We start from the raw sequence: 57671 nt of genomic DNA on the forward strand, positions 1-57671 counted from the left end.
GCCGATCAGCGGGGCGCACTCGATGGTCGACTCCGTATCGGGGAGATGGCGTCCATCCCAAGTCGCCCACATCGCCGACCTGGAGTCGATCAGTCCCTCGGATCTACGAACGGGATGGCCGGCGGGCAACGGCAGCGGCCACGCCCGATTATCCTCGGTCGATGCGGGATCGCCGGGTGGCGCTGGTGTGGGCGGCCTTCGCCGTCGTCGCGCTGGTGTCCTGTGTGCTCGTCCTGAACCGCGCGGACCGGCTCTCCGACCTGCACATCTACTACGGCGCGTTGTCCGATCTGCGCGCTGGTCGGCCGCTGTACGAATACGAGGCGGCCAATGGTGGGCCGTTCACCTATCCGCCGTTCGCCGCACTGGTGCTGGGTCCGATCACCGCCGTGGGTGAGGGCGTACTCCAGGGGATCTGGTTGGTGGCGACGTGCGCGGCGGTGGTGGCCATCGCCGGGGCCGTCGGTGTCGCGCTGACCACCCGGCAGTCCCGGCGACCCCTCGTCGTGGCGGTGGCGGCCACGGTGCTGATGCTCTCCGCGCCGGTGCAGAGCAATCTGCGCTTCGGTCAGGTCAGCATCTTCATCGTGTTGATGGCCCTGCTCGACGGGATGGGCCTGGTCCCGGCCCGGCTGCGCGGGATCCTGGTCGGGGTCGCCTCGGCGATCAAGCTGACCCCGCTGCTGTTCGTGGTCTACTTCCTCGCCACGGGCCGCTATCGCGACGCGGGCCGTGCGGTGGCGACGTTCCTGGCGTGCGCGGTGGTCGCCGGGGTCGTGCTGCCCGCCGAAAGTTGGACGTACTGGACCGAGGCGGTGCGGCAGACCTCACGGATCGGCAACCTGGCGTCGCTGGGCAACCAGTCGGTGCACGGAATGCTGCTGCGCGTCGGCGTGGACGAGGCGACGTTGCCGGTGCTCTGGGCCGGCCTGGTGGCGCTGGTCTGCGCGGCGGCGCTGCTGCGGGCGCGACAGTTGACGCGACAGGGCCGCCCCGGGCATGCGGCGGTGCTCGTCGGCTGCGCCACCGTCGCCGCGTCCCCGGTGTCCTGGACCCACCACCAGGTGTGGCCGGTGCTCGCGGCGATGCTGCTGATCGGCGCGTCCGGCGTCACCCAGCGGGCGGCCGGGGGAGCGCTGCTCGCCGCCATGGTCGTCTCGCTGGGCGCGGTTCTCGGCCCGGTGTCGACGCGGCCGGGGGTGCAGTTCCTCTTCGAGAACGCCCGCGCGATCGGGGTGGGCCTGCTGTGCCTGGTCGGCTTCGGTGGCGTCGCGGTCGCCGCCTCCCGGGCGCACCGACGACCGGCCGGCGCGCGGGGCTGGTTGCGGGTGGGCGTGACGGCCACGGTGGCGGTCGCGTTCTTCGCCGTGCAGCCGTTGCCCGCCGGTGCGGATCCGACCTTCAAGGCGTACGCCCTCGACGACGTGGTCAACCCGCGATACTTTTTCGTCTGCCGTGGCCCGGTCGAATGCGCCGCCTACGGCACCGACGCGCCGGTCACCTTCGGCACCCGGGCCGAGAAGACCAAGGTGCGGGTCAACGGTGTGGTCTCCCCGCAGGTGACCCGGCTGGAGTATTTTTCCGCCCCGGGCGGACCGCCCCGGGCAATTCCGCTGCTCGACGCGTACCCGGGGAGCCGGACGTTCTCGTTCCGCTCGGCGAGCATGGCGCAGGGACGGCTCGTCGCGTACGCCTCGGACGACCGACCGATCGCGACCTACGACGAGGAACTCGCCGCCGCCCTCCGGGCGACCACCCGGTAGGCGGTCGTCCGGAGGGCGGTGGTGGTGCTCAGCGGGTGGCGGCGGCCAGCGCGGCGCGCAGTGTGTCGGCGTCGCCCGGAGCCGGGTGCTGCCAGTCGGTCGGCGAGGCGGAGTAGAGCGTGCCGTACGCCGGGGTGTCGGGCTGGTAGCGCCACCCGTCGGCGAGGGAGCCCACGTCGACGGCGTCGTAGCCGATCCGGTCGAGGAAGGCGGTCACCTCGGCCTTCGCGGCCTCGTCGTCGCCGGCGATGGCGAGGGCGCTGCGGTCGGCTGCGCCCGTCGGTCGGGCCAGCGTGGCCAGGGCCACGAAGTAGATGTTGTTGAAGACCTTGACCACCCGCGATTCCGGTAGGTGTCGCTGGAGCAGTTCGCTGCTGGTGGTCTCGCCGCTGTCCAGCTCCGGGAAGTTCCCGTCGCGCTGCGGGTAGTAGTTGTTGGTGTCGATGACGACCTTGCCGGCCAGTGGCTCCACGGGCACCGCGCGGTACGCCTTCAGCGGCACGCTGACCACCACCAGGTCGCCCACGCGCGCCGCGTCCTCCGAGGTGCCGGCGCTGGCGTGCCCGCCGAGGGCGTCGACCAGGTCGGTGAGGGTCTCCGGGCCCCGCGAGTTGCTCAGCACCACGTCGTAGCCGGCGTCGACGGCCAGCCGCGCCACGGTGCCACCGATGTTGCCGCTGCCGATCAGTCCCACAGTTGTCATGCTCGTTCCCAACTCCGCCCGACCGTGACGCATTCCCCACCGGTGCGGTGGGTTATTCGGGTTGCCCGGCTGCGCGGACTGCCGGGCGTGCGCCGTCTCGCCGAGCCGGCGTGCCCTGACCGCGCCCGCCGGCCCGTCCTGCCCAACCTACTGCTCACGCTGGTCGCCGACGGTGGCTCCGACGTGTTGATCAAGAGGTTCGCGTCAGCACGGGCACGTTTCTGACGCGAACCTCTTGGTCAACGCGGGCGGGGGTGGTCAGGCGGGGAGGGTCTTCTCGATGGCGATGCGGAGCTCGTCGGCGGCGGGCTCGACCGACGGGGCGAACCGGGCGGCCACTGTGCCGTCCGGCGCGACCAGGAACTTCTCGAAGTTCCACCGGACGTCCCCGGTGTGCCCGTCGGCGTCCGATGTGTCCACGAGCGCGGCGTAGAGGGGGTGCCGGTTGGGGCCGTTGACGTCGACCTTTTCGGTCAACGGGAAGGTGACCCCGTAGTTGACCTGGCAGAACTCACTGATCTCGGCGGCGCTGCCCGGCTCCTGCCCGGCGAACTGGTTGCACGGGACACCGAGCACCACCAGGCCGCGATCGGCGTAGGTCTCCGCGAGTTTCTGCAGGCCGGCGTACTGCGGGGTGAGGCCGCAGCGGGAGGCCACATTCACGACCAGCAACGCCTTGCCGCGGTGGCGGGCCAGGTCGGCAGGGCCGCCGCTGAGGGCATCGATCGGGGTGTCGAAGACGGTCATGAGGGGAGGCTACGCGCCGACCACCGGCGAGTCGGTGCGGGCGCTCCATGCACCAGGAGAAATCGAAACATGGACATCTTGACGAATTGATGACGGTGTGAGTACCGTCTCACCATCTCTTTTGGAAAGTTTCCTAACAGTTCGGGAGGCGCCGCATGAAAAGATCGCTCCGCCGGGCCCTCTGGGCCGGTGCCGTGGTCGCCGTGACCGTCGCAGCGGTGCCGGTGACCACCGCGTTCGGCGCCGGCACGGTCACCACCACCTTCACCAAGGCGCAGGACTGGGGGACCGGTCATGAGACGAGGGTGACCGTCACCAACGGATCGAGTGCCGCCATCAGCACCTGGCGCATCGAGTTCGACCTGCCGTCGGGCACCACCATCAGCAGCGCGTGGGACGCCGACATCACCAGCAGCGGCAACCACTACGTCGCGGTCAAGAAGAGCTGGGCCGGAGGCATCGCCCCGGGCGCCTCGTTCAGCTGGGGCTACAACGGCACCGGTGCGTACAAGGCGCCGCTGAACTGCACCATCAACGGCGCGGCGTGCGGCGGCGGCACCACCCCGCCGACCACCACCCCGCCGACCACGACGCCGCCCACCACCACGCCGCCGACCACGCCCCCGCCGACCACGCCCCCGCCGACCACGCCCCCGCCGGACACCGGCGGCAAGAAGGTCGTCGGCTACTTCGCCGAGTGGGGCGTCTACGGGCGCAACTACCACGTCAAGAACATCCAGACCAGCGGCTCGGCGGCGAAGCTGACCCACATCCTGTACGCCTTCGGCAACACCACCGGCGGTCGCTGCTCCATCGGTGACAGCTACGCCGACTACGAGAAGGCGTACACGGCCGCGGACAGCGTGGACGGCGTCGCCGACACCTGGGACCAGCCGCTGCGCGGCAGCTTCAACCAGCTGCGCAAGCTCAAGCTGCTCAACCCGCACCTCAAGGTGATCTGGTCGTTCGGCGGTTGGACCTGGTCCGGCGGCTTCACCCAGGCCGCGCAGAACCCGGCCGCCTTCGCCGAGAGCTGCTACAACCTGGTCGAGGACCCGCGCTGGGCCGACGTGTTCGACGGCATCGACGTCGACTGGGAGTACCCCAACGCCTGCGGTCTGACCTGTGACAGCAGCGGCCCGAACGCGTTCAAGAACGTGATCAGCGCCCTGCGGTCGAGGTTCGGATCCAGCGCCCTGGTCACCGCCGCCATCACCGCGGACGGCAGCAACGGCGGCAAGATCGACGCCACCGACTACGCCGGCGCGATCGGCAACCTCAACTGGCTGATGCCGATGACCTACGACTACTTCGGGGCCTTCGCCGCGCAGGGTCCGACGGCGCCGCACTCACCGCTGACGTCGTACACCGGCATCCCGCAGCAGGGCTTCAACTCCGACGCCGCGATCCAGAAGCTCAAGAGCAAGGGCGTCCCGGCCAACAAGCTGCTGCTCGGCATCGGCTTCTACGGCCGCGGCTGGACCGGCGTCACCCAGGCCACGCCGGGCGGCAGCGCCACCGGCGCGGCACCGGGCACCTACGAGGCGGGCATCGAGGACTACAAGGTCCTCAAGAACACCTGCCCGGCCACCGGCACGATCGCCGGCACCGCGTACGCCAAGTGCGGCAGCAACTGGTGGAGCTACGACACCCCGTCGACCATCAACGGCAAGATGACGTACGCGAAGAACCAGGGCCTCGGTGGCGCGTTCTTCTGGGAGCTCTCCGGTGACACCACCAATGGCGAGCTCATCGGCGCCATCAAGGGCGGCCTCGGCTGAGCCGAGGGCCGACGCACCACCCACACGGCGGGGAGGGGCCCGCACCGCCCCTCCCCGCTCGTGACCTGACGGCCCGGTCGACGTCCAGCGTCGGCCGGGCCGCCGTCGTTGGGCCGACCCGGCTCGATGTGGCAGACTCCCGGCTCGGCAGGTCTCGACGGCACCGTCGACGGAGGTGGTCATGCGCTCGACCCACCGCAGGCTGGCGGCGACCGCCGCCGGGCTGGTGCTGGTGCCCGTCGTCCTGGGCGGCTGCGGCATCGGCGGTGACGCCGAGGAGGAGCCCGCCACCAAGCCGGCGCGAGCCCCGGCCGAGGAGGCCGCCGCCCGCTCCCGCGAGCGTGTGCAGGCGTACCTCGACGCGATGACCGCGAAGGACGTCGCCGCCGGCCGGAGTCAGCTCTGCGCTCTCCTGCACGACAGCTTCGACCTGGGCGCCACCGGACCCAACGGTGACTTCGCCGATCACTTCCAGGTGCCCGAGGCGGCCATCACCGACATCCGGTCCGGTCCGTCCGGGCAGGAGGTCAGCGTGTCGGTCTCGGTCACCTCCGGTAAGCGCACCGTCGCCCGGCCGCTGGTGTTCACCGTCACCCGCGACGGCGGCGACTGGTGCATCGCCGCGGAGGCTCCGGGCGGGACGTCGGTCGCCAGCCCGACGCCCAAGGGGATCGTCCCCTCGCCCGAGTCCTGACCAGCGTCCGGCGGATTGATCTCCCACCTGCCGGAACCGTCCCCCTCGCCGCCCGGTCACCCCGACGGTCGCCGTACGCTTTCTGTCATGCGCCATGAGTGGCACCAGCTGAGCCATCCCGGGGTGGGCAGCCCCGGTCTGCAGACCAGCCGACCGACAGTCGACTCCGCCGAGGACGCCGCGCTCGGTCTGGACCGATGGCGGGAACTGCCCCGCGAGCAGGTCCCACCGTGGTCCGACCCGGCCGCCGTCGCCGAGGTCTGCAAGGTCCTCGACACGGTGCCGTCGGTCGTCGCGCCCTACGAGGTGGACCAGCTCCGGCAGAAGCTCGCCCTGGTCTGCGAGGGCAAGGCGTTCCTGTTGCAGGGCGGTGACTGCGCCGAGACGTTCGCCGACAACACCGAGAGCCACCTGCTGGCGAACGCCCGGACCCTGCTCCAGATGGCGATCGTGCTCACCTACGGCGCGTCCCTGCCGGTGGTCAAGGTCGCCCGGGTGGCCGGGCAGTACACCAAGCCCCGCTCGCTGCCCACCGACGCGCGCGGCCTGCCCGCGTACCGGGGCGACATGATCAACTCGCTGGAGGCCGATCCGGCCGCCCGGGTCGCCGACCCGCAACGCATGATCCGCGCGTACGCCAACTCGGCGGCGGCGATGAACATGCTCCGGGCGTACCTCGCCGGCGGGCTCGCCGACCTGCACGCGGTGCACGACTGGAACAAGGGCTTCGTGAAGAACTCCCCGGCGGGGGAGCGGTACGAGGCGATCGCCCGGGAGATCGACCGGGCGTTGGCGTTCATCCGGGCCTGCGGCATGACCGACGACGAGGCGTTGCGGACGGTCACTCTCTACTGCTCCCACGAGGCCCTGGCCCTGGAGTACGACCGGGCGCTCACCCGGGTCTCCGACCGTCGGGCGTACGGGCTCTCCGGGCACTTCCTCTGGATCGGCGAGCGCACCCGGCAGATCAGCGGCGCGCACATCGACTTCATCTCCCGCATCGCCAACCCGATCGGCGTCAAGCTCGGCCCGAGCACGTCCCCGGACGAGGCAATCGAGCTGTGCGAGAAGCTCAACCCGGACAACATCCCCGGCCGGCTCACCCTGATCAGCCGGATGGGCAACCACCGGGTGCGCGACGCCCTGCCGCCGATCGTCGCCAAGGTCACCGCCGCCGGCGCCAAGGTGGTCTGGCAGTGCGACCCGATGCACGGCAACACGCACGAGTCGTCCAACGGCTACAAGACCCGGCACTTCGACCGCATCGTCGACGAGGTGCTCGGCTACTTCGAGGTGCACCGGGGGCTCGACACCCACCCGGGTGGCCTGCACGTCGAGTTGACCGGCGAGGACGTCACCGAGTGCCTCGGCGGGGCCCAGGGCATCGAGGACCTCGACCTGCCCGACCGCTACGAGACCGCCTGCGACCCGCGTCTGAACACCCAGCAGTCGTTGGAGTTGGCCTTCCTGGTGGCGGAGATGCTCCGCGGCTGACGCGAGGAGTGAGCTTGCGAGCCCCGCAGTCGGCAGCCGAGAGAATGACAGCGGCTGACGCGAGGAGTGAGCTTGCGAGCCCCGCAGTCGGCGGCCGAGAGAATGACAGCGGCTGAGGTTGCGGACCCTCCGTCGGCAGCCGAGAAGAATGACCGCGACCAGGTGTGCGAGACCCGCAACCGGCGGTCGAAAGGATGACAGTGGCAGACCAGTTCGTGGACCTGCGGTCCGACACGGTGACCCGGCCGACCGCCGGGATGCGGGAGGCGATGGCCACCGCCGAGGTCGGTGACGACGTCTACGGCGAGGATCCGACGGTCAACGCCCTCGAAGCCGAGGTCGCCGCGCTGTTCGGGCACGAGGCCGCGCTGTTCGCCCCGAGCGGGTCGATGGCCAACCAGATCGCCCTGCAACTGCTGGTGTCGCCGGGCGACGAGCTGCTCTGCGACGCGGACGCGCACGTGGTGACGTACGAGATCGGGGCTGCCGCCGCGTACGGCGGGATCTCTTCACGGACCTGGCCCGCGGTCGGCGCGGACATCGACCCGGAGACGGTGGCCGGGATGATCCGGCCGGACGGTTTCTTCGCTGTCCCGACCCGCGCGATCGCCGTCGAGCAGACCCACAACCGGGGCGGCGGCGGGGTGATTCCCCTAGGCACCCTGCGGGATCTGCGCGCGGTCGCCGACGACGCGGGTGTGGCGCTGCACTGCGACGGCGCCCGGATCTGGCACGCGCACGTCGCGGACGGTGTGCCCCTGATCGAGTACGGCCGGCTCTTCGACACGCTGTCGGTGTGTCTGTCCAAGGGTCTCGGCGCGCCGGTCGGCTCGCTGGTGGTCGGCAGCGCCGACAAGATCGAACGAGCCCGCCTGATCCGTAAGCGGATGGGCGGCGGTATGCGTCAGGCCGGCGTCCTCGCCGCGGCCGGTCGGTACGCGCTCGCGCACCACGTCGACCGACTGGCCGACGACCACGCCAAGGCGTCCCGGCTCGCCGAGGCGGTCGCGCCGTTCGGCGTGCTGGCGACGACGGCTCGCACCAACCTGGTCGCGCTGGACCTGACCAAGCACGCCCTGGACGCGCGTGCCCTGGCAGCCGTCGCGCGGGCCGAGGGCGTGCTCATCTCGGTGCTCGGCCCGCGTACCGCCCGCCTGGTCACCCACCTGGGCGTCAGCGACGCGGACATCGACCACGCCGTCGAAGCCCTACCCCGCATCCTGACGGCCTCCTGACCGCCCCCTTGCTGCTGTTGATCAAGAGGTTTGTGTCATCCGGACAACTTCTTGACGCAAACCTCTTGATCAACACGGTGCGGCGGAACGCCAGCGGGGTTCAGGGGTGCAGGCGGGTGAGGGTTTGGATGTCGGCGGCGTGGCCGACCTGCTTCTCGCTCGGGGTCTCCACGACAACGGGTACGCCGGCGGTGGCGGGGTGCGCCATCAGCTCGGCGAAGGCGGGTTCGCCGATGGTGCCCTTGCCGATGTTCTCGTGCCGGTCCCGCGTGGAGCCGCACAGGTCCTTCGAGTCGTTGGCGTGGACCAGCCGTAGCCGGTCCGCCCCGACGGTGGCGACCAGCGTGTCCAGGGTCGCCGTCATGCCACCCTCGGCCGCCAGGTCGTGCCCGGCGGCCCAGGCGTGGCAGGTGTCGAAGCAGACCCCGAGCATCGGGTGCCGGTCCACCGCGTCCAGGTACGGACCGAGCTGCTCCACCCGCGAGGCGAGCGACCGGCCCCCGCCCGCGCTCGGCTCGACCAGCAGCATCGGGCCACCGGCGGCCGCGGTCCAGTCAAGCAGCGGCAGCAGCTCCTCGCGGACCTGCCGCATCGCCGCCTCGGCGTGCCCCTCGTCCACCGAACTGCCCGCGTGGAACACCACCGCCTGAGCGCCGATCGCCACGCCACGACGCAGCGCGTGTGCGAGCGTCTGCGCCGACTTCTCGACCGTGGCCGGAGTGGGTGAGCCGAGGTTGACCAGCAGTGCGGCGTGGATGAACGCGGGGATGCCCCGCTCGGCGCAGCCCTCGCGGAACAGGGCGTCCTGCGCGGGGTCGCCGTCGGGCAGCGCCCAGCCCCGCGAGTTGGAGACGTAGACCTGCACCACCCGGGCGCCGGTCGCGTCGACGTACGGCAGGGCGGCCTTGGCCAGCCCACCGGAGGTCGGAGTGTGCGCGCCCACCGGCCGCGAGGTTGCCGCCGACATCAGAAGCACGTCAGGGTGACCGGGGTGCCCGGCGGCACCTGCGAGTTCTCGCCCGGCGCCTGGATCCGGACCGTGGCGTTCGGGTTGAGCACGACGTTCACCGGGAAACCCTGCCCCTCCAGCGCCTGCTTGGCCTGCTGGCACGGCAGGTCGATCACCCGGGGCACGACGATCGCCGGTGGGCCCTTGCTGACGTCCAGCTTGACCTGGGTGCCCTTCTCCACGCCGGCGCCGTCGGCGGGGCTCTGGCCGAGGATCTCGTCCTTGGGCTTGTCGGAGTCCTTGTAGGTCTCGACCAGGGTCAGGTTGAGCTGGGCCAGGGTGGTGCGGGCTTCGGTCAGGCTCTTGCCGACCAGGTTCGGCACCGACACCGGCGCCCGCCCCCGGCTCAGGATGAGGGTGATCTTCGCGCCGGGTTTGACCTCGGTGCCCACCTTGGGGTTGGTGTCCAGCACGACGCCGGCCGGCAGGGTGTCGTCGTAGCGGGGGGTGCCCTTGGCCACCACCAGCTTCACGTTGACCAGGTCCGCCTCGGCGAGGTCGAACTCCTTGCCGATCACGTCCGGCACGGGGAAGCGCTCCGGGCCCAGGGACAGGGTCAGCGTGATCGTGCCACCCTTGACGATCTTGGAGGTTGAGCCCGGGGTCTGCTCCAGGACGCTGTCCTTCGGCGCCTTCTCGTCGAAGCGCGGCTCGCCGTACTTCAGGACCAGCCCGGCCTGGTCGGCCTGCGCCTGCGCCTCGGCGTTGCTCAAACTCACCAGCTGCGGGGCGGTCGTGTAACGGCCGACACCGAACCACCAGCCCCCGACCGCGGCCACCAGACCCAGCGTCACCACCACTGCCGCGACGGCCAACCGGCCCCGCGGACTCGCCATCAGCGTGCCGCGCAGCGCGGCGAGCCTTGACCCCAGGCCCTCCGCAGGCTCCGGAGCTGCCCGACGTCGACCGCCGCCCTGGCTGCCGCTCTCCGGCAGCCGCGCCCAGGCCGGGCGGTCGGGCGGCCGAACCGTCGCGACCACCATGGTCGGCTGCGACAGTGGCGCATCGCCACTCACCGGCCGGAGCACGGCGGTGTGGGTGTTGTCGTCACTCAGGCGCTCCCGGGCCGCCTGCACCTCGGTCAGCAATGCGCCGGCGTCGGCGGGCCGGGCACCGGGGTCACGTCGGGTGGCGCGCTGCACCAGACCGTCGAGGACCGGCGGCAGGCCGGGCACCAGCGTCGAGGGCGCCGGCACGTCCCGGTCGACATGCTGCCAGGCGACGTCGACCGGGCGGTCCCCGTCGTACGGCACGCGGCCGGTGAGCATCTCGAACAGCACGATGCCCGCCGAGTAGACGTCGGTACGCGGGTCGGCGCGGCCCTCGGTGACCAGCTCCGGGGCGACGTACGCCACGGTCGCCATCAGTTGGGTGCCCTGCTCGTCGTCGGCGCTCGCCTCGACCGCCCGGGCCAGACCGAAGTCGGCCACCTTGACGACGCTGTCGACCAGGTTGGCGACGCCGCCGGTGGGTGCCTCGGCGACCAGCACGTTCTCCGGCTTGACGTCGCGGTGCACCAGACCCGACCGGTGCGCGGCGGCGATCGCGGCGAGCATCTGCTCGGCGATGGCCAGCGCCTCGTCCGGGTTGAGTCGACGGCGCTCGGCCAGCACGTCGCGCAGCGTGCGGCCACGGACGTACTCCATCACCAGGTACGGCAGGCCGGCGTGGGTGCCCTGGTCGTAGACGGCGACCACGTTCGGGTGGGTCAGCCGGGCGATGGTCTTCGCCTCGTCGGTGAACCGCGCCACGAAGTTGGCGATCCGCGCCCGGGCCTCGGGTGCCTGGGTCGGGTGAATGATCTTCACGGCGACGGTGCGCTCGAGGCGCTCGTCGGTGGCGGTGTACACGGTCGCCATGCCACCACGGGCCACGCGACCGCGAATGCGGTAGCGCCCGTCGATCAGCGAGCCCAGCAACGTGTCGGCGACCTGAGTGTCCATCGGCAGGGAGTCTATGTGTCCAGGGGGTGAAGGTTGAACAGGATGCTACAGCCGATCGCCGAACTGGTCCGTCCCACCGCGTTCGCCGTCCCTCGTCCGCTGGTCAACGGTACGCACGAGCCGGGGCGCCGATCGGTTGTCCGGGGTGCCGGTGGCTCGTCGTGGTGACGGCGTGGCAGGGTGGTCGGGTGACCGAACCCGTACCCGACCAGGCCGTGCCCGGCCCGGAGCTCGCCGGCCCCACCGACCCGGCCGGCTGGCTGACCCTGCCCGACGTCGCCGAGCGTCTCGACGTGTCGATCAGCAAGGTGCACCAGATGATCCGCGACCGGGAGCTGCTGGCGGTCCGCCGCGACGGCGTCCGCCGCATCCCGGCGGACCTGGTTGCCAACCAGACGGTGCTCAAGCACCTGCCCGGCGTGCTCAACCTGCTCTCCGACAACGGCTACGACGACGAGGCCGCCCTGCGCTGGCTCTACGAGCAGGACGACACCCTCCCCGGGAACACCCCGGCCGCCGCCCTCTCCGGTGACCAGGCCCGCGAAGTGAAACGCAGAGCCCAAGCCGAAGGCTTCTGACCCGCCCCACCCCCTCTCCCGGTCGATCATGAAGTTAGCGGCGCGAAACGCCGAGGCGGAGACCGCTAACTTCATGATCGACGAAGAAGAGAAGGTGGGGAGCGGCAGGCCGGGGGTCAGTCGGCTCGGCGGGTTGCGGCTATGGCCAGGTCCACCAGGGCCTGGCGGGCCTCGGTGTCGAGGTCGACGGCGGTCAGGGCGGCGAGGGCGGCGTCGGTGAGCGTGACGATCCGCTGCTCGGTACGGGCGAGCGCCCCGCTCGCGGTGATCAGCTCACGCAGCCGGGCCACCCCCTCCTCGTCCAGCTCCGGGTCGCCGAGCCGGCCGAGCAGCAGCTCGCGGCCCGCGTCGTCGGTGGTCTCCACGGCAGCCGCCACCAGGTAGGTGCGCTTGCCCTCCCGCAGGTCGTCACCGGCCGGCTTACCGGTCAGCGCCGGGTCACCGAAGACCCCCAGCACGTCGTCGCGGAGCTGGAACGCCTCACCCAGCGGCAGCCCGTACGCCGAATAGGCCGTCCGCACGTCGGCCGTGGCGTCGGCCAGCGCGGCACCGAGCAGCAGCGGACGCTCGACGGTGTACTTCGCCGACTTGTACCGGGCGACCTTGCTGGCCCGTTCCACCGAGGTGTCCCCGGTCGCCTGGGTCAGCACGTCGAGGTACTGACCGACGGTGACCTCGGTGCGCATCTCGTCGAAGACCGGCCGGGCCCGGGCCAGCACCCACGGGTCCAGCCCCGCGGAGTGCAGCAGCTCGTCGGACCAGACCAGGCAGAGGTCACCCAGCAGGAGAGCCGCGGCGTCGCCGAAGCTGTCCGGGTCGCCACCCCAGCCGGCCTGCCGGTGCCGGGCGGCGAACCGCCGGTGCACGGCGGGCTCACCACGTCGGGTGTCGGAGCGGTCCATCAGGTCGTCGTGCATCAGGGCACTGGCCTGGACGAACTCCAGCGCGGCCAGGGCGGCGAGCACCGGCTCGCCGTCGACCCCACCGGCGCCCCGGAACCCCCAGTACGCGAACGCTGGACGCAGCCGCTTGCCGCCGCCGAGCACGAAGGCCTCGATCGCCTCGGCCACCGGGAGCAGCGCGTCGTCCACGGCGGCGAGCCGAGCCCGTTGGCCGGCCAGAAACTCGGTGAGGGCCTTGTCCACCCGCTGTCGCAGATCGGCTCGGTCGACGGGAGACACGGGAGCAGCGTGGGTCACGCCCCGACGCTAGCCTGTCCCCGTGGCCCGCGCTCCACCGCCACGCGTAGTCCCGGCGGTGCGGCCGGGACCGGTGCGCCCTGTCGGTGGCGTGCCGGCCCGAGCGGCGCGGCCCGGCCCGGTGGGTCGGCGGGATCGGGTGGGGGCGGCCGGGCGGGTGGCCCGGCGGGTGGCCGCCGCGGCGTCGGCCAGCGCCACCAGCGGAACGTCCAGGACGACGGCGAGCCAGCCGAGCCAGAACCCGCCGGGCACCCGACGCTGGCGTTCCCAGCGGGACACCTCGTGCCGGCTCAATGTCGCCACCCCGGCGGCGGCGCACAACTCGGCGGCGGTGCGCTGCTGGCTCCAGCCCCGGGCCAGCCGGCAGCGGGCCAACAACGGCCCGAGCTGCGCGGGGCGCGGCGGTGCGGGTGGGGTCACAGGTCCTCCTGGCGGGCGTCGGCGCGGTGACGACCCACCCGCCCGGCCTGCCGGCCGGGACGGACGTCACCGCTTGAGTTGCTGACCCCCGCACGGGCACCAGGACCGCCCCCACCGCCCCTCCCGCGCCACCCATTCCTACCCCGGGGGTACGACGCCCTCGCGCCCACCGATCGGGGCGACGCCGGTCATCGGGTGGGAAGCGCCTGGGGCGTGGTGGCCTCGCCCGCTAGAGTCGGGTCGTGGCGCTCGGTCTTCCCTCGGTACTCCCCAATCCGCAGCCGGCGATCGGGGAGCTCATCCGTGAGCGTCAGCCGACCTTCTCGTTCGAGTTCTTCCCGCCCAAGACCGACGCCGGGGAGCGGCTGCTCTGGCAGGCCATCCGCGAGTTGGAGTCGCTGCGTCCGTCGTTCGTGTCGATCACGTACGGCGCGGGCGGGTCGACGCGGGACACCACTGTGGCGGTGACCGAACGGATCGCCACCGACACCACCCTGCTGCCGATGGCCCACCTGACCGCTGTCGACCACTCCGTCGCCGAGTTGCGGCACGTGATCGGTCGGCTCGCCGGGGTGGGGGTGCGCAACGTGCTGGCCGTGCGCGGCGACCCGCCGGGCAACCCGGGCGGCGAGTGGATCCGCCACCCCGAGGGGGTGGACTACGCCGAGGACCTGGTCCGCCTGGTGCGCGATTCCGGTGACTTCAGCGTCGGTGTGGCGGCCTTCCCGTACAAGCATCCCCGCTCGCCCGACGTGGCCAGCGACACCGCGCAGTTCGTCCGCAAGTGCCGGGCCGGCGCGGCGTTCGCGATCACGCAGATGTTCTTCGACGCCGACGACTACCTGCGGCTGCGTGACCGGGTGGCCGCGGCCGGCTGCGACACCCCGATCCTGGCCGGGGTGATGCCGGTGACCCAGATCGCCACCATCGAGCGGTCCGTGCAGCTGTCCGGTGCGCCCTTCCCACCGGCGCTGGCGGCCCGCTTCGAACGCGTCGCCGACGACCCGGAGGCCGTCCGTCGGCTCGGTGTCGAGCAGGCCAGCGAGATGTGCCGCCGGCTGCTGGACGAGGGTGTGCCGGGGATCCACTTCATCACCCTCAACCGGTCCACCGCGACCCGTGAGGTCTGGCAGAACCTGAAGGCCGGCGCGCGGGTGTGAATGCTGGTCCTGCGACACCTGATGCCCGGCACGACGGTTGATCCCGAGGTGGGCACACAGCTGAACTGGGATCAGTACGCCACGGCCTGGGCGCGGTTGCACGGCGGGTTCGACCCTCGGGTCGCGGCGCCGGTGGTGCGCGCCTGGCTGCGCTTCGCGTACCACGTGGGGTACGTGCTGGGTCGGCTCCGGGTCAGCCCCACCGTGGTCACCGTGGCCGGGGTGCTGCTCTGCTTCTGCGTACCGTTGCTGGTGACCCGGCCGGGGAACGGCCTCTTCCTCGGCGCGTTGTTCGTGCTGCTCGCCGCCGTGGCGGACAGCGTGGACGGCGCGGTGGCGGTCGCCACCGGCCGCACCACCCGGCTCGGCTACGTCTACGACTCGGTCGCCGACCGGCTCGGTGAGGTGGCGTGGCTGCTGGCGTTCTGGCTGGTCGGCGCGCCCGGCGGGCTGGTCGTCGCGGGCGGCGCGCTGTCCTGGCTGCACGAGTACGTCCGGGCCCGGGCGGTCGCCGCCGGCATGCGTGACATCGGCGCGGTGACAGTGGGCGAGCGCCCCACCCGGGTCTCGGTGGCGCTGGCCGGGCTGCTGGTCGCCGGGTTGGCCGGGCTGATCGAGCCGGACCTGGCCGCCGGCACCATCACCATGGCGACGGCGGTGTGGGTGCTGTTGGCCGGCTTCGGCCTGGGGCAGCTGCTCTCCACCATCCGCCGCGCCCTGCTCGACGCCGGCTGAGCAGCCGGGCCCTGCTCGACGCCGGCTGAGCAGCCCCTACCAGGCGGGGCCGATCTCGTCGGCGACGATCTGCGCGGACAGGGTGACCATCGGCAGCCCGCCACCCGGGTGGGTGGAGCCGCCCACCAGCCACAACCCGTTGGCCGGGCCCCGGTTGGCGGGGCGCAGCAACCCACCGGCGGTGCCGTAGATCGAGCCACCCGGCGCGCCGGTCGCCGCGTCCAGGTCGGCCGGGGTGCGGACCTCCCGGAACAGCACCCGGTCACGCACGTCCACGCCGCGCCGCGCCAGCACCTCCAGGATCCGGTCGGCGTACGCGTCGGCCAGCCCCGGCCGTCGCCAGTCGACAGCGCCCGCCGCGGTGCCCTGCCGTGGGGCGTTGACCAGCACGAACCACGCCTCGTGCCCGGCCGGGCGGACCATCGGGTCGTCGGCCACGGTGACGAACACCGTCGGGTCGGCCGCCGGGCGGGCCCGGACGCCGCGCCCGGGATCACCGAAGACCGCGTCGAACTCCGCGTCGTAGTCACCCGGGAAGAAGACATTGTGGTGGGCCAGCCCGGTGCTGCCGGACACGCCGAGCAGCAGCACGAAACCGGCGAGGCTGCGGTCGGTCAGCCCGGCCAGTCGACGCGGGTGCGGCAGCAGGTCACGGTAGACGGTGAGGGCGTCCACGTTGGCCACCACCACGTCGGCGGGCACCGGCGCGCCGACACCGGCGAGGCGTACCCCGTGCACCCGGCCGCCGGTGGCGTCGATCCGGGTGACGGTGGCGTCGGTCTGCACGACCACGCCCAGGTCCAGACAGCGGGTGAGCAGCGCGTCGGCGAGGGTGCCCAACCCGCCGCGCAGGTACCAGCCACCGAAGGCCAGCTCGGCGTACGGGACCGCGACCAGCGCCGCCGGCGCCCGGCGAGGGTCGGCCCCGGTGTAGGTGGCGTACCGGTCCAGCAGCATCCGCAGCCGGGGGTCGGACAGGTGTTGGCGGCCCAGTCCGCGCAGGGTGCGGCCCGGGGCGATGGCGGCCAGGTCACCGACCCGCCAGGCCAGCGACGCGAGGTCGCGGGGTGAGTCGACGGTACGGCGCAGGATGTCGCGGGAGGAGGCGTTCCACACCCGCGCGGCCCGGCGCCACAGCCGCTGCCAGTCGGCCGCCGCCCGGTCGCCGAAGGCGGCGCCGATCCTCGTGGCGAACTCCACCGGGTCGGCGCACGAGTCCAGGGGCGGGCCGCCGTCGGCGAAGACGTGCCGGACGATCGGGTCCAGTCCGACCAGGTCCAGGTACTCGTCGAGCTTGGCCCCGGTCGCCTCGAACAGGTCGTGGAACACCTCGGGCAGGGTGAGCAGGCTCGGCCCGGTGTCGAAGTGGAACGAGCCGGCCGGGGTGTCGTGCGCGTACCGGCCGAGCTTGCCGCCGACCGTGTCGGCCCGTTCGAAGACGGTCACCTGGTGCCCGGTGGCGGCCAGCCGGGCGGCGGTGGCGAGGCCACCCACCCCGGCGCCGACGACCACGATCCGCGCCATGCCGTGCCCTCCTAGCTGACCGGGCGACCCCGCCAGGTCAGGCGGTGTCGCTTTCGCAGATGGTACGACCGCACCGTCAACCAACCGAGGACCACGACCGACACGGGGTGTGCGAGCGCGTCGGGCCACCACCGCCCTCCGGTCGCGCGGGCGGTGAGCACCCGCCCGACCACCCCGAGCAGATAGCCGGCCAGGCCCACGGCGGCCACCCCCGGCGCGCCGGCCACCACACCCACCAGCGCGATCAGCGGCGGGGCGGTGTAGAGCAGCAGCAACGCCACCACCACGGCCGCCGCCGCGCCCGGGTGTCCGAACGACGCCCAGAGCGACTTCGAGTACCCGTCGCGCAACTGCGGCCAGTCGTCGTACATCCGGCAGGTGGCCAGCCGGGAGCCGTCGGCCAGGGCGATCCGCCCACCGGCCCGCTTCACCGCCCGGGCCAGCTCGACGTCCTCCAGGATCTTGTCGGCGACCGCGGCGTGCCCGCCGGCGGCGGTGTAGCCGGCCCGGTCCAGCACCAGGAACTGGCCGCCCGCCGCGGCCAGCGACGGCCGCGACGAGCGCTCCATCGCCCGCAGCGGCAGGAAGGTCAGCCAGAGCCACTGCAGCAGCGGCTGCACCAGCCGGTCGGCCGTCGTCGCCACCACGATCCGGGGGTACGGCGACAGCAGCGTCGCGCGGGCGGCGCGCAGCTCGGTGACGGCCGCGGCCACGGCGTGCGGGGCGAGCACCACGTCGGCGTCGACGAAGACCAGCACGGTGGCGTCGGGGTCGGCCCGGGTGGCCAACTGCCAGCAGGCGTGCGGCTTGCCCAGCCAGCCCGGCGGTGGGGCGACCCCGGTGAGCAGCGTGACCCGGGGGTCGTCGCCGGCCACCGCGCGGACCACGTCGGCGGTGCCGTCGGTGGACCCGTCGTCGAGGACCACGACGCGCAGCCCGGGCACACCGCGCTGGGCGAGCAGGGCACGCAGGCAGGGGGTGACCCGGGCGGCCTCGTCGCGCAGCGGCAGCAGCACGGCGACCGGCTCGTCGACCTCGTCGGGCCGGTCGGTGGGCCGGCGCAGCCAGCGGGCGGCATTGAGCCAGGTGTGCCCGGTCAACGCGGCGACGGCGACGAGCAGGGCGAGCAGGACGGTCATCGGGTCGCGTCGACGCCGGGCCGGTGCGGCTCGTGGTCCTCCTGGTGGGTCTCCCGAGCCCGGCGGGCGCGCAGCACCGTCACCGCCAGCGGTATCGCGGTCACCGACATGCCGGCGGCGCCCCAGAGCGCCGAGGCGGGCAGGTCGAGGAAGACGGCGTGGGCCAGGATGCTGGAGAAGTACGTCCACAGGTAGAGCGCGGTCATCGGGTGGTCCCGCCGGTCGGTGCGTTCGGCGGCGGGCCCGGCGAGTGGGCGGAGCGCGCTCATCATCAGCACCGCGAAGAGCAGCCAGCCCAGGTAGTTGCTGACCGGGATGCCGGACAGGCCGGGCAACGCCGGGGTGGCGTCACGCCAGACCCAGTAGCCCTCGGCCACCATCTGCGGATCGAGGAAGAGGTCCCAGGCGGCCAGCCCGACGGTGGCCAGCGCAATCCTCCCCGCCCATCGACCGACCGTCGACCCGCTGTCGGTGCCGGTCGTCGCCGCGCCGGTGCCGGTTGTCGACCCGCCGGTGCCGGTCGTCGCCGCGTCGGAGCTGGTCGTCGTCGCGCCGCTGGTGAGCCGGACGGCGGCCAGCCAGGCGGGCCAGGCCATCCAGGTCCAGGCCAGCGGAATGATCAGCGGCACCCCGGCCAGTTTGGGGCCCAACTCGCCGGAGTAGTCGTAGCTGCCGAACGGCACACCGGTGGCCACCCCGATCGCCTCGATCGCGAACCCGCCGCCGGTGGCCACCACGACCAGCGCCACCGCGACCCGCGGGCCCCGGCTGAGCAGCGCGTGACCGACCGAGAGCAGCCAACCGAGCACGACGGTGGCCACGGTCAGCCCGGCCCGGGTGTCGCCGGTGGTGAGCGGGTAGCAGATCTGGGCGAGCACCAGGACGGCGAGCATCGCCCAGGAGATCCGCCGGGTCATGACGCCGGTGGCTCGAGCGGCAGATCCCGACCGAGGACGCCGAAGGGCCGCTCGTCGCCGGGAAATTGGAAGGTGCGCAGCACGTCGACGAAACCGAAGCGCCGGTACAGCCGCCAGGCCCGTGAGGTCTGCTCGTCGGCCTCCGGGGTGGACAGCAGCGTGGTGTCACCCTCGGCCATGCCGAGCAGCGCGCGCAGCTGCCCGGTGCCCAGACCGTGCCCCTGCGCCGGCGGCCGGACGTGCAGCTCGACCACCTCGAAGCAGTGGGTGAGCCAGCGTTGCCGGGTCGGTGCGTCCAGCGCCCGGTGCACCTGGTCGTGCCACCACTGGCCGGAGGCGCCCAGGTAGCCGTAGCCGAAGCCGGCGAGGTGACCCTCGCTGGTCAGGCTGGCGACCGCCCGGAAACCCGGCCGGCGGACGTGGGTGGCGATGTAGCCGCGCCGGGCCTCCAGCAGGTCGGTGCGGTATCCCATCGCCTCGCCGTAGACGGCCACCACGTCGTCCAGCCGCCGGACGAGATCGTCCGGCGTCCAGCGCACCAACCTCATGCCCGTCCACCCTTCACCGTTGCCGGGCCGCCGTCGGCGACCCATCCGAGCACCGACCGGTCGCCGACCACGTCGAGCACCTCGAACCGGGCGAACAGTTCCTCGGCGTACCAGCCCTCGGTGGGGGTTCGCATGATCGCCGCCCGGTGCTCCGGGTGACGGTACGCGAACGCCACCAGGTCCGTCGGGTCGCGCCACACGCTCACCGTGCCCTGCCAACCCAGCGGTGCCTCCCCGACCCCGAACCGGGCCAGCAGCCCGGGCGCGTCGCGCAGGGCGGCGGCCACCGGGGGGATCGCCCGCCAGAAGGTGGCCGCCCGGCGGGCCCGCAGCCGAGCCCGGGTCAGCGCCAGCACCGGACCGGTGACCCGGCCGCCCGGCGGGTCGCCGAACGGCCGCTGACCGGACCACTCGCCCCGGCTGGTCAGCGGGCGCAGGTCGACCCGGGCGGAGGCGCTGGCGATGCGGGCCCAGGCGCGCCCGACCGCCGAGTCGTCGAAGTCGGCCGCGGCGGCGGGGGAGTCCCAGACGGTCAGTGCCGCCCACCGGGTCAGGTCGGCGTCGCCCGGCCCGAACCCGGTGCCGGTCCCGGTGCCCAGCAGCTTGCCGAAACGGGCGCCCGGGAGGGCGCGCAGTCGGCGGGGGTCGACCGCCATCCGGGTCAGCGCCCGGGGCAGCGCGCCGCGGGAGGTCCGCCACACGTGGAGCGTGACCAGCTCCGGTGCGGTGCTCACGCCACCCCGGCGGGGCTGCCGGCGGTGGGCGTGTCCTGCGCCGCTCGTACGTTCGGGTGTGGCTGCATGTCGCCATTCTTCCCGGTTCGGCCGGTGTCGGCGCACCCCGGTGCGCTCGGCCGGCACACCCGGCGCGTCACACGTTGCATTTTCGTCGGAGGGAAGGTGTACTGTCAGCAGCAGTTAGAACGAGTGTTCGATTGCCTCGAACGTTCGTTCCAACCGGCCGGAGCGCGGCGTTTCGCGGCGCCAGCCCCGGCGGTGCGGCTCCGCGGGCCGCACCTGGGTTGCCAGGCAGTCGCGAGCCTGGTCCCGACAGGCAGGATCGTCGCCCGCCGCCCACGACCCCCGGGCGGCGGGCGACGAACCCGCCGGTACGCCGGCCGGGTGTGGTGTGGGGAAGCATCCACACCCGGCCGGCCACACCCGGTGCGTCTTCCTCCGCACCACCCGACCTCGGCGTCTCGCCGGCGGCACCAGCGCCGGGGCGACGCCCCGGCCATGTGGAGGAGACACCATGCCGTCCCATCCGGCTCAGGCACCGACGGTGCCGGCGCATGTGCTGCCGCACCGCACCCCCGCCCAGCTCCTCACGTTGGCCCGGCGCGGGCTGGTCGAGGCCGGCCAGACCCGACCCGACGGTCTGCGCTACGCGGCCGCCCACCTGGCGGCGCTGCGTGCGGCGGCCGCCCTGCTCGCCGCCCGTGCCCGGCCCGCGCCGAGTCGACGCAACCGGATCACCAGCGTCTGGGTCCTTCTCTGCGCCGTCGCTCCGGAGCTCGACGAGTGGTCCCGGTTCTTCGCCGCCGGCGCCAGCAAGCGCGCCGCCGCCGAGGCTGGCATCCCCCGGGTGGTCAGCGCCCGGGAGGCAGACGATCTGCTCCGCGCGGCCGAACAGTTCGTCACGGTGGTGGAGACCGCGCTCGGCGTGGCCCACCAGCCGGCCCTGGACGGCCTCGCCGCCTGATCCCGCCGTGCCACCGACCGCCCAGCGGGGGGAGCCGGGCGGCCGGTGGCACGGCGTGCCGATCCTGATCTGATCCACAGCAACGACGGGGGAGTTGGTCCAATGGCGGGCCGCACGGTGGTCGGTTCCGCCGCACTGGCCGACCTGGTGCGTCCGGCGAGCGCACCTGACCAGGTCGGCGGCCACCGGGTGTTGCCGGTGGTGCCCGAGCTGACCGGTCTGCTGCCCAATCGGGGGCTGCGCCGGGGCAGCACCATCGCGGTCGCCGCCGGCCAGCCCCAGCGCAGCGGTGGCACCTCGCTGATGCTGGCGCTTCTCGCCGAGGCGTCCCGGTCCGGCTCGTGGTGCGCGGTGGTCGGAGTGCCGACGTTCGGCGCGGGTGCGGCTGCCGAGTTGGGCATCGCCCTGGACCGGCTTGCCCTGGTGCCGAACCCCGGCCCCGAGTGGGCCACCGTGGTCGCCGCGCTGATCGACGGGGTGGACGTCGTGGTCACCGCCGTGCCCGCCACCGTCTCCGCCTCGGTCGCCACCCGGTTGGCCGCCCGGGCGCGGCAGCGCGGCAGCGTGCTCGTCCCGTACGGCCGGTGGGACGGCGCGGACGTGACGTTGCAGGTGGTCCGTGGTGTGTGGGAAGGGCTCGGGGCCGGTCGGGGGCGGCTGCGCCGCCGGGAGGTCACCGTCTCCGCGCGCGGGCGCGGGGCAGCCGCGCGACCGAAGGAGATCAAGGTATGGCTACCGGGTGACGGGCTGACCCGGGTCATTCCCCGCCCGAAGCCGTCGGCCGTGGGCCGTTCTACCGCGTCGCTCGCCCTGGTCGGTCGGGAGTGACCGGCTCGCCGGCACGGACCCTGCTGCTGTGGTGCCCGGACTGGCCGGTGCTCGCCGCCGAGATCGTCGACGGGGTGCCGGCGACCGGCCCGGTCGCCGTGCTGCACGCCAACCGGGTGGTTGCCTGCTCCGAGCGGGCCCGTGCCGAGGGGGTGCGTCGGGGCCTGCGCAAACGGGAGGCGCAGGGTCGGTGCCCGCAGCTCACCGCCGTGGACTACGACCCGGGGCGGGACACCCGGGCGTTCGAGCCGGTGGTCGCCGCGGTGGAGGAGTTGGTGGCCGGTGTCGAGGTGGTCCGTCCGGGGGCCTGCGCGGTGGCCGCCCGGGGGCCGAGCCGTTACCTCGGTGGCGAGGAGGCGGCCGCCGAGCGGATCATCGAGCACGTCGCCCAGTCGTGCCTGGTGGAGAGCCAGGTCGGCATCGCCGACGGGGTGTTCGCGGCCGGGTTGGCCGCTCGCGCCGGCCGGGTGGTCGTACCGGGTGGCACACCGGAGTTCCTAGCCGGGTTGCCGGTCGAGGCGCTCGGCCGCTCGGCGCTGGCCGACCTGCTGCGTCGGCTCGGTGTGCGTACTCTCGGTGACTTCGCCGCGCTGCCGGCCGGTGACGTGCTGGCCCGGTTCGGGTTCGACGGCGCGTTGGCCCATCGGCTGGCCGCCGGGCGGGACCACCGCCCACTCGCGGTCCGGCAGCCGCCGGCCGACCTGACGGTGACCGCCGAGCACGACGAGCCGATCGATCGGGTCGACGTGGCGGCGTTCGTGGCCCGGGCGCTGGCCGAGCAGTTGCATGAGCGGCTGGCCGGGCACGGGCTGGCCTGCACCCGGCTCGGCATCGAGGCGGTCACCGAGCACGGGCAGGAGTTGCACCGGGTGTGGCGGCACGACGGCCTGCTCACCGCCGCGGCCATCGCCGACCGGGTGCGCTGGCAGCTCGACGGTTGGCTCTCCGGCAGCAGTGGTCGCGGCGGCGCCCGTCCGGCCCGACCGACGGCCGGCATCATCCGGCTGCGACTGATCCCGGACGGGGTGATCGCCCAGGCCGGCTTGCAGGCTGGCCTGTGGGGGGAGACCGGCGAGGAGCGGGAACGAGCGCACCGGGCGTTGAGCCGTGTGCAGGGCATCCTCGGCCCGGAGGCGGTGGTCACGGCGGTGCTCGGCGGTGGGCGCTCCCCGGCCGACCAGGTGCGACTGGTGCCGTGGGGCGACGAACGCCTCCCGGCCCGTCCCGGCCCGCCACCGCTGCCGGGCGAGCCGATCGCTACGGGCGTCGGCCGGGCTGCGGGTGCGGACAGCGCTGCCGGTGCTGGCCGGGCTGCGGGTGTCGGCCGGGCTGCGGGTGCGGACAGCGCTGCCGGTGCTGGCCGGGCTGCGGGTGTCGGCCGGGCTGCGGGTGCGGACAGCGCTGCCGGTGCTGGCCGGGCTGCGGGTGTCGGCCGGGCTGCGGGTGCGGACAGCGCTGCCGGTGCTGGCCGGGCTGCGGGTGTCGGCCGGGCTGCGGGTGCGGACAGCGCTGCCGGTGCTGGCCGGGCTGCGGGTGTCGGCCGGGCTGCGGGTGCGGACAGCGCTGCCGGTGCTGGCCGGGCTGCGGGTGTCGGCCGGGCTGCGGGTGCGGACAGCGCTGCCGGTGCTGGCCGGGCTGCGGGTGTCGGCCGGGCTGCGGGTGCGGACAGCGCTGCCGGTGCTGGCCGGGCTGCGGGTGTCGGCCGGGCTGCGGGTGCGGACAGCGCTGCCGGTGCTGGCCGGGCTGCGGGCATGGGTCGGGCGGCTGGTCGTGGTGGGGGCGAAGTGCCGCCGTGGCCCGGTCGGCTGCCGCGGCCCTCGCCGGCGGTGGTGCTGCCGAGCCCGCTCGCGGCGACCGTGCACGACGCCGCCGGTGAGCCGGTGGTGATCAGCGCGCGGTTGGCGGTGAGCGCCCCACCCGCCCGGCTGGTGGTCGGCACCGGTCGGCCGGCGGAGATTGTCGGCTGGGCCGGTCCGTGGCCGGTGGACGAGCGGTGGTGGGCTCCGGCCGAGGCGCGGCGGCGGGCCCGGTTCCAGGTCTGTCTGGCTGACGGCACCGCCCTGCTGCTCGCCGTCGAGGCCGGGCAGTGGCTGGTGGAGGCGATCTATGACTGAGCGATCCGCTCGGTGCCACCCAGATCTTGATCGACTCGACATCCTGCAAACTGGGGTATCCCGCCTCTTCGGACACCCCGGTTTCCATGACGTCGAGTGGATCAAGTCGGTTGTGGGCGGTATGGGGACGGTCTGATGAGCTTCCACAATCCGAAGATGCCCTGGTCGGAGCTGGAGCGGGTGCTCTCCGGCCGGGCCGACGACAAGCGTGCCGACGACAAGCGTGCCGACGACAAGCGTGCCGACGACAAGCGTGCCGACGACAAGCGTGCCGACGATAAGCGGGCCGACGACAAGTGGGCCGACGATAAGCGGGCCGACGACAAGTGGGCCGACGACAAGCGGGCCGGTGGTGGGTCGGGCGGTGGGTGGTCGCGCGAGGAGCGGCACCTGCACGTGGTGGACCCGCTCGCCGTGGACGCCGACGGCGGCGACTCCCCGGCCTGGAGCCGCCGCCGCGCGCAGTACCAGCCGCCGGAGCTGACCCGCCCCGACGGCGTGGTGCCCTACGCGGAGCTGCACGCGCACACCAACTTCAGCTTCCTCGACGGTGCCAGCCACCCCGAGGAGCTGGCCGAGGAGGCGGCCCGACTGGGGCTCACCGCGCTCGCCGTCACCGACCACGACGGTTTCTACGGCGTGGTCCGCTTCGCCGAGGCGGCCCGCACGCTGGGTCTGCCGACCATCTTCGGCGCGGAGCTGTCCCTCGGGCTTCCCGGTCCGCAGAACGGCGAGCCCGACCCGCACGGCTCGCACCTGCTGGTGCTCGCGCACGGCCACGAGGGGTACGCCCGGCTGGCCGCCACCATCGCCCGCGCCCAGTTGCGCGGCGGGGAGAAGGGCCGCCCGGTCTACGGGAGCCTGGAGGAGGTCGCCGCCGAGCTGAAAGACCACGTGCTGGTGTTGACCGGCTGCCGCAAGGGGCACGTGCCGGGTGCGCTGCTCACCGAGGGGGTGGACGCGGCGGCCCGTGAACTGGACCGACTGACCTCGCTCTTCGGCGCGGAGACGGTGGCGGTGGAGCTGACCGACCACGGCCACCCGATCGACGCCGACCGCAACGACGCGCTCGCCGACCTGGCCGCCGCGGCCGGGCTGCCGACGGTGGCCAGCAACAACGTGCACTACGCCAGCCCCGGCCGGCGGCGGTTGGCCACCACCGTCGCCGCCGTCCGGGCCCGGCGCAGCCTGGACGAGATCGACGGCTGGCTGCCGGCGGCGGCCACCGCCCACCTGCGCAGCGGCGCGGAGATGGCGGCCCGGTTCGCCGCGTACCCGGGTGCGGTGGCGCGGGCCGCCGAGTTCGGCGCCGAGTTGGCCTTCGACCTGCAACTGGTCGCGCCGCAGCTGCCGGCGTACCCGGTGCCGCCGGGGCACACGGAGATGAGCTGGTTGCGGAAGCTGACCGCCGACGGGGCACGTGAGCGGTACGGCCCTCCGCAGGCGCACCCGACGGCGTACGCGCAACTCGACCACGAGCTGAACATGATCGAGGAGCTGGGTTTCCCCGGCTACTTCCTGGTGGTCTACGACATCGTCTCGTTCTGCCGCGAGCAGGACATCTACTGCCAGGGTCGGGGTTCGGCGGCCAACTCGGCGGTCTGCTACGCGTTGCGGATCACCAATGTGGACGCGGTCCGGCACCGACTGCTCTTCGAGCGGTTCCTCGCCCCGGAACGGGACGGCCCACCCGACATCGACGTGGACATCGAGTCCGACCGTCGGGAGGAGGTGATCCAGCACGTCTACACCCGTTACGGCCGGGAGCACGCCGCCCAGGTCGCCAACGTCATCTCCTACCGCCCCCGGTCGGCGGTGCGGGACGTGGCCAAGGCGTTCGGTTACTCGCCGGGGCAGCAGGACGCCTGGAGCAAGCAGATCGACAGGTGGGGTTCGGTCGCCACCGTCGACGTCGAGAACATCCCCGAGCAGGTGGTGGAGTACGCCAACGAGCTGCAGACGTTCCCCCGGCACCTGGGCATCCACTCGGGCGGCATGGTGATCTGCGACCGCCCGGTGATCGAGGTGTGCCCGGTGGAGTGGGGGCGGATGCCCGGGCGCAGCGTCCTGCAGTGGGACAAGGACGACTGCGCGGCGGTCGGGCTGGTCAAGTTCGACCTGCTCGGCCTGGGCATGCTCTCCGCGTTGCACTACGGCTACGACATGATCGGGTCCCGGCTCGACCTCGGTGACATGACCCTGGACGACCCGGAGGTCTACGACATGCTCTGCCGGGCCGACTCGGTCGGGGTGTTCCAGGTGGAGAGCCGCGCGCAGATGGCCACCCTGCCCCGGCTCAAGCCCCGCGAGTTCTACGACCTGGTGGTGGAGGTGGCGCTGATCCGGCCCGGCCCGATCCAGGGCGGCTCGGTGCACCCGTTCATCCGGCGTAAGAACGGCCAGGAGCCGGTGACCTTCGCGCACCCGCTGATGCGTAACGCGCTGGAGAAGACCCTGGGTGTGCCGCTGTTCCAGGAGCAGTTGATGCAGCTCGCCATCGACCTGGCCGGCTTCGACGCGGCCGAGGCCGACCAGTTGCGTCGGGCGATGGGCGCGAAACGGTCGGTGGAGCGGATGACCCGGATCGCCGACCGGCTCTACGCCGGGATGGCCGAGCGGGGCATCACCGGTGAGTTGGCCGACGACGTCTACCGCAAGCTCACCGCGTTCGCCAGTTACGGCTTCCCGGAGAGCCACGCGATGAGCTTCGCCTATCTGGTCTACGCCAGCTCCTGGCTCAAGCGCTACCACCCGGCGCCGTTCCTGGCGGCGCTGCTCAACGCCCAGCCGATGGGGTTCTACTCCCCGCAGACCCTGGTCGACGACGCCCGCCGGCACGGAGTGGAGGTCCGTCGTCCGGACATCAACGCCAGCGCGGCGTCGGCGGTGCTGGAGTCCACCCCGGACACCCGGTGGGGCAGTGGGCCGGGGGAGCCGCCGCACGCCTGGGGGCTGGGCGGTCCCGCCGTCCGGCTCGGGCTGTCCGGCGTGCGTACCCTCGGTGTGGACGTGGCCGAGCGGATCGAGGCCGAGCGGGCCGCGCGCGGGCCGTACCGGGACATGCCTGATCTGGCCCGGCGGGTCGGTCTCACCGCCGCGCAGTTGGAGGCCCTGGCCACCGCGGACGCCTTCGCCTGTTTCGGGTTGACCCGGCGGGAGGCGTTGTGGGCCGCCGGGGCGGCGGCGCAGGACCGGCCGGGCCGGTTGCCTGGCACGGTGACCGGGGCGGCGGCGCCCACGCTGCCCGGGATGGAGGCGGTGGACCGGCTGGTCGCCGACGTGTGGGCCACCGGGTTGTCGCCGGAGAGCCACCCGGCCCGGTTCATCCGGGGTCAGCTCGACGTGCTCGGCGCGGTGCCGATCGCCCGACTCGGTCGGGTGGAGCCGGGGCAGCGCATCCGGGTCGGTGGCATCGTCACCCACCGGCAACGCCCGGCGACCGCGGGTGGTGTCACCTTCCTCAACCTGGAGGATGAGACGGGGATGCTCAACGTCACCTGTTCGCCGGGGCTGTGGCAGCGCTACCGGCGGGTGGCCCGGACCAGCGCCGCGTTGGTGGTCAGGGGGCGGTTGCAGCGGCACGAGGGGGTGACCAACCTGGTGGCCGATCGGTTGGACGCCATCGAGCCACCGGTCAGCCCCGCCTCCCGGGACTTCCGCTGAACTAGTGATCCACATTACGGTTTCCTGCGGCGGTGGGCGGGAGACTCGTCCCCGAGCGGGCAGAGTGGCCCGTGATCCGTGAGGGGGAATGACAGTGATGGGGAACCACACGTACACCGGTGGAATCGCGAACGCCCGGCGGACCCGGCTGGGTGCGACCTGGGTGCCGTCGCACCTCGCCGACCCCCGCGAGTACGAGGTGACCAACGGGCCGGTGGCCAACGAGCGCCGGTCCCGGGCGGAGGACGAGGTCGAGGGCACCGAGTCCTGACCGACCCGGCGTCGCGGACCGACCGGACGGGTGGCGGGTGCGCCCGCCACACGCCCGCACCGGGGATGGACCGGGTGACTAGGCTCGACCGGGTGGAGCAGACCCGAGGCCGGTTCGCCGGGCCGCCGCTGACCCCCCGTACCGCCGTGATCTGGTCGGTGCTCCGCGCCGAACTGGACCGGCGCGGTGACGCCGAGCTCACCGTGCTGGACGTGGGCGGCGGCACCGGCGGTTTCGCCGTACCGCTGGCCCGCGCCGGGCACCGGGTCACAGTGGTCGACGCCAGCCCCGACGCGCTCGCCGCGCTCACCCGCCGGGCCGCCGAGGCCGGCGTGGCCGACCGGATCGCCGCCGTGCAGGGCGACGGTGACGCCCTCGCCGGGCTGGTCGAGCCGGCCGGCGTCGACCTGGTGCTCTGCCACGCCGTGCTGGAGGTGGTCGACGACCCCGCGCCGGTGGTGGCCGCGCTGGCCACCGCGCTGCGTCCCGGCGGCGCGGCCAGTGTGCTGGTGGCCGGCCGGGCCGCCGCCGTGCTGGGCCGGGCGATGAACGGTCACCTCGACGTCGCGGCTGCGCTGGCCACCGACCCGGCCGGTGCCGCCGGGCCGAGGGACACCCTGCGGCGACGCTACGACGCCGCGAGCGCCGCCGCGCTGCTCGGCGCCGCCGGGCTCGTGGTCGAGGAGATCCACGGGGTACGCGTGCTGGCCGACCTGCTGCCGGCGGCCGTCGCCGACGGGCAGCCCGCCGCCCTGGTCGAGTTGGAACGCGCGTTGGCCGCCCAGCCGCCGTACCGGGACCTGGCCGCCCAACTGCACCTGTTCGCCCGCCGGCCGGCATGAGCGAGTCGTCGGGCGTGGCACCGCTGGCGGTCCTCGGACCGGACCGCGGCGGCGGCCGTCTCGCCGACGTGCTGCCCAGCGCGCTCGCCGTGCTGGGCGTCCCCGGCTCGGCCGACCCGCTCGGGCTCGTCCCCGCCCTGGCGGGGGTACGCCGGGTCGCCGTGCTGCTGGTCGACGGGCTCGGGTGGTACCAGCTGCCGACCGCCGCGCCGTACGCGCCGACCCTCGCCGGCCTCGCGGCGACGGTGGCCCGGCCACTGATCGCCGGTTTTCCGTCCACCACCCCGACGAGTCTGGTGTCGCTGGGCACCGGCGTCGCGCCCGGCGCGCACGGGGTGCTCGGCTTCACCGTGCGGGTGCCCGGCACCGACCGGGTGCTCACCCACACCGACTGGGCCGCCGACCCGTCGCCGTCGACCTGGCAACCGGTCACCACCCAGCTGGAGCGTGCCCGCGCCGCCGGTGTGGCGGTGACGGTGGTGAGTCGGCCGGAGTTCGGCGGCAGCGGTCTGACGGTCGCCGCCAACCGGGGAGGCGACTTCCGGGGCGCCGCCGGTGGGGAGGCGGTGGCCGCCGCCATGCTGGCCGCGCTGGCCGCCGGTGACGGGCCGACCCTGGTCTCCGGCTACCACGCCGACCTGGACCGGTACGGGCACGTCTACGGCGTCGACTCGGAGCCCTGGCGGGTCGCCGCCACCGAGGTGGACACCCTGCTCGCCCGGCTGGTCGACGGGCTGCCGTCGGACGCGGCACTGCTGGTGACCGCCGACCACGGCCAGCTCGACGTACCCGCCGAACACCGCTTCGACCTGGACACCGACCCACGGCTGCGCGCCGGGTTGCGGCTGGTGGCCGGTGAGGCCCGGGTCCGCTACCTGCACGTCGAGCCGGGCGCGGTCGAGGATGTCCTGGCCGCCTGGTCGGAGGTGCTGGGTGACGCGGCCCGGGTCAGTACCCGCGACGAGGCGGTGGCCACCGGCTGGTTCGGGCCGGTGCCCGAGGAACACCTGGGCCGGATCGGCGACGTGGTGGTGACCTGCAACGACACGTACGCGGTCATGGCCAGCCGCACCGAGCGGCCGATGGCGTCGAAGCTGGTCGCGTACCACGGGTCGGACACGGCGGTCGAGCTGACCGTGCCGCTGCTGGTCGTCCGCGGCTGACCGGCGGTACCGGCCCACTGGTGGCTGGTGGTGTCGTACCCCCGGGTTAACCTGCCGGGATGGGCCGCAGCCAGTCGTTGCCCCGGGGCGACGATCCGCGCTTCGGGCCGGACGCCGACGATTCCGACAGCCCGATCCTGCACGTCGACATGGACGCGTTCTTCGCCGCCGTCGAGGTGCGCCGCCGACCCGAGCTGCGCGGCCGGCCGGTGGTCGTCGGCGGCGTCGGCCCCCGAGGGGTGGTCAGCTCGGCCAGTTACGAGGCCCGCCGCTACGGGGTGCGCAGCGCGATGCCGACCAGCCAGGCGCGGGCCCGCTGCCCGCACGCGGTCTACCTGCCACCGGACTTCACCGCCTACAGCGCCGCCTCCCGGGCGGTCATGCAGATCTTCCGGGATGTCACCCCGCTGGTCGAGCCGCTCTCCCTCGACGAGGCGTTCCTCGACGTCACCGGTGCCCGCCGACTCTTCGGCTCCCCGGCCACCATCGCCCGGCTGATCCGCCGCCGGGTCGCCGACGAGCAGGCCCTGACCTGCTCGGTCGGGGTGGCGCCGAGCAAGTTCGTGGCCAAGCTGGGCTCCACCCGCGCCAAACCGGACGGCCTGCTGGTCGTGCCGCCGGGGCAGGTGCTCGACTTCCTGCACCCGCTGCCGGTGGACGCGCTGTGGGGGGTGGGGGAGCGCGCCGCCGAGGCGCTGCGCCGGCTCGGCCTGTCCACCGTCGGTGACCTCGCCGAGGCGCCGGTGGGCATGCTCCGCCGGGCGGTCGGTGCGGCCTCGGCGGCGCACCTGCACGAGCTGGCCTGGGGGCGCGACCCGCGCGGGGTCAGCCCGGAGCACGTCGACAAGTCGATCGGCGCCGAGGTGACCTTCGACGTCGACGTCGCCGACCCGTTGGAGATCCGCCGCGCGTTGCTCGCGCTGAGCGCGAAGGTCGGCGTCCGGTTACGCGGTTCCGGGCAGGTCGGGCGCACCGTGGCGCTCAAGGTCCGGCTGGCGGATTTCCGCACCGTCAGCCGCTCCCGCACCCTCGACGTGCCCACCGACACCGCCCGGGAGATGTTCGACACGGTCTGGGCGCTCTACACCGCATTGGACCCGGGCGAGCGGATCCGACTCGTCGGGGTCCGGGTCGAAGGGCTCGCCTCGGCGCAGGACGCCCCCCGGCAGCTCACTCTCGGCGCACCCGAGCGTGGCTGGCGCGAAGCGGAGGCTGCCGCGGACGCCGCCGCTGCCCGTTTCGGGCGGTCCGTCATAGGTCCGGCCAGTCTGATGGGCGACGCTGATGCCCGCCGAAAGGAAAATCCACCCCACCCGTAGGTCGTCCCGCTTTCCGACGCGCGACCCCCCTCGTAGACTTGCGGGTAAGCAGCCGGATGGCTGCCACGGTCTGTCGGCCCGAGTGGGCCCGACTCAACGTGACCGGGGAGGAGTGCCGTGCCGCTCTCGGAGCACGAGCAGCGGCTGTTCGAGCAGATCGAGCGGTCGCTTGCCGAGGACCCCAAATTCGCCTCGGCCGTGCGCGCCAGCGATCCGCGCTTCCACGCGCGGCGTCGCCTGCTCGTCGCCGCCGGCGTCATCATCGCTGGCTTGGCTCTACTGGTCTATGGCGCGGTGATCAAGACTCCACCGCTGGCGGTGGCAGGCTTCGTCGTCATGCTGGCGTCGGCCGCGTTCGCGGTGCAGTCGCACCGGCGGGCACAGTCACCGGACCTGCATGTGGTGGGCGGCACGACGAGTCGTCGTCGCCCCCGTGGTGGCCGATCCGGTCGCCGGTCGTCGCTCCTGGACCGCATGGAGGACAGGTGGCGGCAGCGCCCGGAGGGGCACCGGTGAGTCGACCCCGCCGCTGAGGCGGGTCGTACGCCGCGACGAGCAGGTCGCCGGGCACCGTTCCCGGCGACCCTTGTCGTGTCCGCGCGCGCCCGCGCCGCTCTCGCCGATGATCGACTCCGCATCGGCGCGGTGGCGGCATCCTGCTGGCCACGCACCCCCATATCGCCGACCTGGAGTCGATCACCTTGAGGGGGACCGCCTGCCGAGTCCGCGCGGGCACGCCACGTCCAGGTTGAATGGGTCCGGGGGCCGGAGGGCTAGCCGGCATGCGACGGGCAGGCGGATTCCGGATGGGGGCGACGGCGGCCTGCCGCCGCCCCCGAACCTGGACGGACGTTCGTCAGCGGGCCGCCCGGTCGGCCAGCAGCCGCCGGGGGTTCCAGCGCAGCAACTGGTACCGGGCCCGCCCGGTCAGCGCCACCACTCGGCTGGAGGAGTCCGCAAGGCCGGTCCTCCACCGCAGCAGCACCGACGGTGGTAGCACCGCCGCGAGGAGACGGGTCCGTCGGTCCGCCCGCGCGGCGAGCGCCCCACGGACCGTGCGGAGAGCTGGCGACAACCGTTCACCGGTCAGCGGATCCCGCGCGTACCGGGCCCGCTCCTCCGCCCTGCCGAGCAGTTGTGCCGACTCCACCGCCGCGGCGTCGTCGAGCGTGTCCCGAACGAGCCGGTCCGCGGTCGCCCTGGGCGTTTCCGTCAGATCCACCGGAACCCGGAAGTCCACCAGGGTGTCGAGCAACTCCGCCCAGGCGGCGTGGGCGTCGGCGCGGGCACGGTCGGCGTCCATGGTGACCACCACCGCACGGGCACCAGGCTCGGTGCCGTCGTCGACGACCGTGGCAGCCGGCGTGGCGATCGCACCCCCGCCCCGTCGCCGGCGTAGCGCGAGCCGGCGCAGAGCGGGCACCGCGAGGAGAGCCAGCAGGGCCACCAGCCCTGCCGCCCACCACGGCCATACCGGCGGCTGGTCCTCGGGGGTGGTGCCGCCGGAGGAGAACCCCTCGTCGATCTCCCGGTCCGCGTTGTCCGGTCCGGCCGGCCCAGCCGTCGCCTCGGGACCGGCCGGGGTGTCCGTGACACCGGTGCCCGGCGTCGTCGGCTCCGGTGCGTCAGTGTCCGGCGCCCAGGCCGATCGGGTGGAGCCGGGCACCCCGTACGCCGGGGTGGCGTCGAAGGGCACCCAACCGACACCGTCGAAGAAGACCTCGGTCCAGGCGTGCAGGTTGAGGTTGGTCAGGGTGATCGTGTCACCGTCGCGGTTGCTGCCGTTGGTGAACCCGAACGCCACCCGCGCCGGGATGCCGGCCGCCCGGACCAGCCAGGCCATCGACGCCGCGTACTGCTGGCAGTAGCCGACCTTGTTGGTCAGGAAGTTGACGATGTCCTGCCCGCTGCTGCCGCTCTCGGTGCTGAGCCGGTATTTGAAACCGTTGTCCGCCGAGAAGTGCGAGTAGATCGCCAGCACCCGGTCGTAGTCGGTGCGCTTGCCCTGGATCAGCCCCGCGACCAGCTCGTCCACCTCGGGCACCCGGTCGGGGGTGGCGGTCATCTGCCGACGTACCGGATGCTCCGCCGGAAGCGTCGGCGCGGCCCGCAGCACCGCCGGGGTGTATGTCGAGCGGACGTAGTCGAAGGAGTATTTGCGGCCCCGGGAGTTCTCCCGGTTGGAGAAGACGATCTGCTGGTTGGGGTCGTACAGCCAGTTGCCGCTGAGGTCCTCGGTGCGCACCGGCTCGGCGTACACCGGCATCAGCGCCATGCTCAGGCTCTTGGTGACCTCGACCGTCGCCCGGTAGGTGGTGCGCTGCACGCCTTGGGCGGCCCGGTCGGCCGGGTCCGGCAGGTCCCGGTTGGCCGGCCGGCCGCTCGGGCTGCGCGCCAGGAAACCAGCCGGACGCAGCTCGTCGGCCACCGCGTAGCGCAGGTAGAACGGGTTCGGCTCGTTGGTGGTGACCTTGACCATGTCGAACACCTGCGACTGGTTGAGCTGGCCGGCGAGCGACGCGAACAGGTCGATCCGACCCGACGTGCCGCCCGAGCCGTTCCCGCTCCCGGTGCCGTTCCCCGACCCCCGGCTGATGCTGTCGAGCATCCCACCGGTCATGCCCGGCACCGCCAGGGGCAGGACCACGGCCACGGCCACCCCGATCACCGCGAGCCGGCGGCCGGCGGACGCCAGCGGCGAGGCCTCCCACACGTCGACGTCGCGGCCGTCACCGGTGAACCGCCGCCCGAAGCGGCGTACGCGGTCGACGTTGTCGGTGACCAGCAGCCAGAGGTAACCGGCGGCGCCCACCACGAACGGCACCGCGGGGACGCTGTCGACGTAGACGGCGACCGGCACCGAGTAGATGGCGAGCATCGGCAGCCCGGCCAGCGCGGGCCGACGCAGCCCGACGGCCAGGACGTCGACGAGCACCGCCACCCCGGCGACGCCGAGCACGGTGATGAACAGCAACGGGTCGGTGTCGGGAACCTCGACGCCGTACGAGCGCATGTCCTCGGCGGACCCCGCGACCAGCTCGCTGAAGTGCGCGAACGTGCTCGGCGTGGGCAGGAAGGCGAACAGCTCCGAGCCGCTGGGGAACAACCAGGTCAGGGCGAGGGTCAGGCCGGCGAGCATGCCCAGCACCTGACCCCACAGGGGCGCTCGGGCGAGCCTGGTCAACGCGGCCACCCCGGCCACCACCGTGACCGCGATGATGGACTCGATCAGCCACGTCCAACTCTCGAAGATGGCCGACAGCGGCGCGGCCGCCAGCACTGTCGCCGCGGCCGCCACCACACCGATGTTGCGACTGGCGTTCATGAGGGGAACCTTCCGTTCATCGCACGCCGCCGGCCACCGTCTCGGCCAGTGCGGCGCGTAGGGCGAAGCCCTGGGAACCCCGACCGGCCTGCGGCCACAACGCGGGCAGTCGGCTGCCGTGGTCGACCCCGACCACCCGCCAGCCGCTGCGCACCATGGCGAGGACGGCGGTGGCGTGCGCGTGCTCCGCCTCGGCCCGGGCCTTCTCTGGCAGGCTGAGCCAGGTCGAGCTGTTCAGCAGGAACCCGACACAGGTGGCGCCGTTGCCGCGCAGCCCGGCCAGCAGCTCGGCCTCGGCCACGCTCACCGTGCCGAACAGCCCGATGATCAGACCGCCGTCCGAGCGTTGGCGGACCCGTTGCACGAGGTCGGTCACCTCGGCGCGTTGATCCAGCCGGACCTCCGCGAGGTGGTCGAGCAGCGTCCCGTCACCACCGGCCTCCGAGGCGTCCACGTCCGCACCGGAGCCGGTGACCAGACGCAACTTGTAACCGGCCTGGCGCAGGTGGACGGCGATGCTCGCGGCGGCGGAGACGGACCACTCGAAGCTCGCCGTCGGCCCCTCGCCCCGGTGGCCGTAGGCGCGGGTGTCCAGGACCACTGTGGCCCGGCTCTCCCACGGCTGCTCCTCGCGCCGCACCATCAGCTCGCCGGTGCGGGCGGTGGACTTCCAGTGCACCCGCCGCAGGTCGTCACCGCGCCGGTACTCCCGGGTCGCCGCGTCGTCCTCGCCGTGCACCGCCACGGACCGGGCCCGGCTGTCGCCGCTGCCCGCGTACTCCCCGGGGAGCCGCACCGACGGCAGCGGGGTGACCTGCGGGATGACCGTCAGGTGGTCGGTGCTGGGGAAGGACCTGGTGAGCTCGCACAGGCCGAACGGGTCGGTCATCCGGACCACCAGCGGACCCACGTCGTAGCGACCCCGCACGTCGGCCCGCACCGTGTACGCCACGGAGGTGGCCTGGTGCGCGCCGAGCCGCTCCAACACCACCCGGGGCCGGCTGCCCAGCGCGTAGGGCAGCCGGTCTTCGAGAAGGAGGGTGCCGGTCGGCAGCCGGGAGAGGTTCTGCAGGCGCAGCACCACCCGGGAGTTGGCGCCGACCGGGACCCGGTGCGGGTCCAGTGAGCGGTTGCAGGCCAGCTTGTAGCGGCTGCGCCCGACATAGGCCGCGGCCAGCAACGGCAGGATGCCCAACAGCACCGCCACCCGCAGCAGATCCTTCTCGCCCAGGATGCCCGCCGAGATCGCCGCCGCGAGACCGGCGGCGAGGAAGGAGCGCCCGCGGGTGGTCAGCCCGCGCAGCCCGGCACGCACGTCACGGCCTCCGCGGCTCGTAGGGCGCGCGACCGTTGCCGGTGGCGGGTCGGGTGTCGTACGGGTTGCGCTGCCGGTCGTGCGGCAGTGGAAGGCGGTGCACCAGCTCGGAGACGATCGCGTCGGTGGTGCGTCGGGCGAGCTGCGCGTCGGCCGTCGGGATGATCCGGTGCGCGAGCACCGGCACCGCCAGGGCCTGCAGGTCGTCGGGGAGGACGTAGTCGCGACCCTCCAGGGCGGCGACCGCCCGGGCGGTGCGCAGCAGTTGCAGGGTGGCCCGGGGGGAGGCGCCGAGCCGCAGGTCAGGGGCCTCACGGGTGGCGGTGACCAGGTCGATCGCGTACTGCTTGACGGCGTCCGCGACGTGCACCTGCCGGACGGTGGAGATCAGCTGCCGGACGATGTTCGCGTCGGACACCGGGCGCAACTCGTGCAGCGGGTCGGTGGCGCCGTGCCCGTCGAGCATGGCCAACTCGGCGTTGACGTCCGGGTAGCCCATCGCGATGCGGGCGGTGAACCGGTCACGCTGCGCCTCGGGGAGCGGGTACGTCCCCTCCATCTCGATCGGGTTCTGCGTGGCGATGACCATGAACGGGGTCTGCAGTTGGTAGGTCACGCCGTCGACGGTGACCTGCCGCTCCTCCATGCACTCCAGCAACGCCGACTGGGTCTTCGGCGAGGCCCGGTTGATCTCGTCACCGACCACCAGGTTGGCGAACACCGCGCCGGGGCGGAACTCGAAGTCGTGCGTCTCCTGGTTGTAGACGCTGACGCCGGTGACGTCGCTGGGCAGCAGGTCGGGGGTGAACTGGATGCGCCGCACCGTGCAGTCGATGGACCGCGCGAGAGCCTTCGCCAGCTTGGTCTTGCCGACACCCGGGACGTCTTCGATCAGGAGGTGACCCTCGGCGAGCAGAACGGCCAGGGCGAGCCGCACGGTGGCGGTCTTACCCTCGATGACCTGCTCGATGTTGGCCACGATGGCCTCGCTGGCGGCGCGGAACTCGTCGTGCGGCAGTAGGCCGCCCACCTCGTCCCAGGTCTGTTGTGTCACGGGCCTCCTCCTCGTCGCCGTCACGGCAGCTCTGACTTGAGCACCTGGACCCGCCGTTGGGTGTTCGCGACGTCGAGCCTCGTTTGCCGCAGGAATCTCACTGGTCTATCAGGCTAACCATGTTTGTCGTTATCGCCGACCCCCGCAGGTAGTCCGTCGGTTACGCCCCGGAATATTCGCCAGCCGGGGAGGCGTGGCCGTTGCGCCACCGGGTAACCGGCCGGTCGCTCGCTGGACCGACCGGTCGGCAGGCGCCACGAACCCCGGGAGGGCGTCGTGCGGCGGGAGCCCGCCTCCGGCCCGGCGGCGGCACGCCGTCGCGCCGGACGGCGAGGTACACTGCGGGACATGGCCGGAGTCTTCCTGCTTCTTATCGGGCCGTGCTGATGCGCTGAACGCAGCGACAGCACGGCGGCCCCTCCTGCGCGAGGGGCTTTTTTGTGCCCGCCGCCGGCCCGGCCCGGTGGCGCCGAGACGAAGCGAAGCGAAGCGAGGAGAGACGATGAGCGAGGCAGCCGCACCGGCGGACGACATCCCCCCGTTCCGGTACACCGCGGCCCTGGCCAACGAGATCGAGATCCGTTGGCAGGACAGCTGGGCGCGCGAGGGCACGTTCCACGCGCCGAACCCGACCGGCCCGCTGGCCGATCCGACCCACCCGCGCGCCGGCGCGGAGAAGCTGTACGTGCTGGACATGTTCCCGTACCCGTCCGGCGCCGGCCTGCACGTCGGTCACCCGCTGGGCTACATCGGCACCGACTGCTACGCCCGCTACCAGCGGATGGCCGGCCGCAACGTGCTGCACGCGATGGGCTTCGACGCGTTCGGCCTGCCCGCCGAGCAGTACGCGGTGCAGACCGGCACGCACCCCCGGACCACCACGGTGGCGAACATCGAGCGGTACAAGGCGCAGCTGCGTCGACTGGGCCTGGCGCACGACGAGCGCCGTTCGGTGGCGACCATCGACACCGACTTCTACCGCTGGACCCAGTGGATCTTCCTGCAGATCTTCAACTCCTGGTATGACGGCGACGCCCGCCGGGCCCGGCCGATCGCCGAGTTGATCGCCGAGTTCGAGGGTGGCAACCGGCCCACCCCGGACGGCCGGGCCTGGGCCGAGCTGAGCGTCGCCGAGCGCCGGCAGGTCGTCGACGACCACCGCCTGGCGTACGTGTCGCACGCCCCGGTGAACTGGTGCCCGGGGCTGGGCACCGTGCTGGCCAACGAGGAGGTCACCGCCGACGGCCGGTCCGAGCGGGGCAACTTCCCGGTCTTCAAGCGCAACCTGAAGCAGTGGATGATGCGCATCACCGCGTACGGTGACCGGCTGCTGGACGACCTGGACACCCTGGACTGGCCCGAGCCGATCAAGCTGATGCAGCGCAACTGGATCGGCCGCTCCCAGGGCGCGCACATCGACTTCCCGACCGCCGCCGCGCCCGTCCGGGTGTTCACGACCCGCCCGGACACCGTCTTCGGGGCCACCTACATGGTGCTGGCGCCCGAGCACGGGCTGGTCGACGTGCTGGCGCCGGCCGCCTGGCCGGACGGGACGCGCGACGCCTGGACCGGCGGGCACACCAGCCCCCGGGCGGCCATCGAGGCGTACCGCAAGGCGGCGGCGGCCAAGACCGACGTCGAGCGGCAGTCCGACACCAAGGAGAAGACCGGCGTCTTCATCGGCGCGTACGCCACCAACCCGGTCACCGGCGGGCAGATCCCGATCTTCGTGGCCGACTACGTGCTGGCCGGCTACGGCACCGGCGCGATCATGGCGGTGCCGGCCCAGGACGAGCGGGACTGGGCGTTCGCCGAGGTCTTCGAGCTGCCCATCGTGCGTACCGTGCAGCCGACGGAGGGCTTCGACGGCAAGGCGTACACCGGTGACGGTCCGGCGATCAACAGCGCCGCGCCCGAGCGCGGCCTGGACCTGAACGGGCTGGGGGTCGCCGACGCCAAGGTGGCGATCATCGCCTGGCTGGAGGCGAACGGGCACGGCACCGGCGCGGTCACCTACCGGTTGCGCGACTGGCTGTTCTCCCGGCAGCGCTACTGGGGCGAGCCGTTCCCCATCGTCTACGACGAGACCGGCGCGGCCATCGCCCTGCCGGAGGAGATGCTGCCGGTCGAGCTGCCGGAGGTGGACGACTTCTCGCCGAAGACGTTCGCCGCCGACGACGCGAACAGCAACCCGGAGACCCCGCTGTCGCGGCGGCGGGACTGGGTCGAGGTCGAGCTGGACCTGGGTGACGGGCCGAAGCGCTACACCCGCGAGACCAACGTGATGCCGCAGTGGGCCGGCTCCTGCTGGTACGAGATGCGCTACCTGGACCCGACCAACAGCGACCGGTTCGTCGACGCCGAGAACGAGCGCTACTGGATGGGCCCGCGCGGCGACGGCGACTGCGGTGGCACCGACCTGTACGTCGGTGGCGCCGAGCACGCAGTGCTGCACCTGCTGTACGCGCGTTTCTGGCACAAGGTGCTGTTCGACCTGGGCCACGTGTCGTCGTTCGAGCCGTTCCGCAAGCTGTTCAACCAGGGCATGATCCAGGCGTACGCGTACACCGACTCGCGCGGCAGCTACGTGCAGGCCGAGGACGTGGTCGAGCGCGACGGCGCGTACTACCTGGAAGACCTGGTGGTCAACCGCGAGTACGGCAAGATGGGCAAGTCACTGAAGAACGTGGTGACCCCCGACGACATGTGCGCCGCGTACGGCGCGGACACCTTCCGGGTGTACGAGATGTCGATGGGCCCGCTGGAGGTGTCCCGCCCCTGGGAGACCCGGGCGGTGGTCGGGTCGTACCGGTTCCTGCAGCGGGTGTGGCGGGCCGTCGTCGACGAGCAGACCGGCGCGCCGCGGATCACCGAGGACCCGGCCGACGAGGCGACCCGTCGGCTGCTGCACAAGGTGATCGACGGTGTCCGTGGCGACATGGACGGCATCCGGTTCAACACCGCGATCGCCAAGCTGATCCAGCTGACCAACGGGCTGACCGGTCTGTCGGCCACGCCCCGTGAGGTGGCCGAGCCGTTGGTGCTGATGGTGGCGCCGTTCGCCCCGCACCTGGCCGAGGAGTTGTGGCGCAAGCTGGGTCACGACACCTCGCTGACGTACGCGGACTTCCCGACCGCCGACCCGACGCTGCTGGTGGCCGACACGGTGACCTATCCGGTGCAGGTCAACGGTAAGGTCCGTGGCCGCATCGAGGTCCCCGCCGACGCGTCCGAGGAGACCGTCCGGGCAGCTGCCCTGGACGCGGTGGCGGCGACCCTGGGCGGCAGGGAGCCCCGCAAGGTCATCGTGGTCAAGGGCCGGATGGTCTCGGTCGTCGCCTGACCCCCTCCGCCAGCACGCAGCGCGACGTCTGCGGAGCCGGGGGCGGTTCTGAGCCTGATGCCGCAGTGGAATCTAGATTCCACTGCGGCATCACGCTCTCCGGGGCGTCCGCCTCGGGGCGGGGCGGGTCAGGCGGCCAGTCCCGCCGGTCAGCGGTTCCTCGACGGGGTCGTCGGTCGAGTCGGCATGGTCAGACCGGCACCCGCCGGCGGCGGCGTTCGGCGCGCCACCACTGGTGGATGAGCACCACGCTGGCGATCAGGCCGAGGCTGGCCGGGGCTGCGGCGTACCAGTTGATCTCACCGGGGGAGCTGACCGCGGCGCCGATCGCCGCGTAGCCGAACGCGGTCGGTGCGGACGCGAGGACGCTGCCCGCCAGGAACGGCAGCACGCGGGCGCCGGTCGTGCCGTACCCGTAGCTGACCAGACCGAAGCCGGCGATCGGCAGCAGGCGGACGGTGACCACGCCGAAAACGCTCTGCCGGGCGAACCAGCCGTCGAGGCGGGCCAGGCGACCACGGACCCGTTCGGCTACGAACTCCCGGCCGAGCAGCCGGCCGACAGTGAACCCGATCGCCGCGGCCACCAGGGCGGCGCCCAGGGCGTACGCGGCGCCTTCCAGCGGGCCGAAGATCGCGCCCGCGGCGAGCGTGATGAAGGTCCGGGGGACCAGCGCGACCAGCAGCAGCGCGCCGCCGAGGATCGCGGCGACCGGGGCGAGGTCGCCCAGCTTGTCGGCCAGCAGCGGAAGGTGCTCCGGATCCGGGTGGGGCACCAGGAGCAGCAGGAGCCCGCAACCGCCGATCAGGAGCACGAGCAGGGCGAACCGGACGGCCGACGGCTGCCGGAGCAGCCGTCGGACGGCACGGATCATGCCCGGGCGGCGGCCACTGCGGAGCGGCGCTCGTTGCGGAGCCGGTCCGACCAGGTGTCGTCGAGCGGCGGGAGCTGGTGCGCCCCGGTGGCCCAGCGCAGCAGCAGGTCGGCGAGGGCCGGGTTGCGGGCGAGCGCCGGGCCGTGCGAGTAGGTGCCCAGCAGCTTGCCGCGCCACGCGCCCTCGGTGGTGCCGTCGTTGCCGATGCCGGTGGTGATCCGCGCCAGCGGGGAGACCTCGGGGCCGAGGTGGGTGCGGCCGCCGTGGTTCTCGAAACCGGTCAGCGGGGGCAGGCCCAGTCGAGGGTCGATCTCGCCGGCCAGCTCACCGACGGCCCGGCTCTCGCCTCGGTCGGACTGCAGGTCGAGCATCTCCAGCCCACGGCACTGCACGCCCTTGGCGAAGAAGGAGGTGCCGAGCAGTTGGTAGCCGGCGCAGACGCCGAACACCACCGAGCCCTGGGCGACCGCCCGGTGCAGACCGCCGTCGGCGATCAGCCGCTGCGCGCCCAACGCCTGCGGGCCGTCCTCGCCTCCGCCGACCAGGTAGATGTCGGCGGTCGAGGGCAGTTTCTGGTCGGAGCGCACCTCCACGACCTCGACCGGCATCCCCCGTTGGCGGGCCCGGCGGGCGAGGATCAGGGCGTTGCCCCGGTCGCCGTAGGTGGACAGCAGGTCGGGGTAGATCCAGACGATGCGCAGGCTCTCAGATGACACGGTCCAACTCCGCTCGGATGTCCTGGAACGCGGTGTAGTTCGCGATGACCTCCAGCCGCCCGGGCGGGACCGACCGGATGGCGTCCTCGAACGTGCGGACGTGCTGGAAGGGCACGTCGTTGACGTCCAACCGAACCGCCAGGTCGTATGCCCGGTCACCGGTGATCAACACCTGCCGGCCGCGGAGCGGGGCGAAGTCGACGTCGAAGAGCCAGGACGTGTCGAGGCCGTCGGGGTCGCGCGCGTTGATGGAGAGCAGCGTCGGCGCGTTGTCGGCCATGTCGAACGCCTCCAGCCAACTGGCCGGGTTCTTGGCCAGCAGCAGCCGGATGTTGCGCCCGTCCTTGTCGACCTGTGCGTAACGACCGGCGACCGAGGTGACGATGCCGAGGCGGGACACCGCGTCGACCGGACGGACACCGAACTCGGCGGCCACGGCCAACGCGGTCGCCGCGTTGCCGACGTTGACCTTCCCGGGCAGTTGCAGGGAGACCTTGTGCCAGGCGCCGGTGGGGTCGAGGACCCCCTCGTCCTCGACGACCCACTGCGGCTCCGGCCGGCGCAGCGGACAGCCGGTGCACCACCACTGGTCGCCGGAGCGGGCGATGGTGGAGCCGCACTCCGGGCAGACCCAGGAGTCGTCGTGCCAGCGCTGACCGGCGCTGAACCAGGTCACGTGCGGCGGCTTGATGCCGCGGGAGGGGTCGCCCGGCGGCGTGGCCGCCCAGACCACCATCGGGTCGTCGGCGTTGGCCACCACCCGGACGTCGCTGTGTCGGACCAGGGCCGCGCGCCAGAGCTGCGCCATCATGGCGACCTCCTTGGCGCGGTCCAGCTGGTCGCGGGAGAGGTTGAGCAGCGCGACCACGTGCGGCTCGGTCGCCTCCAGCACCTGGGCGAGGTAGTGCTCGTCGACCTCGAGCACCGCGTACGGGGTGCTGCCGGCCTTGGCCAGTGCCGAGGTGTGCCCGGTGGGCATGTTGGCGCCGAACGAGTTGGTGGCGACCCGGCCGAGCACGCCGACCGCGGCGGAGGTCAGCCGGGTGGTGGTGGTCTTGCCGTTGGTGCCGGAGACGAGCGCGATCGCGCGTCCGGCCGACAGGTGGGCCAGCAGGTCCGGGTCGATCTTCAGGCCGATCCAGCCACCGATCACCGAACCGTCGCCACGGCCGGCCGCCCTGGAGAGCGCCGCGGCGGTCCGTGACACGGAGCTGGCCACCTTGGCCCGTAGGGGCATTTTCGCGTCCGTCACGCGAGCGAGGTTACCGGACCGCCCGCCTCTCCAGATCGCCGCCGACGGTGAACCGTTCGGCCGTGGCGGCTGCGCGGGCGGCCGGTCGGGACTCCACCGGACGGAGTCGATCTATGTCGGAAAGCGGACCACGCCGGAGGGGCGCCGCCGCCCTCCACTCCGCTCCACCCCTTGTGACGTGCGGTTTTGCCGCCGGATCGGGCGCGCCACGCGGGCGAATCTGGTTGCGGGTGGAGGGAAGTGGAGTAGAGTGGGGACCAATGGTGAGGCCGGGAGGGCTCACCGGCCCGGGGGGTCAGCGGCGCCGCGAACGCCGCTCAGGGGCAAGGGGGGGTAGGGCCGTGTTTCTCGGCACCCACACTCCACGCCTGGACGAAAAGGGCCGGCTGATCCTTCCGGCCAAGTTTCGAGATGAGCTGGCGGGGGGTGTCGTGGTGACCAAAGGGCAGGAGCGCTGCCTCTATGTCTTCCCCACCCCCGAGTTCCAGCGAATCGCGGAGCAGTTGCGCGCGCAGCCGATGACACATAAGGCGGCCCGGGCCTACAGCCGGGTCTTCTTCGCCAGCGCGCACGACGAGGTTCCGGACAAGCAGGGTCGGGTGACCATCCCCGCTCACCTCCGGGCGTACGCCGCTCTGGACCGCGAGTTGGTGGTGATCGGCGCGAGCACGCGGGTGGAGATCTGGGACAAGGTCGCCTGGGAGACCTACCTCGCCGAGAGCGAAGACGACTTCGCCGACATCGAGGAGGGGGTGCTGCCCGGCGGTCTGTAGGGCGGAACGGCGCCCGACGTACTGCGAGATCTCCAGCCGCTTTCGAGTTCCTGGCATCCCTTCCCCGGTGCCAGGCGCACGATCCAGTCATCGGTGCGAGTCCGGTGTCAGGCGGGAGCGGATGGGGATCTGGCGGTACGACGGCAGCGCCGTCCGACGACAGGCGCACGAGAAGAACGGACGTTTCAACCAGTGGGGGTCAACATGGGGGAGTTGCGCGGCACGCACGTGCCGGTGCTGCTCGAGAGGTGTCTCGAGCTGCTGGCCCCCGCGCTGGGTCGAGGCGGCCGGACGGTTCACGTCGACGCGACGCTCGGCCTGGCCGGGCACGCGGAGGCGGTGCTGGAGGCGCACCCGGAGACGGTCCTGATCGGGCTCGACCGGGACACCGAGGCGCTCGCCCACGCGCGGGTCCGACTGGCGCGGTTCGCCGATCGGGTGCACCTGGAGCACGCCGTCTACGACGAGTTGCCGGATGTGCTGGACCGGCTGGGCTATCCGGGTATCGACGGGATCCTGTTCGATCTGGGTGTCTCGTCGTTGCAGTTGGACGCGCCCGACCGCGGGTTCGCGTACGCCCAGGACGCGCCCCTGGACATGCGGATGGACCAGACCCGGGGGGTGACCGCCGAGGAGGTGGTCAACACCTACGCGCATCCGGACCTGGCTCGGGTGCTGCGGGTCTACGGCGAGGAGAAGTTCGCCGGCCGGATCGCCTCGGCGATCCTGCGGGAACGGGAACGGGGCCGGATCACCTCCTCCGCGCGGTTGGCGGAGCTGGTCCGGGAGTCGATTCCGGCACCAGCCCGACGAACGGGTGGGCACCCGGCAAAGAGAACGTTTCAGGCTTTACGGATCGAGGTAAACAGAGAGTTGGCAGCGCTGGAGACAGCGTTGCCATCCGCGCTCGACGCACTGACCGTGGGCGGTCGCATGGTGGTCCTGTCCTACCACTCGCTGGAGGACCGGCTCACCAAGGCGGCGCTCGCGGACCGGGTCCGCAGCAAGGGCCCGGTCGACCTCCCGGTCGAGCTTCCCGGGTCGGGTCCGACGTTCCGGCTGCTCAGCCGGGGCGCCGAACTTCCCGGGGAGGCGGAGGTCGCCGCGAACCCGCGGGCCGCCTCGGTGCGGCTGCGGGCCGCGGAACGACTCGACCCGAACGCGACCGAGCAGGGGCGGACCGACCGCGAACGGTCTCGCCGACGGGTGAAGGGAATGCACCAACCGGGCACGGGGTCAGCCTGACCCGTGGGGGGTCAGCGGCACCGGGACGGTAGAGGGACGGACGTTGAGGGGGAGGGACATGAGCATTGACAAGCGCGACCGCCGGGGCGTCACCGGCGGCGAGCAGCGCGCACCGCGGTCGGGGGGCCGGACCGCGGCGGAGCGGGCTCCGCGCCCGGGAAACGGTACGCCACGCATCGATCGAGTGAACCGGCAGGGGGAGACTCGCGCCCGGGGGGCGCGCGAGTTCCCCACCCAGGGCACCGCCGCGCTGCGGCCGGTCGAGAAGGCCGGTGCCGCCACCAGCGCGCGCCCGCCCCGGCTGCGGGTGGCACCACCGCCGCCGATCTCGGTGCCGCGTGCGCCGTTCGCGGCGCTGATCGTGGTGCTGGTGGTCGGCGGGGTGCTGGGCATCCTGGCGGTCAACACCAAGATCAATGAGAACGCGTTCCGGTTGGAGCGGCTGCAGCAGCAGCAGGCTCGACTGGACCTGGAGAAGCAGCAACTGGACAAGCAGATCGCCGAAGCCGAGGCACCGGGCAACCTGACCGCCGAGGCGCGGCGGCTGGGCCTCGTCGACGCGGGCGAGCCGGGCTACATCCGGCTCCCCGACGGCAAGACGCTGGAGGTGCCGCAGCCGGCGACCGGCCAGCCGTCGGTGACCAGCCAGGGTGCGGGAGGCTGACCAGTGCCGCCGAGGTCGGACGAGCCGCGCCGGGACCCGAAGGGGGACCGGCGCGGTTCTTCGCGTGACGCCGCCGACGACGGGCGCGGCAGCGAGCCCGGCATCGGGGGAATCTCCGGTGCGCGGGCGTACACCCCGAGGGGTCGCACGGTCCGCGACGAGCGCGGCACACCGGCTCGCGGCACGGGCGCCGAGCAGCGTCGTACGCCGCGCAGCACCCGTTCCGGCGACCCGTTCCGGCCGGCCCTGCAGGTGCTCGACGGAGGCCGGGCCGCCGCCCGTTCCGGCCGGCGCGACGCCCCGGCCGCCGGTCGCGGCGGCGTCGTGCGGACCGTCTCCCCGCGTACCCCCCGTGCTCCGGGTGTCGACGAGCCCGCGCCGCGCCGCCGGACCACGCCACGTGCGCCGCGCCGCGCCGACCGCCCGGTGGCCCGTCGCCAGTCCCGCAAGCCGCCGCGTCCGCCGAAGCTGGCCGACTCGCGGCTGCGGCTGCGGCTGGGCACGGCGCTCGCCCTGACCCTGTTCGCCACCATCGGAATCCGGCTGGTCTTCCTCCAGGCGGTCGACGCGCCGGCGTACGCCGGCGGTGGCGTCAGCGACCGGCTCCATACCGTCGAGCTGCCCGCCCCGCGGGGCGCGATCTACGACAGCACCGGCGCGCCGCTGGTCCGCAGCGTCGAGGCGCGGTACGTGTACGCCGACCCGACCGAGGTGAAGGACCCGACCGCCGTCGCCAAGGCGCTGTCCCCGCTCCTCGCCATCCCGGTGTCGAAGCTCGTCGAGCTGATGAAGCCTCGCCGGCTGGAGAACGGCAAGGAGTCCACGTTCGCCTATCTGGCGCGAGGGGTGGAGATCCCGACCGCCAAGCGGGTGCAGGCGTTGGAACTGCCCGGCATCGGGGTGCACCGCGACGAGCGCCGTGAGGTGCCCGGCGGTGACCTGGCGGCCAACCTGATCGGCTTCACCAGCCAGGACATGGACGGGCTGGAAGGGCTGGAGGCCCGCTACGACGACGTGCTCGCCGGACAGGACGGCAAGCGGGTGTACGAGGCCGGCCTCGGCGATCTCGCCGCGCCGATTCCGGGCGGCTACAGCCGGACCACGGTCGCCAAGCCGGGCAGCTCGATCGCCCTCACGCTCAACCGCGACCTGCAGTTCCGGACGCAGCAGATCCTCAGTGCGGGCATGGCCAAGGCGCCGGGGGGCACCGGCGCTGCCGTGATCATCGAGATCCCTTCCGGCGCGGTGCTGGCCCAGGCCAGCAATCCCACCTACAACGCGGCGAGACCCTTCCCGAGCGACCCGGTCGCCCGGGAGGACGCGGCGACCAGCTTCGTCGTCGACCCCGGGTCGATCCACAAGGCGATCACCTTCGGCGCGGCGTTGCAGGAGGGCGTCATCACTCCGGACACCGTGCTGCCCATCGCCAACAGCATCAAGAAGGGCGACACCTGGTTCTCCGACACCCATCCGGCCAACGGCAAGCGGATGAGCGTGCCGGGGATGCTCGCCTACTCGTCGAACGTCGGCACGATCACCATCGCCGACAAGCTCGGCCGGGACCGGTTGATCGACTACCAGAAGCGGTTCGGGCTGGGTAAGCCCACCGGTGAGGGGATGCCGGGGGAGGCCAGCGGGCGGCTGCTGCCGGCCGACGAGTGGAGCGATTCGTCGGAGGGGTCGGTGCCGATCGGGCACAGCGTCGACGCCACCCCGTTGCAGATGGCCGCCGCGTACGCCGCCATCGCGAACAACGGCACGTACGTGCAGCCGCACCTGGTCAAGGAGGTGATCGGCCCGGACGGCAAGCGCACCCCCGCGCCCGCGCCGCTGACCCGGTCGGTGCTCAGCCCGCAGAACGCGGCGGCCCTGCGCACCATGCTGGAGGCGGTCACCACCGTCGACGGCGCCACCGGCGTCACCGCCGCGGTTCCCGGCTACCGGGTCGCCGGCAAGACCGGCACCGGATCACGGCTGGTCAACGGCAAGATAGACACCGACAAGGTGTCCTCCTTCATCGGTATGGCCCCCGCCGAGAACCCCCGCTACGTCATCGCGGTCTTCGTGTACTCGCCCAACGGCGGGGGAGCGGCGATCGCCAACCCGGCGTTCCGCGACATGATGCAGTTCACGCTGCGTCACTACCGGGTGCCGCCCTCGGCCGGCGGATCCGCGCCCAAGTTCACGGTCTATCCGCGCTGAGCAGCGGCGGCGGGACATCATCGGTGAGTGCCGACGAACCACCGGGGCGGCTGTGCGGCCGGAACCGGACGACCGGGTAGGGTCTGACGCCGTGCCCGGCAATCCACGTCCACGTACCGTGACCGGAGTCCGGCTCGGTGATCTTGCCGTCCGACTCGCCGTCGACCTTCCGGCGGACGCCGCCGCGGTGCTCGTCACCGGTGCCACCCACGCCAGCGGCGAGGTCCGCCCCGGCGACCTGTACGCGGCGCTGCCCGGTGCCCGTCGGCACGGCGCGGAGTTCGTCACCGGCGCCGCCGAAGCGGGCGCCGTGGCCCTGCTGACCGACCCGGCGGGTGCGCAGATGGCCGCCGGGAGCGGCCTGCCGGTCCTGGTCGTGCCCGACCCGCGCGCCGTGCTCGGCGAGCTGGCGTCGGCCGTGTACGGCGACCCGACCGCCGACCTGACCGTGATCGGGGTGACCGGCACGGCCGGCAAGACGTCCACCGCGTACCTGGTCGAGTCGGGGCTGCGGGCCGCCGGCCACACCACCGGGCTGATCGGCACCGTGGAGACCCGGCTCGGCGACCTGGTGATCGACAGCGTGCGCACCACCCCGGAGGCGACCGACCTGCACGCCATGCTGGCCACCGCCCGCGAACGGGGGGTGACCGCCGTGGTCATGGAGGTCTCCAGCCACGCGCTGGCCATGGGTCGGGTGGGCGGGGTCCGGTTCACCGTCGGCGGCTACACCAACTTCGGCTCCGACCACCTGGACTTCCACGCCGACAGCGACGACTACTTCGCCGCGAAGGCCCAGCTCTTCGACGGGCGGTGCGCGGTCGAGGTGCTCAACCTCGACGACAGTGCCCTCAAGCCGTTGCACAAGCCGGCCACTGTCACCTACTCGGCGGCCGGTGACCAGGCCGCGAGCTGGTGGGCCGACGACGTGAGCGGCGAGGGGTACGCCCAGCGGTTCACCGCCCACGGCCCGGATGGCGTGGTCCTGTCCGCCGGGGTGGCGTTGCCCGGCCGTCACAACGTGGCCAACGCGCTGCTGGCCATCGCCGCGCTGGTCGGCGCCGGGGTGGACCCGGCGATCGCGGCGACCGGCGTCGCCGCCTGCGGTGGGGTGCCCGGCCGGCTGGAGCTGGTCGACGTCGCCGCACCGGTGCGCGGGGTGGTCGACTACGCGCACAAGTCGGACGCGATCGTGGCCGCGCTGGCCGCGTTGCGGGAACTGAGCGCCGGCCGGCTGATCTGCGTGATCGGCGCCGGCGGGGACCGGGACCGGGGCAAGCGGCCGGTGATGGGCGCCGCCGTGGCGGAGGGAGCCGACGTGGTGCTGGTGACCGACGACAACCCGCGTACCGAGGACCCGGCGGAGATCCGCGCCGAGGTGCTCGCCGGGGCGTACCGGGCCGCCACCGCCGCCCGGATCGTGGAGGTGGCGGGTCGCCGCGCCGCGATCGACGAGGCGGTACGACTGGCCGAGCCGGGTGACGTCATCGCGCTGCTCGGCAAGGGCCACGAGCGGGGCCAGGAGGTGGCGGGCGAGGTGCTCCCGTTCGACGACAGCGTCGAGTTGGCCGCCGCGCTGCGGGCCCGCTTCGGGGACCTGGCGGGTCAGCGATGATCGCGCTGAGCCTGGCCGAGGTGGCCGCCGCCGTCGACGGGCGGCTCGTCGCCGCCGACCCGGCCGCCACCGTCACGGGCAGCGTCGAGTTCGACTCGCGCAAGGTCGGCCCGGGGTCGCTCTTCGTGGCCTTCCCCGGCGAGAAGGTCGACGGGCACGACTACGCGGCGACGGCCGTCGAGGCCGGCGCGGTGGCGGTGCTGGGCAGCCGGGAGGTGCCCGGGGTGCCGATGGTGATCGTCGACGACGCGCTGACCGCGATGGGTCGGTTGGCCCGCGCCGCGGTGGACCGGCTCCCCGACCTGACCGTGATCGGTGTGACCGGCTCGTCCGGCAAGACCACCACGAAGGACCTGATCGGCCAGCTGACCGCCCGGCTCGGGGCCACCGTCGCACCGCCCGGCTCGTTCAACAACGAGCTGGGGCACCCGCACACCGCGCTGCGGGCCGGGCCGGACACCCGTTACCTGGTGATGGAGAAGGGCGCCCGCGGGATCGGGCACGTGCGGTACCTGTGCGAACTGGTGCCGCCCCGGATCTCCGTGGTGCTCAACGTCGGCACGTCGCACATCGGCGAGTTCGGCTCGCAGGACAACATCGCCGTGGCCAAGGGCGAGCTGGTCGAGGCCCTGCCGGCGGACGGGCTGGCCGTCCTGAACGCCGACGACCCCCGGGTGTCCGCGATGGCGAGCCGCACCGGGGCCCGGGTGGTCCGCTACGGCGAGGCACCGGACGCCGACGTACGCGCCGAGGACGTGACGCTGGACGAGCGGGGACACCCGTCGTACACCCTGGTCACCCCGGAGGGGCGCGCGCCGGTGCGGCTCGGGTTGACCGGCCACCACCAGGTGGGTAACACGCTCGCCGCGGCGGCGGTGGCCCGGGAACTGGGCATGCCGCTCGCCGAGCTGGCCACGGCCCTCGGTGAGCTGGGGCTGGTCTCGACCCGGCGGATGGACGTGTTCGACCGTCCCGACGGGGTGACCGTCATCGACGACTCGTACAACGCCAACCCGGCCTCGATGGCGGTGGCGGTGCGGGCGCTGGCCAGCATCGGCCAGGGGCGGCGTACCGTCGCGGTGCTCGGATACATGGCCGAGCTGGGCCCGTTCGAGTACGACGGCCACGCCCAGGTCGGCCACCTGGTGGCCGAGTTGGGCGTCGACCGGCTGCTCGTGGTGGGTGAGCCGGCCGCGCCGATCCACGAGGGCGCGACAGCGGTAGGGAACTGGGGAGGAGAGTCGGTGCTGCTCACCGATCAGGCAGCGGCCGTCGAGGTGCTGCGGAGTGAACTACGACCGGGTGACGTCGTCCTGGTCAAGGGTTCCCGGTACCGGACGTGGGAGGTGGCCGACGCGCTGCGCGCCGACGCCGGTCAGGGGTCGAGCCGATGAGGGCGGTCATCGTCGCCATCGGGGTGGCCTTCCTCGTGTCGCTGTTCTGCACCCCGATCGCGATCAAGGTGTTCACCCGGCTCAAGGCGGGTCAGCCGATCCGCACCGACGGTCCGGCCATGCACCAGGGCAAGAAGGGCACGCCCACCATGGGTGGCGTGGTCTTCATCCTGGCCACCGTGATCGCGTACGTGGCCGGGCACCTGGCCCTGACCACCCTGCCGGACCAGCAGATCGCGCAGGTGGAGCCGACCATCACGGCGCTGGTGCTGCTGGGGCTGATGGTCTTCTCCGGGGCGGTGGGTTTCCTCGACGACTTCCTCAAGGTCCGCAAGCGCAACAGCGCCGGCCTGAACAAGCGCGGCAAGCTGCTCGGGCAGATCCTGGTCGGTGCGGTCTTCGGCGTGATCGCGCTGTGGTTCCCGAGCACGATGACCGACGGCTCGGGCCTGGCCACCAACACCGAGACGGTGGGCAGCACCACGCTGAGCTTCATCCGGGACATCGACGCCCTGGAGGTCAGCAAGGTCGGTGCGGTGATCATCTTCATCTTCGTGGTGATGGCCGCGACGAACGGCGTCAACCTCACCGACGGTCTCGACGGCCTGGCCACCGGTGCCTCGGTGATGGTGCTCGCCGCGTACGCGCTGATCGCGTTCTGGCAGTACCGGCACTGGTGCGCCGACCCGAACTACACCCAGCCGTACTGCTACGAGGTTCGCGACCCGTTGGAGATCGCGTTGATCGCCGGGGCGGCGGCCGGGGCCTGTGTGGGCTTCCTCTGGTGGAACACGTCCCCGGCACGGATCTTCATGGGTGACACCGGGGCGTTGGGGCTGGGCGGTCTGATCGCCGGCATGGCGATGTCGACCCGCACCATCCTGCTGCTGCCGATCATCGGTGGGCTCTTCGTCATCATCACGATGTCCGTGGTGATCCAGATCATCTCCTTCAAGACCACCGGTAAACGGGTGTTCCGGATGTCGCCCCTGCAACACCACTTCGAGTTGGCCGGCTGGAGCGAGGTCAACATCGTGGTGCGCTTCTGGATCATCGCCGGGATCGGCGTGGCCATCGCCCTGGGCCTGTTCTACAGCGAGTTCCTCGCCAACATGACCTGACCCGCACCCCCGGCCCCGACTCCCGGAGCAGCCCCGGACGCCCCGGCGCCCGGGGCTGCGCCCTGCCCAAGGTCCGCGCACCATCGGGGACGTTGCTGTCTCGGCGCGCTCTGCGGCAGCAACGTCCCCGATCTTCGTGCGGATCGGCGCGGTCCGACACGCCGGGGGTCTCGTTGTGGGCTCGCCGGGCGTGGCTAGCGGTGATGATGTCGGGGTGGGGGAGGAACCAGGCACCGACGACAGGGACGACAGGACGGCCGTCCGGCCGCGGCGGTCAGCGGGCCCGGCGGGCACCGTTCCGCCGGGCCGCGCGGACGACCGGCGTGGCGCGGAACCCGGCGCGCCGCGAGGGCTGAGGTCCGGCGCGGCGGCGGGCGGCACGGGGTCCGGCGCGGCGGCGGGCGGCAAGGAGTCCGGTTCGCCGCCGCGTGAGCCCAGGCCCGGCGCGGCAACAACGGGTCCGGAGTCCGGCGCTGCGGGCCGCGAGCCGGAACCGGTGGCGCCGCTGCGCGGGCTGGACGGGGCCGCCGGGCTCGCCGCCCTGCGCGGCCTGCTGGACCGGCCGCTGGCCTCCTACTATCTGCTGCTGTCCTGCGCCGGCCTGCTGCTGCTGATCGGGCTGACCATGGTCTTCTCGGCGACCAGCGTGAAGGACTACGCCGAGGACGGCGACGCCTCGGCCTCGGTGACCAAGCAGGCCATCTTCGCGGTGATCGGCATCGGGGCGTTCTGGGCCTGCCAACGCCTGCCCGCCAGCACCTACCGCTCACTGGGTCGGCCGCTGCTGTTCACCTCGGTGGTGCTGCTGCTGGTGCTCAACCTGCTGGTCGCGTACGCCCGGCTCACCCACCAGAAGTCAGCCGGGTTCGGGCCGGTCGAGGCGCGCCTGAACTGGCTGTTCGTCGGCGGGATCCAGCTCCAGCCGTCCGAGCTGGCCAAGTTCGCGATGGTGCTCTGGGGCGCGCACCTGATCGCCCGCAAGGGTGCCGCGTTGGGGTGGTGGCGGGAGTTGGCCACCCCGCTCTTCCCGGTGATGGGCCTGCTCTTCGTCCTGGTCGGCTACAACGACACGGGCACGATGCTCTGCCTGCTGGCCCTGGTGGTGGGCCTGCTCTGGGCCGCCGGTGTCCGGATGCGGGTCTTCGGCGTGCTGACGGTCGTCGGCCTGCTCGGCGTCGGCCTGCTCGTCGCGGTGGCCTCGCTCGGGGCCGGCTCCGGCGAACGCGGCGAGGAGAACTACCGCTTCGCCCGGCTGGCCATGTTCTTCAACCCGCCGGACCCGGAGACCTGCAAGCTCGACGGCTGCCTCCAGTTCTACCAGGGACGGCTGGCCATCGAGCACGGCGGCTGGTTCGGCGTCGGGCTGGGCAAGGGCAGCCTGAAGTGGGACTGGCTGCCCGAGGCGCACAACGACTTCATCTTCGCGATCATCGCCGAGGAGTTGGGCGTGATCGGCTGCGCGGTGGTGCTCGCCCTGTTCGCCGTCCTCGCGTACACCGGGTTGCGGATCGCCCGCCGGGTCGACGACCCGTTCCGCCGGCTCGCCGCCGCCGCCGTGACCACCTGGCTGGTCAGCCAGGCCGTGATCAACATCGGTGGGGTGGTCGGGCTGCTGCCGATCACCGGCCTGCCGCTGCCGTTCATCTCCGACGGCGGAAGTGCCCTGGTGGTGACGTTGGCGGGTATCGGCATGCTGGCGTCCTTCGCCCGCGCCGAACCCGATGCGGCCAGAGCACTGCATGCCCGTCCGCCGGCCCGGTGGGTCCGACTACTCTGGGCCCCGTTGCCGCCGCTTCCCGGCCGGCGCCGCCGGCCGGCGACGCCACCGGCGGCCCGAGGGCCCGTGCCCCGGTCGCGGGAGCGGCGGAAGGACGACCAGGCCGCACCGCGCGGTGTCCGGCAGGGCCGGAGCCGTCAGGGTACGGCGAGCGAGAGGAGACGCTGATGGGTCCGCTGCGTTCGGTGGTGCTCGCGGGAGGTGGCACCGGGGGGCACGTCTACCCGCTGCTCGCCTTCGCCGACTGCCTGCGCCGACACGACCCGGGCGTCCGGATCACCTGCCTCGGCACACCACGTGGCATGGAGAACGATTTGATCCCGCCGGCCGGCTACGACCTGCGGCCGATCCCGGCGTACCAGCTGCCCCGGTCGGTCAACATGAACCTGGTCCGTACCCCGGGCCGGATGTGGACCGCCGCGCGCGCGGCGGGCAAGGTGATCGACGAGGTGAAGGCCGACGTGGTCGTCGGCTTCGGCGGGTACGTCTCGGTGCCGGCCTACCTGGCCGCGTGGCGTCGGGAGATGCCCATGGTGATCCACGAGGTGAACGTGCCGCCGGGCGTCGCCAACCGGCTCGGCATGAAGTTCACCAAGAACATCGCTGTCGGCTTCCCGCACCAGCCCAGTCAGGCCGAGTCCCTGCGCGACGCCACCATCGTGGGTGTGCCGCTGCGCCGCAGCATCGCCGCACTGGACCGGTACGCGCTGCGCAACGCCGCCCGCGCCCACTTCGGACTCCGCCCGGACCTGCCGGTGCTCTTCGTCTCCGGCGGCTCGTCGGGTGCCCGTTCGATCAACCTGGCGGTGTCCGGCGCGGCCAAGGAGTTGGCCCGCAACGGCGTGCAGGTGCTGCACGTGATGGGCGCGCGCAACGAGCCGGTGCCGATCCCCAGCGACCTGCCGGTGCCGTACGTGACGCTGCCGTACCTGTCCGAGATGGAGCTGGGCTACGCCGCCGCCGACCTGATGCTGGCCCGGGGCGGCGCGATGACCGTCGCCGAGGTCTCCGCGATCGGGCAGCCGACGATCTACGTGCCGTACCCGCACAGCAACCAGGAGCAGCGGCGCAACGCCCTGCCCGTGGTGGAGGCCGGCGGCGGGATCCTGGTCGACGACGCCGAACTCACCCCGGACTGGCTGGAGCGCACCGTCATCCCGCTCATCCGCGACCCGCAGCGGCTGCACACGATGGGCGCCGCCGCGGCGAGGTACGGGCGACGTGACGGCGACGAGGCGCTGCGCTCCTTCGTCCTCCAGGCGGTGGCCCGATGACCGCGCAGTTCACTCCGGCCGGCACGCTCACCGCCGAGGACCTGGGCGCCGTCCACCTGATCGGTGTCGGTGGGGTGGGCATGCTCGGCGTGGCCCGGCTGCTGCTCACCCGGGGCATCCGGGTCTCCGGCAGCGATCTGCGGGAGTGGCCCTCGCTGGCGGGGCTGCGGGCGCTCGGCGGCACCATCTACCTCAGCCACGAGGCGACCAACCTCGACGGGGTCGACACCGTCGTCTACTCCTCGGCCATCCCGCAGGACCACCTGGAGCTGGTCGAGGCGCGTCGGCGCGGCCTGCGGGTGCTGCACCGCTCCGAGGCCCTCGCCGCGGCGATGACGGGCCGCCGGGCGATCGCGGTGGCCGGCACGCACGGCAAGACCACCACCACGTCGATGGTGACCATGGTGTTGCAGCAGGCCGGGGTGGACCCGTCCTTCGTGATCGGTGGCGAGATCTCCGAGGTCGGCTCGGGTGCCCACCACGGCACCGGTGAGCACTTCGTGGTCGAGGCGGACGAGAGCGACCGCTCGTTCCTCATCTACCGCCCGTACGTCTCGATCATCACCAACGTCGAGGCGGACCACCTCAACACCTACGGCGACTACGCGACGCTGGAGGCGGCGTTCGTGGAGTTCGCCCGCCTCACCGACCCGGACGGGTTCATCATCACCTGCGCCGACGACGCGGGCGGTCGACGGCTGGCCGAGAGCCTGCGCGCCGAGGGGCGGCGGGTGTACACCTACGGCGAGGCAGCCGATGCCGACCTGCGGCTGACCGAGATCTCCTCGTCGGCGCGCGGGGTGCGCTACCTGGCTGCCATCGACGGCCGGTCGCTGGGCGAGTTCCGGCTGCCGGTGCCGGGGCGGCACATGGGGCTGAACAGCGCTTCCGCGGTGCTGGCCACGTACCTGCTGGAGTTGCCACTGGAGGCGGCGGAGGCGGCGCTGGCGGTCTTCCCCGGGGTGCGACGGCGCTTCGAGCGCAAGGGTGTCGCGGACGGCGTGCTGGTCTACGACGAGTACGCCTACCACCCGACGTCGATGACGCTGGCGTTGCAGACGCTGCGCGAGGTGGCCGGGGACGGGCGGTTGATCGTCGTGTTCCAGCCGTACCGGCTGTACCGCACCCGCGACAACCAGGCGGAGATCGCGGAGGCGCTGGCCATCGCCGACGAGGTGGTGCTGTTGGAGGTCTTCGGGCCGGGCGAGCTGCGCCAGCCCGGTGAGGGTTCGGCGGCGCTGATCGCGGCGGTGGACCTGCCCGCCGACCGCAAGGTCTTCGTCGACTCGTGGGAGGCCGCGCCGGTCGAGGTGGCCCGTCGGGCCCGCCCGGGGGACGTGGTGGTGACCATGGGCGCCCCGCCGATCTCCCTGATGGGTGACGAGTTGCTGGCCGCGCTGGGGGAGCGGGCAGCCGGTGCCGCGCCGACCGCGACCGTCGACCCGGTGGCCACCGCCGGGGTGCTCGGCGATCCGGTGCCGGGCGGGGCGACGGCCGGCGGCGACGGGGCGGCCCTCGGTGGCACCGCCGCACCCGGCGGCACGGCGTCCACGGCCGGATGAGTCCCGGCCCGGCCCGAGGGCGGACCAGCGCCGGCGACGGCGGTGCCCCGCGCCGTGGTCCGGCCCGGCGTTGGCAGCTGGTCCGGGCCGGGCGGGACGCGGTTCCCCCCTCGACCCGCCGGTTCATGGCCCGGGCCCGGCAGCGCCGTATGCGCGCCGCGCTGCCCTGGGCGGTGGCCGCCGGGGTGCTCGCGTTGGCCGGGCTGGTCGCGTGGGTGGTGCTCGGCACCGGGCTGTTCGGTGTGCGGGAGGTCCGGGTGGAGGGCGCCGACCTGGTGACCCCGGTCCAGGTGCGCGACGCCGTCGCGGTGCCCGACGGGGTGCCGCTGGCCCGGGTGGACCTGGCCGCCGCCGCCCGTCGGGTCGGGGCGTTGGCCCCGGTGGAACGGGCCACCGTTTCCCGGGACTGGCCCGGCACGCTGGTGGTGCGGGTGACCGAGCGGACTCCGGTGGCGGCGGTGCCGCAGGGGGAGAGGTTCGCCCTGATCGACCGCAGCGGGGTGGCGTTCCGGACGGTGGACCAACGACCGGCCGAGTTGCCCCAGGTGACGGTGGGCCGGCCGGCCGCCGACGACCCGGGCACCCGCGCCGGGCTGGAGGTGCTCGTCGCGTTGACGCCGCAGCTCCGCGCCGAGGTGGTGGACGTGAACGTGGAGGGGCTGGCCCGGATCACCC

General features: G+C 73.1%; 46 protein-coding genes and 1 pseudogene (1 of these 47 running past the window's edge). 29 read left to right on the forward strand and 18 right to left on the reverse strand.

What is annotated here, in order from left to right; genetic code table 11:
- The first annotated feature begins 161 nt into the window (after window positions 1-161).
- Window positions 162-1763, forward strand: a complete 1602-nt coding sequence (locus GA0070612_RS14525) for a glycosyltransferase 87 family protein (protein ID WP_157742477.1) — start codon at window positions 162-164, stop codon at window positions 1761-1763.
- A gap of 28 nt (window positions 1764-1791) precedes the next feature.
- On the opposite strand, the gene GA0070612_RS14530 is transcribed toward GA0070612_RS14525, so the two are convergent.
- Window positions 1792-2466, reverse strand: a complete 675-nt coding sequence (locus GA0070612_RS14530) for an NADPH-dependent F420 reductase (RefSeq protein ID WP_088988374.1) — start codon at window positions 2464-2466, stop codon at window positions 1792-1794.
- A 258-nt stretch (window positions 2467-2724) separates the two neighbouring features.
- Window positions 2725-3213 carry a glutathione peroxidase gene (locus GA0070612_RS14535; RefSeq protein WP_088988375.1) on the reverse strand — a complete coding sequence of 163 codons (489 nt, stop codon included), beginning with the start codon at window positions 3211-3213 and terminating at the stop codon, window positions 2725-2727.
- A 155-nt stretch (window positions 3214-3368) separates the two neighbouring features.
- On the opposite strand from GA0070612_RS14535, the gene GA0070612_RS14540 reads away from it, so the two are divergent.
- From GA0070612_RS14540 to GA0070612_RS14555, 4 genes are all read left to right on the forward strand, one after another.
- A complete protein-coding gene (locus GA0070612_RS14540; RefSeq protein WP_088988376.1) occupies window positions 3369-4994 on the forward strand; it encodes a glycosyl hydrolase family 18 protein in 1626 nt (541 codons plus the stop codon).
- Between the two features lie 181 nt (window positions 4995-5175).
- Window positions 5176-5688, forward strand: a complete 513-nt coding sequence (locus GA0070612_RS14545) for a nuclear transport factor 2 family protein (RefSeq protein WP_088991506.1) — start codon at window positions 5176-5178, stop codon at window positions 5686-5688.
- 87 nt (window positions 5689-5775) lie between these two features.
- Entirely contained in the window at window positions 5776-7182 is a 1407-nt protein-coding gene (locus GA0070612_RS14550; RefSeq protein WP_088988377.1) for a class II 3-deoxy-7-phosphoheptulonate synthase, read from the forward strand.
- 200 nt (window positions 7183-7382) lie between these two features.
- The gene (locus GA0070612_RS14555) at window positions 7383-8417 is read left to right on the forward strand and encodes a threonine aldolase family protein (protein ID WP_197699376.1); all 1035 of its coding nucleotides are present in this window, start codon (window positions 7383-7385) and stop codon (window positions 8415-8417) included.
- 100 nt (window positions 8418-8517) lie between these two features.
- Here the strand turns inward: GA0070612_RS14555 and GA0070612_RS14560 are convergent, their stop codons facing one another.
- Both GA0070612_RS14560 and pknB read right to left on the reverse strand, forming a co-directional pair.
- Window positions 8518-9384, reverse strand: a complete 867-nt coding sequence (locus GA0070612_RS14560; protein ID WP_088988379.1) for a deoxyribonuclease IV — start codon at window positions 9382-9384, stop codon at window positions 8518-8520.
- Window positions 9384-11369 carry a Stk1 family PASTA domain-containing Ser/Thr kinase gene (gene pknB / locus GA0070612_RS14565; RefSeq protein WP_088988380.1) on the reverse strand — a complete coding sequence of 662 codons (1986 nt, stop codon included), beginning with the start codon at window positions 11367-11369 and terminating at the stop codon, window positions 9384-9386. The genes GA0070612_RS14560 and pknB overlap by 1 nt, the downstream gene beginning before the upstream one ends.
- 188 nt (window positions 11370-11557) lie before the next feature.
- On the opposite strand from pknB, the gene GA0070612_RS14570 reads away from it, so the two are divergent.
- Window positions 11558-11947 (forward strand): Rv2175c family DNA-binding protein, encoded by a 390-nt coding sequence (locus GA0070612_RS14570; protein WP_408630548.1) that lies wholly within the window; start codon window positions 11558-11560, stop codon window positions 11945-11947.
- Window positions 11948-12063: 116 nt separating this feature from the next.
- Here the strand turns inward: GA0070612_RS14570 and GA0070612_RS14575 are convergent, their stop codons facing one another.
- Window positions 12064-13146: a polyprenyl synthetase family protein gene (locus GA0070612_RS14575; RefSeq protein ID WP_088988381.1), complete on the reverse strand. Its 1083-nt coding sequence runs from the start codon at window positions 13144-13146 to the stop codon at window positions 12064-12066.
- 9 nt (window positions 13147-13155) lie between these two features.
- Window positions 13156-13566: a helix-turn-helix domain-containing protein gene (locus GA0070612_RS14580; protein ID WP_088988382.1), complete on the reverse strand. Its 411-nt coding sequence runs from the start codon at window positions 13564-13566 to the stop codon at window positions 13156-13158.
- Window positions 13567-13808: 242 nt separating this feature from the next.
- Here GA0070612_RS14580 and metF point away from each other — a divergent pair, with 242 nt between their 5' ends.
- On the forward strand, window positions 13809-14726 hold the full coding sequence (gene metF, locus GA0070612_RS14585) for a methylenetetrahydrofolate reductase [NAD(P)H] (RefSeq protein WP_088988383.1): 918 nt from the start codon (window positions 13809-13811) through the stop codon (window positions 14724-14726).
- A 21-nt stretch (window positions 14727-14747) separates the two neighbouring features.
- Window positions 14748-15461, forward strand: a complete 714-nt coding sequence (locus GA0070612_RS14590; RefSeq protein ID WP_088991508.1) for a CDP-alcohol phosphatidyltransferase family protein — start codon at window positions 14748-14750, stop codon at window positions 15459-15461.
- Between the two features lie 36 nt (window positions 15462-15497).
- Here the strand turns inward: GA0070612_RS14590 and GA0070612_RS14595 are convergent, their stop codons facing one another.
- The 5 genes from GA0070612_RS14595 to GA0070612_RS14615 are packed head-to-tail and all read right to left on the reverse strand — an operon-like array spanning window position 15498 to window position 20323.
- Window positions 15498-16985, reverse strand: coding sequence for a phytoene desaturase family protein (locus GA0070612_RS14595; protein ID WP_088988384.1), 1488 nt, complete (start codon window positions 16983-16985; stop codon window positions 15498-15500).
- Window positions 16986-16996: 11 nt separating this feature from the next.
- On the reverse strand, window positions 16997-18124 hold the full coding sequence (locus GA0070612_RS14600) for a glycosyltransferase (protein ID WP_088988385.1): 1128 nt from the start codon (window positions 18122-18124) through the stop codon (window positions 16997-16999).
- Window positions 18121-19041 (reverse strand): carotenoid biosynthesis protein, encoded by a 921-nt coding sequence (locus tag GA0070612_RS14605; RefSeq protein ID WP_088988386.1) that lies wholly within the window; start codon window positions 19039-19041, stop codon window positions 18121-18123. Before GA0070612_RS14605 ends, GA0070612_RS14600 begins: the two co-directional genes overlap by 4 nt.
- Window positions 19038-19589, reverse strand: coding sequence for a GNAT family N-acetyltransferase (locus tag GA0070612_RS14610; protein ID WP_088988387.1), 552 nt, complete (start codon window positions 19587-19589; stop codon window positions 19038-19040). The genes GA0070612_RS14605 and GA0070612_RS14610 overlap by 4 nt, the downstream gene beginning before the upstream one ends.
- Window positions 19586-20323, reverse strand: a complete 738-nt coding sequence (locus GA0070612_RS14615) for a monooxygenase (RefSeq protein WP_088988388.1) — start codon at window positions 20321-20323, stop codon at window positions 19586-19588. Before GA0070612_RS14615 ends, GA0070612_RS14610 begins: the two co-directional genes overlap by 4 nt.
- 517 nt (window positions 20324-20840) lie before the next feature.
- Between GA0070612_RS14615 and GA0070612_RS14620 the strand changes: the two genes are divergently transcribed.
- The 3 genes from GA0070612_RS14620 to GA0070612_RS14630 all read left to right on the forward strand — a co-directional run bounded on the left by GA0070612_RS14620 (window position 20841) and on the right by GA0070612_RS14630 (window position 24232).
- The gene (locus GA0070612_RS14620; RefSeq protein WP_088988389.1) at window positions 20841-21290 is read left to right on the forward strand and encodes an SAV_6107 family HEPN domain-containing protein; all 450 of its coding nucleotides are present in this window, start codon (window positions 20841-20843) and stop codon (window positions 21288-21290) included.
- 102 nt (window positions 21291-21392) lie between these two features.
- Window positions 21393-22118: a hypothetical protein gene (locus GA0070612_RS14625; RefSeq protein WP_088988390.1), complete on the forward strand. Its 726-nt coding sequence runs from the start codon at window positions 21393-21395 to the stop codon at window positions 22116-22118.
- Window positions 22115-24232: a DNA polymerase Y family protein gene (locus GA0070612_RS14630; RefSeq protein WP_088988391.1), complete on the forward strand. Its 2118-nt coding sequence runs from the start codon at window positions 22115-22117 to the stop codon at window positions 24230-24232. The genes GA0070612_RS14625 and GA0070612_RS14630 overlap by 4 nt, the downstream gene beginning before the upstream one ends.
- A gap of 101 nt (window positions 24233-24333) precedes the next feature.
- On the opposite strand, the gene GA0070612_RS33050 is transcribed toward GA0070612_RS14630, so the two are convergent.
- A complete protein-coding gene (locus tag GA0070612_RS33050; RefSeq protein ID WP_088988392.1) occupies window positions 24334-24573 on the reverse strand; it encodes a pentapeptide repeat-containing protein in 240 nt (79 codons plus the stop codon).
- Window positions 24574-24622: 49 nt separating this feature from the next.
- Between GA0070612_RS33050 and GA0070612_RS14640 the strand changes: the two genes are divergently transcribed.
- The 6 genes from GA0070612_RS14640 (at window position 24623) to GA0070612_RS14665 (ending at window position 32006) form a co-directional block, all read left to right on the forward strand.
- A complete protein-coding gene (locus GA0070612_RS14640) occupies window positions 24623-27895 on the forward strand; it encodes an error-prone DNA polymerase (protein WP_408630569.1) in 3273 nt (1090 codons plus the stop codon).
- Window positions 27896-27992: 97 nt separating this feature from the next.
- Entirely contained in the window at window positions 27993-28166 is a 174-nt protein-coding gene (locus GA0070612_RS14645) for a hypothetical protein (RefSeq protein WP_167393588.1), read from the forward strand.
- A gap of 65 nt (window positions 28167-28231) precedes the next feature.
- A complete protein-coding gene (locus GA0070612_RS14650; RefSeq protein WP_197699377.1) occupies window positions 28232-29008 on the forward strand; it encodes a methyltransferase domain-containing protein in 777 nt (258 codons plus the stop codon).
- A complete protein-coding gene (locus GA0070612_RS14655; RefSeq protein ID WP_088988396.1) occupies window positions 29005-30171 on the forward strand; it encodes an alkaline phosphatase family protein in 1167 nt (388 codons plus the stop codon). Before GA0070612_RS14650 ends, GA0070612_RS14655 begins: the two co-directional genes overlap by 4 nt.
- 59 nt (window positions 30172-30230) lie before the next feature.
- A complete protein-coding gene (locus tag GA0070612_RS14660; RefSeq protein WP_088988397.1) occupies window positions 30231-31490 on the forward strand; it encodes a DNA polymerase IV in 1260 nt (419 codons plus the stop codon).
- 117 nt (window positions 31491-31607) lie between these two features.
- A complete protein-coding gene (locus GA0070612_RS14665; protein ID WP_088988398.1) occupies window positions 31608-32006 on the forward strand; it encodes a DUF3040 domain-containing protein in 399 nt (132 codons plus the stop codon).
- Between the two features lie 340 nt (window positions 32007-32346).
- Here GA0070612_RS14665 and GA0070612_RS14670 read toward each other — a convergent pair whose 3' ends face one another.
- From GA0070612_RS14670 to GA0070612_RS14680, 3 genes are read right to left on the reverse strand one after another with little or no spacing between them, the layout of a single operon-like run.
- Entirely contained in the window at window positions 32347-34815 is a 2469-nt protein-coding gene (locus tag GA0070612_RS14670) for a transglutaminase TgpA family protein (RefSeq protein WP_088988399.1), read from the reverse strand.
- Between the two features lie 16 nt (window positions 34816-34831).
- Window positions 34832-36130 (reverse strand): DUF58 domain-containing protein, encoded by a 1299-nt coding sequence (locus GA0070612_RS14675; RefSeq protein WP_088988400.1) that lies wholly within the window; start codon window positions 36128-36130, stop codon window positions 34832-34834.
- Between the two features lies 1 nt (window position 36131).
- The gene (locus GA0070612_RS14680) at window positions 36132-37184 is read right to left on the reverse strand and encodes an AAA family ATPase (RefSeq protein ID WP_088988401.1); all 1053 of its coding nucleotides are present in this window, start codon (window positions 37182-37184) and stop codon (window positions 36132-36134) included.
- A 502-nt stretch (window positions 37185-37686) separates the two neighbouring features.
- On the opposite strand from GA0070612_RS14680, the gene leuS reads away from it, so the two are divergent.
- Window positions 37687-40527 (forward strand): leucine--tRNA ligase, encoded by a 2841-nt coding sequence (gene leuS / locus GA0070612_RS14685; protein WP_088988402.1) that lies wholly within the window; start codon window positions 37687-37689, stop codon window positions 40525-40527.
- Between the two features lie 190 nt (window positions 40528-40717).
- Here leuS and GA0070612_RS14690 read toward each other — a convergent pair whose 3' ends face one another.
- From GA0070612_RS14690 to GA0070612_RS14700, 3 genes are read right to left on the reverse strand one after another with little or no spacing between them, the layout of a single operon-like run.
- Window positions 40718-41401 carry a TVP38/TMEM64 family protein gene (locus GA0070612_RS14690; protein WP_088988403.1) on the reverse strand — a complete coding sequence of 228 codons (684 nt, stop codon included), beginning with the start codon at window positions 41399-41401 and terminating at the stop codon, window positions 40718-40720.
- Complete coding sequence (locus GA0070612_RS14695) at window positions 41398-42117, reverse strand: type 1 glutamine amidotransferase (protein ID WP_088988404.1); 720 nt, start codon at window positions 42115-42117, stop codon at window positions 41398-41400. Before GA0070612_RS14695 ends, GA0070612_RS14690 begins: the two co-directional genes overlap by 4 nt.
- Window positions 42107-43354, reverse strand: coding sequence for a MurT ligase domain-containing protein (locus GA0070612_RS14700; protein WP_088988405.1), 1248 nt, complete (start codon window positions 43352-43354; stop codon window positions 42107-42109). The genes GA0070612_RS14695 and GA0070612_RS14700 overlap by 11 nt, the downstream gene beginning before the upstream one ends.
- A gap of 356 nt (window positions 43355-43710) precedes the next feature.
- Here GA0070612_RS14700 and mraZ point away from each other — a divergent pair, with 356 nt between their 5' ends.
- The 11 genes and pseudogenes from mraZ to GA0070612_RS14755 form a co-directional block, all read left to right on the forward strand.
- Window positions 43711-44142 carry a division/cell wall cluster transcriptional repressor MraZ gene (gene mraZ, locus GA0070612_RS14705; RefSeq protein WP_030488958.1) on the forward strand — a complete coding sequence of 144 codons (432 nt, stop codon included), beginning with the start codon at window positions 43711-43713 and terminating at the stop codon, window positions 44140-44142.
- Window positions 44143-44346: 204 nt separating this feature from the next.
- Window positions 44347-45456, forward strand: a pseudogene (gene rsmH / locus GA0070612_RS14710) (16S rRNA (cytosine(1402)-N(4))-methyltransferase RsmH).
- Complete coding sequence (locus tag GA0070612_RS14715; protein WP_088988406.1) at window positions 45446-46051, forward strand: hypothetical protein; 606 nt, start codon at window positions 45446-45448, stop codon at window positions 46049-46051. The pseudogene rsmH and the gene GA0070612_RS14715 overlap by 11 nt, the downstream one beginning before the upstream one ends.
- A 3-nt stretch (window positions 46052-46054) precedes the next feature.
- Complete coding sequence (locus tag GA0070612_RS14720) at window positions 46055-48253, forward strand: peptidoglycan D,D-transpeptidase FtsI family protein (protein WP_088988407.1); 2199 nt, start codon at window positions 46055-46057, stop codon at window positions 48251-48253.
- Between the two features lie 52 nt (window positions 48254-48305).
- Entirely contained in the window at window positions 48306-49868 is a 1563-nt protein-coding gene (locus GA0070612_RS14725) for a UDP-N-acetylmuramoyl-L-alanyl-D-glutamate--2,6-diaminopimelate ligase (RefSeq protein WP_088988408.1), read from the forward strand.
- Window positions 49865-51262: a UDP-N-acetylmuramoyl-tripeptide--D-alanyl-D-alanine ligase gene (locus GA0070612_RS14730; protein WP_088988409.1), complete on the forward strand. Its 1398-nt coding sequence runs from the start codon at window positions 49865-49867 to the stop codon at window positions 51260-51262. The genes GA0070612_RS14725 and GA0070612_RS14730 overlap by 4 nt, the downstream gene beginning before the upstream one ends.
- A complete protein-coding gene (gene mraY / locus GA0070612_RS14735; RefSeq protein WP_088988410.1) occupies window positions 51259-52383 on the forward strand; it encodes a phospho-N-acetylmuramoyl-pentapeptide-transferase in 1125 nt (374 codons plus the stop codon). The genes GA0070612_RS14730 and mraY overlap by 4 nt, the downstream gene beginning before the upstream one ends.
- 496 nt (window positions 52384-52879) lie before the next feature.
- Window positions 52880-54328 (forward strand): FtsW/RodA/SpoVE family cell cycle protein, encoded by a 1449-nt coding sequence (locus GA0070612_RS14740; protein ID WP_231924564.1) that lies wholly within the window; start codon window positions 52880-52882, stop codon window positions 54326-54328.
- Window positions 54328-55434: an undecaprenyldiphospho-muramoylpentapeptide beta-N-acetylglucosaminyltransferase gene (murG, locus tag GA0070612_RS14745; protein WP_088988411.1), complete on the forward strand. Its 1107-nt coding sequence runs from the start codon at window positions 54328-54330 to the stop codon at window positions 55432-55434. Before GA0070612_RS14740 ends, murG begins: the two co-directional genes overlap by 1 nt.
- A complete protein-coding gene (gene murC / locus GA0070612_RS14750) occupies window positions 55431-56996 on the forward strand; it encodes a UDP-N-acetylmuramate--L-alanine ligase (protein ID WP_088988412.1) in 1566 nt (521 codons plus the stop codon). Before murG ends, murC begins: the two co-directional genes overlap by 4 nt.
- A protein-coding gene (locus tag GA0070612_RS14755; RefSeq protein WP_088988413.1) for a cell division protein FtsQ/DivIB crosses the window boundary here: on the forward strand, window positions 56993-57671 show its 5' portion. Its footprint extends 140 nt past the window's final position; only the first 679 of its 819 coding nucleotides appear in the window; its start codon is at window positions 56993-56995; its stop codon lies beyond the right edge, outside the window. The genes murC and GA0070612_RS14755 overlap by 4 nt, the downstream gene beginning before the upstream one ends.

It is taken from the genome of Micromonospora chokoriensis, assembly GCF_900091505.1.
In the GTDB taxonomy this organism is placed as follows: domain Bacteria; phylum Actinomycetota; class Actinomycetes; order Mycobacteriales; family Micromonosporaceae; genus Micromonospora; species Micromonospora chokoriensis.

Bases quoted from the DNA above. Each gene is read 5' to 3' on its own strand.
- GA0070612_RS14540 (WP_088988376.1), top strand. From the start codon at position 3,369: ATGAAAAGATCGCTCCGCCGGGCCCTCTGGGCCGGTGCCGTGGTCGCC.
- GA0070612_RS14530 (WP_088988374.1), bottom strand. From the start codon at position 2,466: ATGACAACTGTGGGACTGATCGGCAGCGGCAACATCGGTGGCACCGTG.
- GA0070612_RS14525 (WP_157742477.1), top strand. From the start codon at position 162: ATGCGGGATCGCCGGGTGGCGCTGGTGTGGGCGGCCTTCGCCGTCGTC.
- GA0070612_RS14600 (WP_088988385.1), bottom strand. From the start codon at position 18,124: ATGACCGTCCTGCTCGCCCTGCTCGTCGCCGTCGCCGCGTTGACCGGG.
- GA0070612_RS14715 (WP_088988406.1), top strand. From the start codon at position 45,446: ATGAGCATTGACAAGCGCGACCGCCGGGGCGTCACCGGCGGCGAGCAG.
- GA0070612_RS14550 (WP_088988377.1), top strand. From the start codon at position 5,776: ATGCGCCATGAGTGGCACCAGCTGAGCCATCCCGGGGTGGGCAGCCCC.
- GA0070612_RS14590 (WP_088991508.1), top strand. From the start codon at position 14,748: ATGCCCGGCACGACGGTTGATCCCGAGGTGGGCACACAGCTGAACTGG.
- GA0070612_RS14670 (WP_088988399.1), bottom strand. From the start codon at position 34,815: ATGAACGCCAGTCGCAACATCGGTGTGGTGGCGGCCGCGGCGACAGTG.
- GA0070612_RS14605 (WP_088988386.1), bottom strand. From the start codon at position 19,041: ATGACCCGGCGGATCTCCTGGGCGATGCTCGCCGTCCTGGTGCTCGCC.
- leuS (WP_088988402.1), top strand. From the start codon at position 37,687: ATGAGCGAGGCAGCCGCACCGGCGGACGACATCCCCCCGTTCCGGTAC.
- GA0070612_RS14620 (WP_088988389.1), top strand. From the start codon at position 20,841: ATGCCGTCCCATCCGGCTCAGGCACCGACGGTGCCGGCGCATGTGCTG.
- GA0070612_RS14645 (WP_167393588.1), top strand. From the start codon at position 27,993: ATGGGGAACCACACGTACACCGGTGGAATCGCGAACGCCCGGCGGACC.
- mraY (WP_088988410.1), top strand. From the start codon at position 51,259: ATGAGGGCGGTCATCGTCGCCATCGGGGTGGCCTTCCTCGTGTCGCTG.
- pknB (WP_088988380.1), bottom strand. From the start codon at position 11,369: ATGGACACTCAGGTCGCCGACACGTTGCTGGGCTCGCTGATCGACGGG.
- GA0070612_RS14560 (WP_088988379.1), bottom strand. From the start codon at position 9,384: ATGTCGGCGGCAACCTCGCGGCCGGTGGGCGCGCACACTCCGACCTCC.
- murG (WP_088988411.1), top strand. From the start codon at position 54,328: ATGGGTCCGCTGCGTTCGGTGGTGCTCGCGGGAGGTGGCACCGGGGGG.
- GA0070612_RS14535 (WP_088988375.1), bottom strand. From the start codon at position 3,213: ATGACCGTCTTCGACACCCCGATCGATGCCCTCAGCGGCGGCCCTGCC.
- GA0070612_RS14610 (WP_088988387.1), bottom strand. From the start codon at position 19,589: ATGAGGTTGGTGCGCTGGACGCCGGACGATCTCGTCCGGCGGCTGGAC.
- GA0070612_RS14655 (WP_088988396.1), top strand. From the start codon at position 29,005: ATGAGCGAGTCGTCGGGCGTGGCACCGCTGGCGGTCCTCGGACCGGAC.
- GA0070612_RS14660 (WP_088988397.1), top strand. From the start codon at position 30,231: ATGGGCCGCAGCCAGTCGTTGCCCCGGGGCGACGATCCGCGCTTCGGG.
- GA0070612_RS14730 (WP_088988409.1), top strand. From the start codon at position 49,865: ATGATCGCGCTGAGCCTGGCCGAGGTGGCCGCCGCCGTCGACGGGCGG.
- murC (WP_088988412.1), top strand. From the start codon at position 55,431: ATGACCGCGCAGTTCACTCCGGCCGGCACGCTCACCGCCGAGGACCTG.
- GA0070612_RS14625 (WP_088988390.1), top strand. From the start codon at position 21,393: ATGGCGGGCCGCACGGTGGTCGGTTCCGCCGCACTGGCCGACCTGGTG.
- GA0070612_RS14650 (WP_197699377.1), top strand. From the start codon at position 28,232: ATGGACCGGGTGACTAGGCTCGACCGGGTGGAGCAGACCCGAGGCCGG.
- GA0070612_RS14700 (WP_088988405.1), bottom strand. From the start codon at position 43,354: ATGCCCCTACGGGCCAAGGTGGCCAGCTCCGTGTCACGGACCGCCGCG.
- GA0070612_RS14545 (WP_088991506.1), top strand. From the start codon at position 5,176: ATGCGCTCGACCCACCGCAGGCTGGCGGCGACCGCCGCCGGGCTGGTG.
- GA0070612_RS14595 (WP_088988384.1), bottom strand. From the start codon at position 16,985: ATGGCGCGGATCGTGGTCGTCGGCGCCGGGGTGGGTGGCCTCGCCACC.
- GA0070612_RS14690 (WP_088988403.1), bottom strand. From the start codon at position 41,401: ATGATCCGTGCCGTCCGACGGCTGCTCCGGCAGCCGTCGGCCGTCCGG.